The sequence below is a fragment of the Mesorhizobium sp. P170090 genome, assembly GCF_057786115.1.
Genome location: NZ_JBYNWH010000001.1, coordinates 3,673,360 through 3,731,030, shown reverse-complemented (window position 1 = coordinate 3,731,030; position 57,671 = coordinate 3,673,360). Strand labels below are relative to the sequence as shown.

At 60.6% G+C, this 57,671-nt stretch carries 48 protein-coding genes (1 of these 48 running past the window's edge); 20 read left to right on the top strand and 28 right to left on the bottom strand.

What is annotated here, in order from left to right:
- The 5 genes from AC3EML_RS17900 to nanR all read right to left on the bottom strand — a co-directional run.
- Positions 1 to 1,331 carry the 5' portion of an extracellular solute-binding protein gene (locus AC3EML_RS17900; protein ID WP_023693331.1) on the bottom strand. It extends 325 nt beyond the left edge of the window, so the window shows 1,331 of its 1,656 coding nt (coding positions 1–1,331); the start codon lies at positions 1,329 to 1,331; its stop codon lies beyond the left edge, outside the window.
- A gap of 120 nt (positions 1,332 to 1,451) precedes the next feature.
- Positions 1,452 to 2,504, bottom strand: coding sequence for an NAD(P)-dependent oxidoreductase (locus AC3EML_RS17895; protein WP_023693330.1), 1,053 nt, complete (start codon positions 2,502 to 2,504; stop codon positions 1,452 to 1,454).
- A 14-nt stretch (positions 2,505 to 2,518) separates the two neighbouring features.
- Positions 2,519 to 3,295: an HpcH/HpaI aldolase family protein gene (locus AC3EML_RS17890; protein WP_023730901.1), complete on the bottom strand. Its 777-nt coding sequence runs from the start codon at positions 3,293 to 3,295 to the stop codon at positions 2,519 to 2,521.
- 47 nt (positions 3,296 to 3,342) lie between these two features.
- Entirely contained in the window at positions 3,343 to 3,648 is a 306-nt protein-coding gene (locus tag AC3EML_RS17885) for a putative quinol monooxygenase (RefSeq protein ID WP_023734095.1), read from the bottom strand.
- Positions 3,648 to 4,355: a transcriptional regulator NanR gene (nanR, locus tag AC3EML_RS17880; protein ID WP_023693327.1), complete on the bottom strand. Its 708-nt coding sequence runs from the start codon at positions 4,353 to 4,355 to the stop codon at positions 3,648 to 3,650. The genes AC3EML_RS17885 and nanR overlap by 1 nt, the downstream gene beginning before the upstream one ends.
- Positions 4,356 to 5,458: 1,103 nt before the next feature.
- Between nanR and AC3EML_RS17875 the strand changes: the two genes are divergently transcribed.
- The 7 genes from AC3EML_RS17875 to AC3EML_RS17845 all read left to right on the top strand — a co-directional run bounded on the left by AC3EML_RS17875 (position 5,459) and on the right by AC3EML_RS17845 (position 13,859).
- Complete coding sequence (locus tag AC3EML_RS17875; protein WP_352521843.1) at positions 5,459 to 7,096, top strand: methyl-accepting chemotaxis protein; 1,638 nt, start codon at positions 5,459 to 5,461, stop codon at positions 7,094 to 7,096.
- Between the two features lie 23 nt (positions 7,097 to 7,119).
- Positions 7,120 to 7,587, top strand: coding sequence for a chemotaxis protein CheW (locus AC3EML_RS17870; RefSeq protein ID WP_023700505.1), 468 nt, complete (start codon positions 7,120 to 7,122; stop codon positions 7,585 to 7,587).
- Positions 7,584 to 8,825: a CheR family methyltransferase gene (locus AC3EML_RS17865; RefSeq protein ID WP_023734098.1), complete on the top strand. Its 1,242-nt coding sequence runs from the start codon at positions 7,584 to 7,586 to the stop codon at positions 8,823 to 8,825. The genes AC3EML_RS17870 and AC3EML_RS17865 overlap by 4 nt, the downstream gene beginning before the upstream one ends.
- A gap of 29 nt (positions 8,826 to 8,854) precedes the next feature.
- Positions 8,855 to 9,529 carry a chemotaxis protein CheW gene (locus AC3EML_RS17860; protein ID WP_352521842.1) on the top strand — a complete coding sequence of 225 codons (675 nt, stop codon included), beginning with the start codon at positions 8,855 to 8,857 and terminating at the stop codon, positions 9,527 to 9,529.
- Entirely contained in the window at positions 9,526 to 11,799 is a 2,274-nt protein-coding gene (locus AC3EML_RS17855) for a hybrid sensor histidine kinase/response regulator (RefSeq protein WP_488482001.1), read from the top strand. The genes AC3EML_RS17860 and AC3EML_RS17855 overlap by 4 nt, the downstream gene beginning before the upstream one ends.
- A gap of 22 nt (positions 11,800 to 11,821) precedes the next feature.
- Entirely contained in the window at positions 11,822 to 12,841 is a 1,020-nt protein-coding gene (gene cheB, locus AC3EML_RS17850) for a chemotaxis response regulator protein-glutamate methylesterase (protein WP_352521841.1), read from the top strand.
- A 64-nt stretch (positions 12,842 to 12,905) separates the two neighbouring features.
- Positions 12,906 to 13,859: a response regulator gene (locus tag AC3EML_RS17845; RefSeq protein ID WP_023669440.1), complete on the top strand. Its 954-nt coding sequence runs from the start codon at positions 12,906 to 12,908 to the stop codon at positions 13,857 to 13,859.
- A 13-nt stretch (positions 13,860 to 13,872) separates the two neighbouring features.
- On the opposite strand, the gene AC3EML_RS17840 is transcribed toward AC3EML_RS17845, so the two are convergent.
- From AC3EML_RS17840 to AC3EML_RS17820, 5 genes are all read right to left on the bottom strand, one after another.
- Positions 13,873 to 14,562 carry an RraA family protein gene (locus AC3EML_RS17840; RefSeq protein ID WP_023743581.1) on the bottom strand — a complete coding sequence of 230 codons (690 nt, stop codon included), beginning with the start codon at positions 14,560 to 14,562 and terminating at the stop codon, positions 13,873 to 13,875.
- The gene (locus AC3EML_RS17835) at positions 14,555 to 15,727 is read right to left on the bottom strand and encodes an alpha-hydroxy acid oxidase (protein ID WP_031204207.1); all 1,173 of its coding nucleotides are present in this window, start codon (positions 15,725 to 15,727) and stop codon (positions 14,555 to 14,557) included. Before AC3EML_RS17835 ends, AC3EML_RS17840 begins: the two co-directional genes overlap by 8 nt.
- 68 nt (positions 15,728 to 15,795) lie before the next feature.
- A complete protein-coding gene (locus tag AC3EML_RS17830) occupies positions 15,796 to 16,701 on the bottom strand; it encodes an SMP-30/gluconolactonase/LRE family protein (RefSeq protein ID WP_023693321.1) in 906 nt (301 codons plus the stop codon).
- A 645-nt stretch (positions 16,702 to 17,346) separates the two neighbouring features.
- Positions 17,347 to 17,751, bottom strand: coding sequence for an MAPEG family protein (locus AC3EML_RS17825; RefSeq protein WP_023682292.1), 405 nt, complete (start codon positions 17,749 to 17,751; stop codon positions 17,347 to 17,349).
- A gap of 194 nt (positions 17,752 to 17,945) precedes the next feature.
- Entirely contained in the window at positions 17,946 to 18,878 is a 933-nt protein-coding gene (locus tag AC3EML_RS17820; protein ID WP_352521840.1) for a LysR family transcriptional regulator, read from the bottom strand.
- Between the two features lie 92 nt (positions 18,879 to 18,970).
- Here AC3EML_RS17820 and AC3EML_RS17815 point away from each other — a divergent pair, with 92 nt between their 5' ends.
- Positions 18,971 to 19,984: an NADP-dependent oxidoreductase gene (locus tag AC3EML_RS17815; protein ID WP_023682293.1), complete on the top strand. Its 1,014-nt coding sequence runs from the start codon at positions 18,971 to 18,973 to the stop codon at positions 19,982 to 19,984.
- 61 nt (positions 19,985 to 20,045) lie between these two features.
- Here the strand turns inward: AC3EML_RS17815 and AC3EML_RS17810 are convergent, their stop codons facing one another.
- The 4 genes from AC3EML_RS17810 to AC3EML_RS17795 all read right to left on the bottom strand — a co-directional run bounded on the left by AC3EML_RS17810 (position 20,046) and on the right by AC3EML_RS17795 (position 23,699).
- Positions 20,046 to 20,681: an SGNH/GDSL hydrolase family protein gene (locus tag AC3EML_RS17810; protein WP_023682294.1), complete on the bottom strand. Its 636-nt coding sequence runs from the start codon at positions 20,679 to 20,681 to the stop codon at positions 20,046 to 20,048.
- Between the two features lie 130 nt (positions 20,682 to 20,811).
- A complete protein-coding gene (locus AC3EML_RS17805) occupies positions 20,812 to 21,669 on the bottom strand; it encodes an alpha/beta fold hydrolase (protein WP_352521856.1) in 858 nt (285 codons plus the stop codon).
- A gap of 231 nt (positions 21,670 to 21,900) precedes the next feature.
- A complete protein-coding gene (locus tag AC3EML_RS17800; RefSeq protein ID WP_352521839.1) occupies positions 21,901 to 22,527 on the bottom strand; it encodes an MraY family glycosyltransferase in 627 nt (208 codons plus the stop codon).
- Positions 22,528 to 22,685: 158 nt separating this feature from the next.
- Entirely contained in the window at positions 22,686 to 23,699 is a 1,014-nt protein-coding gene (locus tag AC3EML_RS17795; protein WP_196813567.1) for an NAD-dependent epimerase/dehydratase family protein, read from the bottom strand.
- A 359-nt stretch (positions 23,700 to 24,058) separates the two neighbouring features.
- Between AC3EML_RS17795 and AC3EML_RS17790 the strand changes: the two genes are divergently transcribed.
- Both AC3EML_RS17790 and AC3EML_RS17785 read left to right on the top strand, forming a co-directional pair.
- The gene (locus tag AC3EML_RS17790; RefSeq protein ID WP_352521838.1) at positions 24,059 to 26,074 is read left to right on the top strand and encodes an acyltransferase family protein; all 2,016 of its coding nucleotides are present in this window, start codon (positions 24,059 to 24,061) and stop codon (positions 26,072 to 26,074) included.
- A gap of 5 nt (positions 26,075 to 26,079) precedes the next feature.
- Entirely contained in the window at positions 26,080 to 28,155 is a 2,076-nt protein-coding gene (locus AC3EML_RS17785) for an acyltransferase family protein (protein WP_081726789.1), read from the top strand.
- Here the strand turns inward: AC3EML_RS17785 and AC3EML_RS17780 are convergent.
- The 3 genes from AC3EML_RS17780 to AC3EML_RS17770 form a co-directional block, all read right to left on the bottom strand.
- On the bottom strand, positions 28,085 to 30,109 hold the full coding sequence (locus tag AC3EML_RS17780; protein WP_155923178.1) for a hypothetical protein: 2,025 nt from the start codon (positions 30,107 to 30,109) through the stop codon (positions 28,085 to 28,087). The genes AC3EML_RS17785 and AC3EML_RS17780 overlap by 71 nt on opposite strands.
- Entirely contained in the window at positions 30,110 to 31,372 is a 1,263-nt protein-coding gene (locus tag AC3EML_RS17775; RefSeq protein ID WP_352521837.1) for a glycosyltransferase, read from the bottom strand.
- A gap of 116 nt (positions 31,373 to 31,488) precedes the next feature.
- Entirely contained in the window at positions 31,489 to 32,397 is a 909-nt protein-coding gene (locus AC3EML_RS17770; protein ID WP_156937208.1) for a hypothetical protein, read from the bottom strand.
- Between the two features lie 141 nt (positions 32,398 to 32,538).
- On the opposite strand from AC3EML_RS17770, the gene AC3EML_RS17765 reads away from it, so the two are divergent.
- A complete protein-coding gene (locus AC3EML_RS17765) occupies positions 32,539 to 34,347 on the top strand; it encodes an ABC transporter ATP-binding protein (protein WP_245260009.1) in 1,809 nt (602 codons plus the stop codon).
- A 71-nt stretch (positions 34,348 to 34,418) separates the two neighbouring features.
- On the opposite strand, the gene AC3EML_RS17760 is transcribed toward AC3EML_RS17765, so the two are convergent.
- Positions 34,419 to 35,258 (bottom strand): class I SAM-dependent methyltransferase, encoded by an 840-nt coding sequence (locus tag AC3EML_RS17760; protein ID WP_023713500.1) that lies wholly within the window; start codon positions 35,256 to 35,258, stop codon positions 34,419 to 34,421.
- Positions 35,255 to 36,385 carry a glycosyltransferase family 4 protein gene (locus tag AC3EML_RS17755; protein ID WP_023734113.1) on the bottom strand — a complete coding sequence of 377 codons (1,131 nt, stop codon included), beginning with the start codon at positions 36,383 to 36,385 and terminating at the stop codon, positions 35,255 to 35,257. Before AC3EML_RS17755 ends, AC3EML_RS17760 begins: the two co-directional genes overlap by 4 nt.
- 339 nt (positions 36,386 to 36,724) lie before the next feature.
- Here AC3EML_RS17755 and AC3EML_RS17750 point away from each other — a divergent pair, with 339 nt between their 5' ends.
- The 5 genes from AC3EML_RS17750 to AC3EML_RS17730 all read left to right on the top strand — a co-directional run bounded on the left by AC3EML_RS17750 (position 36,725) and on the right by AC3EML_RS17730 (position 42,412).
- Positions 36,725 to 37,306, top strand: coding sequence for an NAD-dependent epimerase/dehydratase family protein (locus AC3EML_RS17750; RefSeq protein WP_352521836.1), 582 nt, complete (start codon positions 36,725 to 36,727; stop codon positions 37,304 to 37,306).
- A 46-nt stretch (positions 37,307 to 37,352) separates the two neighbouring features.
- Positions 37,353 to 38,147 (top strand): class I SAM-dependent methyltransferase, encoded by a 795-nt coding sequence (locus tag AC3EML_RS17745; protein ID WP_023734114.1) that lies wholly within the window; start codon positions 37,353 to 37,355, stop codon positions 38,145 to 38,147.
- Positions 38,148 to 38,217: 70 nt separating this feature from the next.
- Positions 38,218 to 40,188: an asparagine synthase (glutamine-hydrolyzing) gene (gene asnB, locus AC3EML_RS17740; protein WP_488505274.1), complete on the top strand. Its 1,971-nt coding sequence runs from the start codon at positions 38,218 to 38,220 to the stop codon at positions 40,186 to 40,188.
- 285 nt (positions 40,189 to 40,473) lie between these two features.
- On the top strand, positions 40,474 to 41,694 hold the full coding sequence (locus tag AC3EML_RS17735; protein WP_245260010.1) for an O-antigen ligase family protein: 1,221 nt from the start codon (positions 40,474 to 40,476) through the stop codon (positions 41,692 to 41,694).
- A gap of 199 nt (positions 41,695 to 41,893) precedes the next feature.
- Positions 41,894 to 42,412: a YciE/YciF ferroxidase family protein gene (locus tag AC3EML_RS17730; RefSeq protein ID WP_460221624.1), complete on the top strand. Its 519-nt coding sequence runs from the start codon at positions 41,894 to 41,896 to the stop codon at positions 42,410 to 42,412.
- 409 nt (positions 42,413 to 42,821) lie between these two features.
- On the opposite strand, the gene rbsK is transcribed toward AC3EML_RS17730, so the two are convergent.
- The 3 genes from rbsK to AC3EML_RS17715 are packed head-to-tail and all read right to left on the bottom strand — an operon-like array spanning position 42,822 to position 45,306.
- A complete protein-coding gene (gene rbsK / locus AC3EML_RS17725; protein WP_023700517.1) occupies positions 42,822 to 43,751 on the bottom strand; it encodes a ribokinase in 930 nt (309 codons plus the stop codon).
- Positions 43,752 to 43,755: 4 nt separating this feature from the next.
- Complete coding sequence (locus AC3EML_RS17720; protein WP_352521834.1) at positions 43,756 to 44,208, bottom strand: RbsD/FucU family protein; 453 nt, start codon at positions 44,206 to 44,208, stop codon at positions 43,756 to 43,758.
- A 42-nt stretch (positions 44,209 to 44,250) separates the two neighbouring features.
- Positions 44,251 to 45,306 carry an ABC transporter ATP-binding protein gene (locus AC3EML_RS17715; RefSeq protein ID WP_023697414.1) on the bottom strand — a complete coding sequence of 352 codons (1,056 nt, stop codon included), beginning with the start codon at positions 45,304 to 45,306 and terminating at the stop codon, positions 44,251 to 44,253.
- Between the two features lie 272 nt (positions 45,307 to 45,578).
- On the opposite strand from AC3EML_RS17715, the gene AC3EML_RS17710 reads away from it, so the two are divergent.
- The 3 genes from AC3EML_RS17710 to AC3EML_RS17700 all read left to right on the top strand — a co-directional run bounded on the left by AC3EML_RS17710 (position 45,579) and on the right by AC3EML_RS17700 (position 49,384).
- A complete protein-coding gene (locus AC3EML_RS17710; protein WP_023669429.1) occupies positions 45,579 to 47,243 on the top strand; it encodes an ABC transporter substrate-binding protein in 1,665 nt (554 codons plus the stop codon).
- Positions 47,244 to 47,341: 98 nt separating this feature from the next.
- On the top strand, positions 47,342 to 48,457 hold the full coding sequence (locus tag AC3EML_RS17705) for a carbohydrate ABC transporter permease (protein WP_023689462.1): 1,116 nt from the start codon (positions 47,342 to 47,344) through the stop codon (positions 48,455 to 48,457).
- A gap of 9 nt (positions 48,458 to 48,466) precedes the next feature.
- Positions 48,467 to 49,384: a carbohydrate ABC transporter permease gene (locus AC3EML_RS17700; RefSeq protein ID WP_023669427.1), complete on the top strand. Its 918-nt coding sequence runs from the start codon at positions 48,467 to 48,469 to the stop codon at positions 49,382 to 49,384.
- 233 nt (positions 49,385 to 49,617) lie between these two features.
- On the opposite strand, the gene AC3EML_RS17695 is transcribed toward AC3EML_RS17700, so the two are convergent.
- Entirely contained in the window at positions 49,618 to 50,361 is a 744-nt protein-coding gene (locus tag AC3EML_RS17695) for a creatininase family protein (protein WP_023689463.1), read from the bottom strand.
- 3 nt (positions 50,362 to 50,364) lie between these two features.
- Positions 50,365 to 50,931, bottom strand: coding sequence for an SIS domain-containing protein (locus tag AC3EML_RS17690; RefSeq protein ID WP_023689464.1), 567 nt, complete (start codon positions 50,929 to 50,931; stop codon positions 50,365 to 50,367).
- Between the two features lie 184 nt (positions 50,932 to 51,115).
- On the opposite strand from AC3EML_RS17690, the gene AC3EML_RS17685 reads away from it, so the two are divergent.
- The gene (locus AC3EML_RS17685; RefSeq protein WP_352521833.1) at positions 51,116 to 52,138 is read left to right on the top strand and encodes an aldo/keto reductase; all 1,023 of its coding nucleotides are present in this window, start codon (positions 51,116 to 51,118) and stop codon (positions 52,136 to 52,138) included.
- Between the two features lie 91 nt (positions 52,139 to 52,229).
- Here the strand turns inward: AC3EML_RS17685 and AC3EML_RS17680 are convergent, their stop codons facing one another.
- From AC3EML_RS17680 to clpP, 4 genes are all read right to left on the bottom strand, one after another.
- Positions 52,230 to 52,502: an HU family DNA-binding protein gene (locus tag AC3EML_RS17680; protein WP_023669423.1), complete on the bottom strand. Its 273-nt coding sequence runs from the start codon at positions 52,500 to 52,502 to the stop codon at positions 52,230 to 52,232.
- A 196-nt stretch (positions 52,503 to 52,698) separates the two neighbouring features.
- Entirely contained in the window at positions 52,699 to 55,110 is a 2,412-nt protein-coding gene (gene lon, locus AC3EML_RS17675) for an endopeptidase La (protein ID WP_023682304.1), read from the bottom strand.
- Between the two features lie 273 nt (positions 55,111 to 55,383).
- Positions 55,384 to 56,658: an ATP-dependent Clp protease ATP-binding subunit ClpX gene (clpX, locus tag AC3EML_RS17670; protein ID WP_023682305.1), complete on the bottom strand. Its 1,275-nt coding sequence runs from the start codon at positions 56,656 to 56,658 to the stop codon at positions 55,384 to 55,386.
- Between the two features lie 294 nt (positions 56,659 to 56,952).
- Positions 56,953 to 57,582 carry an ATP-dependent Clp endopeptidase proteolytic subunit ClpP gene (clpP, locus tag AC3EML_RS17665; RefSeq protein WP_023669420.1) on the bottom strand — a complete coding sequence of 210 codons (630 nt, stop codon included), beginning with the start codon at positions 57,580 to 57,582 and terminating at the stop codon, positions 56,953 to 56,955.
- Positions 57,583 to 57,671 lie beyond the last annotated feature (89 nt).

Here is a 57,671-nt window from a genome sequence, read left to right as displayed (position 1 = left end):
TGCGAGATGCGGTACGGGTCGCGTAGCGCGTAGGGCAGCATGCAACGTGCCAGCGAGACGGGTGGCGAGCATACCCACTGCATGAACAGATACGCCGCCTCAGGGTTGGGCGAGTCGGCCGACAGTGCCTTGTTGTAGCCGGTGGCATGTTCCGGATTTCCCGGAACCACGGCATAGCCGACCTTGCCGGCGATTTGGGACTGCGGAATGAAGTTGATTGCCGTGGCCGACTGCGAATAGTTCGCCGCCATACGGCCGCTAGGAGGCCAGGAATAGATCATCGCGACTTTGCCGGTCAGGAAAGCCGCCCACAAGGAGACGGCGTCGAGCTCGTTGTTGCCGGGGATCGAGGCCTTGTTTGCGGCGAGCATGTTTGTCAGCGTCTTGACGCCGGCATCCGAAACCAAACCTGCCTTCATGTCGTCGCCGAAGAGTTTTCCGCCGTTGGCCCGGTACTGCTGCAGAAAGTCGAACTGATTGCCGGGGCTGCCCGCCTTGCGGAAATGTCCCGCGCCATAGACCTTTGGCGCCATCTGGTCGGTGATGAACTGGGCGATCTGGGCATATTCTTCCCATGTCTTGGGCGGCCCAAGCTTGGCGTTGAACTTCGCCTGGTAAGCCTCCATCATTTTCGGATCCTCGAAAATGTCCTTGCGGTAGTAGAGAGCGAACATGTCGCCGTCGTCGAAGAACCCCCAGATCTTGCCCTTGTAGGTCGGCAGCGCCTTGTACAGGGGATGATAGTCCTCGAGGTCTGCCGGGTTCATGTATTTGGCGATGTAGTCGTCTAGCGGGGCGATGACGCCGCCATCGGCAAGCGACGGCGTCCAGGCCGGCGAGATGTCGAGGACGTCATAGGCACCCGAGCCGGCGATGTGCTCGGCGACCGCCTTGGAGTACTGGTCCGGGTTCGACAGCTCGACGACATTCGACTTCATCCCGGTAAGCTGCTCCCACATCGGCCCACTGAAATTGCGCGGGTCGAGTGCCTGCAGGCCAGCCTCGTAGGTCATGTTGAGGGTGACGCCCGAATGCGCCTTGGCCGCCTCCGCCGCGCGAAAGGCGGAACCGTCCGCAGGCCCTTCCTTCGATGCTTTCAGGGCTGCGGCCTGCGCCTGGCCGAGCGGCGACGTGGCGTCCGCCAATTCCAATGTTTGCTGCGCCAGCGCCCAATCGGTCATCATCCCCAGCAGCGGGCCGGACACGGCCAACATGCCGGTCATCTGACCGAAGCGGGTGATGAAAGTTCGGCGGGTGGTTTCGCCGCGCATGAAGGCGTCGACCTCTGCTTCGAGACCTGCCTGAAAGTCACGTTTTTCACGATCGTTCATAGTGCTTGGTCCTCCCATTTTCCTTTTGCTTCACTCGTCCGCCGGCGCAGCGGTCAAGCATTTCCTCCCGTAAGGTCGCCGCAAACAGGCCGCGGCGGCGCGCCGAAAATCAGTGTCCTCCTAGGTTCCAAAGCGGGCGGCGAGCCCAGACAGCCTGGTCTTCCACAGCTCGCTCGAAAGCACCTCGCGATTGACCACGCCGCGCGGCTCGCGACCGCGCTGCACCTCCATTACCGCTTTGACGTCCGCGGCACCGTTGCCGGCAAAGCACTGGTCCGTCCAGCAAAGCGCGTGCGGCGCCAGGATGACATTGTCGAGTTTGAGGATCGCATCGTCTGCGTCGGGAGGCTCTTGTTCCAGCACGTCGAGACCGGCGCCGGCGATGCGGCGCTCCTGCAGTGCTTGCGTCAGCGCTTTCTGGTCGACGATCGGGCCGCGCGCGGTGTTGATCAGGTAAGCTGTCGGCTTCATCAGGGCGATCCGCTCGGCATTGACGATGTGGTGGGTCTGGGGTGACAGGGGGCAACTCACCGACAGCACGTCGGCGCGGCGAAACAGATCCTCCGGCCCTACCAGCTCGACGCCCAGGTCGGCAGCGACCCCCTTGTCGGCAAACGGGTCATGGGCAATGAATTGCATGTCAAAGGGCTTCGCCAAGCGGAAGACCTCGGCACCGATGTTGCCGATGCCCAGCGACCCAAGCGTACGCCCGACGAGGCCGACCCCCATATGTTCGGAGCGCTTCTCAAAACCAACAGACCCTTTGCGGGTGAGCGCGTCCTTTGTCAGCAGCTTGCCGGTCAGCGCCAGCATGAAGGTGATGACGGATACGGCGACGGGCCGTCGCACGCCATCGGGCGTGATGACCAAGGCAATACCGGCTGCGGTGCATGCCTCAACGTCGACAGTGTCGTAGCCGACCCCGAAGCGGGCAACGACGGCCAGGCGGCCGCTCCTGGGCACACTCGTGGCATCGAAACGATGGGCGAGGAGGATCAGCGCATCGAAATCCTCAAGTTGGTCGGCGCGAAGCGGACTGTTTGACTCCAGGAACACCATCTCGACAGCTGTCGCATTGCGCAGCGGCTCCAGATCGAAATCTGGGTAGGTCGGCGAGCCGTCCGGCCTGCGGAAATCACCGGAAAGCGCCACCCTGAATTTCACGCTGTCCATCGTCTCCTCCGCTCCTATTGGCACCCGGCCCGGATCTTGGAAACCGCGTCGGCGATCGCGTCGTGCAGGACCCAAACGTCGCCTGAATAACAAATGAAATCGAAGCCCTTTGCGTAGAACTCGTGTCCCTGGGCGACGTTGGGCACCAAGCGTCCAAGCGATTTGTTGTGCTTCTTGGCGGCGGCAACGATTTTGGCCATTGCAGCAGTGAAAGTGGGGTGGGCGAAGTCGCCAGGAATGCCGAGCGAGACGGACAGATCGAAATGTCCAACCCACAGACAATCGACCCCGTCCAGTCCCGCGATGCCGTCAATGTTCTTGACGCCGTCGGCGGTCTCGATCAGGCAGATGAACGTCGAGCGCTTGTTGGCGGCCTCGAATTTATCAGCGACCGAGCCTGGCCGGTAGCGGTCATGAGCGATCTGCAGCGCCACGCCGCGGGCGCCGGCAGGGTGGTACTTCATGGAATTGATGATGTGCTGCGCCTGTTCGACGCTGCTCACCATCGGCGCGATCAGGCCTTCGGCGCCCATGTCCATGGCGCGGGCAAGGAAGTGGTAGTCCTGCGATGGCACACGCACCATGACCGGCAGGTCAGCCGCCTCGAAATAGCGGATCGCACTCTTCAGCGTTTCCAAGTTAAATCCCGAATGCTCCATGTCGAAAAAGACGAAATCGCAGCCAGCGGACTTCAGGATGTGACCGATTCCCGGCGTGGCGAACTCGGCGACGAGCGTACCGAGCTTGACCCGCCTGTGAGAAGCTAACGCCCTGAGACTTGGCTCCGACATGCACTTCCTCCCGTTTGCCCCAATGGGCCAATCCGCCTATGTTCGCTTCAATGCGTGGCTTCAAGAACGAGGTCGCAGGTCGTCACCAACTTGGTCACGACGAGCGGCGCGCTCTGCGTATTGAATTCGTCGAAATGAGCGGTGCGGCAGTGGTCCTCGAATGCGGCCTCGCTATCGTAAATCTCATAGAGCAGGACCCGATCCGGTTCGCCGCGCGCCTCCGTCACGTCAAAGCGGCGACAGCCGGCCTCGGTGCGCATCGAGGCGGTCGCATTGGCGTCGACTAGTTCACGGAATTTGTCCCGGGCACCAGGCCTCAGGCGGAAATCGACCCAGACGACAAATCCGGTCATCACTTGGGCCTCGCAAGTTGCAGATACCGCTTGGCCACATATTCGAGATGGCTGCGCATGGCCGCCTCTGACGCGTCTGGATCGCGCGCGGCGACGGCCTCGAAGATTTCGCGATGAGCCTGGTAAGCCTTGCGGTCTTCACCCTTGGCCAATGTGGTGCGACGCTGTTCGAGCAACCATTCAGCTAAGGCCGCGTGAATAGCTGTAAAGATCCGATTGCGGGTGATTACCGCCAGCACGTAATGGAAGTCTACGTCCGTGCGCTCGAAGCGCGCCAGATCGCCGATCGACTGCCGGTTGAGTTCGAGCGCCTCCTTGAGGCTTTCAACGTCTTCCGGGGTAGCATGCACAGCGGCGTTGCGGGCAAGACCGACCTCGAAAAACAGCCGCGCGCTCTGGAAGTCGTGAACCCCTCCCGGCGCCGAAATCATGTGCCGAGCCGGCCCTGAAAGGGCGTCGATCACGAATTGAGGAGTGGGTCGAGTGACGCGGGCACGCTCCCCCGATTTTATCTCGACAAGGCCCATTTTGCTCAGATGCAGCAGGGCCTCACGGATGGAAGGCCGCCCTACCCCGAACTGCCGCATGAGTTCCCGTTCAGATGGGAGACGGTCGGCTTCGGCCAACTCTCCCTCTCGGATCATCCGCTCGAGGTGCGCTGCCACCTCGTCCGAAAGCTTCCGCTGTTTGATCAGAACTCCGATCATGTGGCATACCTGTTATACCAATTAGGTACGTTATGATCCCATAGCACCCCTTGTCAACGAGATCTAAGCATCCGGTGGCCGGGCCCTTAAAGCGACTCCGTCGTTGTCGAGGCGTCCTTTGCGACGCCTTCAATGTCTTCACGAAGATTTCAGTAACTTGAGGGAGAGCGAGCACAATCTGCTCGGTGTTCCGATCGGGAACGGTCTTCGAACCCTGGGTCGGTGGTCAGTTTGAACCTGCGGTGTGGACCCCAGGAGTGCCACCGGGCCGTGTGCTGGCCGAGACCTACCGAACCGCCTGCTTATGAGCTGGGACATGAGCCCTCGATGGCAAGTAGACCTCGACCTGAGCAAGATCAGCGAATGGAAGCGGGTTCACAGCCGAGGCGGAAAACGCGAACTCTCGCTGCTGGACCCCTTTGGCAATACGCCTGCTCCATCTCGTAATCTTTTTCCCCGCCGCAATGTCGCAAAGGAAGGGATTGTCGGGTTAGTCCCCTCTACGCTCCAGAGCGCTCGTCACGTTGTGCTCATCCTTGTGCGGTTGGCGGCCGCCGCTTGAGGATGCGCATTTGAAACTGTCTCAAGATCATTTTAGTCCTGAGGGGCCTCAGGCGGGGGCGCTTGCCATTTAGTTATCGTCACCTGCGCATGTCGAACCCGTACTCGGCGCCAATCTACGCGCTGGCCAGTTGCGACATGTGGTTTCGGCGATCCGCTTTCAGTGCGACGATCATGCTGGACGGCTGATATGAGGCGCGTTCCCGCCTGGCAGCTTAGGGGCAGCAAGCAGGACGTCGGCTTTCTTGCCTCGACCTGGCCTAAGCAGTCATTCAATTCGTGGCCTCAAGCAGCTCGTCCACGCTCCTCCTGACGCGGCGTGCCATCCAGCCGATCTCGGGCTGATGTGCGTGGACGGCAGTCGTCCTTTGACCACCGCTTCTGGCGGCGCCGATTGGCGAGCCGCCTCGCCATCATTAGCTATGGAACGGAAAAGAAACCATTCAGCATCAGACTACCGCTTTTCGACGCACCTTTTCGAATATGTCGGAACGAGCGCTTGTCGCGCAGCCCACGATGCCCCCCATTGGTGAACCGGTTCCATGAAGAGTCTGACAATACGCCACCGCATCCTCGTCAGTTTCGCAGCCGTTCTGGTGGTCATGTCCGTGATAGCCCTCATCGCGTACGCCTGGTTTCTTCAGGCGGGGGAGGAGGCGACTGAGGTCGAGAAGGGCATCCTTCCGGACCTTTATCACAGTACCGAGATCATGACGGGCCAGATGGCGGCCCATAGTCTGCTTCAGGAATATGCCCTTCAGGACAACCCGGCAGACAGAAGCACGGTTGCAAACGCGATCACGACCAATCGCAACCAGGTGCAGCGGTCGATGGACGACTATGAGGCAACGATCGTCTCCGATATCGACAAGCAGAATTATGCAGCCGTCAAACAACTCGCCAACCAATTCCGTCTGGCTGAAACTGCTGTGCTGGAAACAAGCCGGGCTGCCTTGTCGAAAGGTGAAACTCCCAATGAAAGCCCAGCTATCAAGAACGAAGTAGAGCCGATCTTTGTAAAATTGCAGTCCGCTCTGCAGGCCATGGTTGAGGATCACAGAGGCGAGGCAAACAGCGCGACGCAGCGGATCAGCTCGATCGTCAGAACGGCCGAAGTCGGTTTGAGCGTTGGCTTGTTGATAGCCCTCGGGCTAGCCCTTCTTTTGGGTTACCAGCTGTTTCGCGCCATTACAGGTCCGCTCACCCGTTTGGTCGACGCGGTTCAATTGATGCGGCAAGGCGACTTCAGCGAACGGCTCGATCTGAGGCGCCGAGACGAATTCAGCGTGCTTGCCGACGGCTTCAACGCAATGGCGGACGATCTCACAACCCTCATTGGTCAGGTTCAAAGGTCCAGCATACAGGTCGGCACGTCGATAACTGAGATCGCCGCCACCTCCAAGCAACAGCAGGCAACTGCGACTGAAATCGCAGCGACCACAACAGAAATCCGAGCGACAGCCAAGGAAATCTCCGCCACATCAAACGAACTGGTCCGCACGATGAACGAGGTCTCCACAGTTGCCGAACAAACCGCTGCCGTGGCTGGCGGGGGGCAAGCGGGGCTGACCCGTATGGAAGAAACCATGCAGCAGGTCATGGAAGCGGCTGGCGCGATCAATTCCAAACTGGCGATCCTGAGCGAGAAAGCCGGCAGCATCAATCAGGTGGTGACGACCATCACCAAAGTGGCCGATCAGACGAACCTGTTGTCGCTCAACGCTTCCATCGAGGCGGAGAAGGCAGGCCAATATGGCCGGGGTTTTGCAGTGGTGGCGACGGAAATCCGAAGGCTCGCGGACCAGACAGCTGTCTCCACCTACGATATCGAGCAAATGGTCAAGGACATCCAGTCGGCAGTCGCGGCCGGGGTGATGGGCATGGACAAGTTTTCCGAGCAGGTCCGTCGGGGTATGCAGGACATCCAGCAGGTCGGCGGGCAACTCTTCGAGATCATTCAGCAGGTTCAGGGGCTGGTGCCACGTTTCGAAGTCGCCAATGAAGGCATGCAAGCACAGGCGACCGGCGCGGGGCAGATCAGCGACACGCTAACCCAGCTAAGCGAGGCAGCTCAGCAAACAGTCGAGTCCCTTCAGCAATCGACGCTCGCGATCGACGAGCTCAATCAAGTCTCAGGCGGCATGCGAAGTAGCATATCGAGGTTCAAGCTACGAGCATAGCGAGCCGGCAGTAGGAGGTGACAATGCTATTCCTCGCCTTCAGCATGGGTCCGGATCGCTACTTGATCGATGTCCACAAAATTGAAGAGGTGCTGCCCTATATCGACGTGAAAGTTCTTCCGGGTGCGCCAACCGGTGTGGTGGGTTTGGTCAGCTATAACGGAATACCCATCCCCCTGATCGATGTCACCCTTCTTGCGCTTGGCCGACCATCGGAGCGCCTGTTGAGCACCCGGATCGTTGTGACGCGCTATCCGGCGGATGATGGCGAGCGACGCCTGCTGGGGCTGATCGCGGAACGGGTGACGGATACGATCGAGCGAGACCCGGCCGATTTCGCGCCGTTCGGACTGGAACCAGGAACCCCGCCCTATCTTGGGCCGGTGGCTTCCGATGGTTTGGAGATCATTCAGTGGGTCAAAGTGGAAGCGCTGCTTTCGGAAGAGATTCGTACCGCTTTGCTCCGCCAGGCGGCAATAGGTGATCAATGACCGGAGCAATAGAAAAGCTCCTGACGGAAACCATTGGACTGGACAGTGCCAGCGTTGGTCCGACAGTGGTTCGTCAGGCGGTCAGAGAACGGATGGAAGCATGCCGGATAACCAACCCTCAGGCCTATAGGCAACACTTGGCCGGTTCCTCGCAGGAGCTGCAGGAGCTGATCAATGCGGTGGTGATCCCAGAGACCTGGTTCTTTCGCGACCGAGAAGCGTTCACGATGCTGGCGCGGCATGCGCGCGCGCACAAGCCTGCTCAGCCGATAAGAATCCTGAGCCTGCCATGTTCAACCGGCGAAGAGGCTTACTCGGTCGCCATGGCCATGTTCGATGCCGGCTTTGAGGCGCATGAGTTCAAGATCGATGGCGTGGACGTCAGCAGCCGCAATATCGCGACGGCTGAACACGCCATCTATGGCCGCAATTCGTTTCGCGGCAGCCATTTAGAATTCAAGGATCGCTATTTCGAAGCGGCCGAGGGCGGGTTGCGGCCTGTTGCTGGGGTGCTGAAACAGGTTCGGTTCATGGTAGGAAACCTGTTCGGTTCTCACGCGCCTTTCGGGCAAGAGGTCTATGACATCCTGCTTTGCCGCAATTTGCTGATCTATTTCAATCGAGAGCTGCAGGATCGCGCATTGATCTGCCTGAAGGACCTGCTGGCCAAAGACGGACTTCTTCTGGTCGGTCCGGCGGAAGCAGCTCTTCCAAGGGTGCATGGCTTTCTTTCCGCTGAATGGCCATTGGCCTTCGCCTTTCTGAAATCGGAGCCCGTCAAGACCACGGCGCCGAAGGTTTCGGCCGCCGTCCCGGTGCGGACGCCAAGCCCTAAGGTCAACAAGAGCGAGCCTCTTCGTCCGTTCCGACCGACAATTGGCAATGAAGGCCGCGGGCAGGCTCCGGCCAAGCCGCTTGCACGCGCCTCGGAAAGCCTCATCGCGGTTGAACGGATCGCCAATGCAGGACGCGTAAAGGAGGCACAGGAGGTCGCCCTGGCGCATCTCAGGGAGTTCGGTCCTTCCGCAGAAATCTTCTACCTGCTGGGCCTCGTCCAGGATGCGGATGGTTCTGCACCCGAAGCCGCGCAAAGTTATCGCAAGGCGCTCTATCTCGCGCCAAATCATCGAGAAGCTCTTGTCCATCTGGCCTTGCTGCTTAGCAAGCAAGGCGACCATAACGGCGCCGAGGCGCTGGCCGGCCGGCTGGGTCGGGTCCAGAAAAGGAGCGGCAGTTGATAGCGGCTTCGACAAGGATCGCTCAGCCGGTGGAGCAGATCGAAATCAACGACTGCTGGCGGCAAATAGGCGTACGGGGTGACAAGTCATGTCCGCTACTAGAGCAGCATCTCCACTGCCGCAATTGCCCGACCTACAAGAAGGTCGCACGACGCCTCCTCGACCGTGCAGCTCCCTCGGCATCTCGCGACGAATGGCCTGACAACGCTGGTCGTGCAGGGATCGATTCGGCAGACAGCGACGCGCTGCAGACGGCCGTTCTCTTCCGTTTGGGGGAGGAATGGCTGGCACTTCCGGTCGGTATTTTTCATGAAGTGGCTGAATCTCGTCGCGTTCATTCACTTCCACATCGCAGGAACAGTGCACTGCTCGGCATTGCGAATGTCCGTGGTGAATTGCTCATTTGCCTGTCCCTGGCCGAATTGCTCGGGATAGACGAGCGCAAGGAAGGGGAACAAGGCACACGAACCAAGGTATTTCGCCGCCTTGTCGTGGTAGGCGAGCGCGACAAGCGGGTTGCTTTTATGGTTGATGAGATCCACGGCTTACATCGGTACCAGGAACGCGACACTCTCGCTGTTCCGGCCATGATTGGCAAGGCACTGTCGGCCGCTACGGTTGCCGTGCTGCCATGGCAAGGACGAGCTGTTGGCTGTCTCGATCCACGACAACTGCTCACGATGCTGGATCGGAGCATCGCATGACAGATGAAGACTTCAGCCAGGTTTCGATGCTCAGCCTCTTCCAGGCCGAACTGGAGACGCAGTCACGGGCTCTAACCTCTGGACTTCTGGCACTCGAACGCGATCCTATCGCCGCCGACGCTCTGGAAGCATGCATGCGTGCCGCGCATTCTCTGAAAGGAGCTGCCCGCATCATCGACCTGATGCCCGCAGTCAAAGTTGCAAATGCGATGGAAGACTGCCTGGTCGCAGCGCAACGCGGGCATCTGAGGGTGCGACGGGAGCATATAGATGCGCTTCTGCAAGGTTCTGACCTTTTGAAATTGATCGCATCGGGATCATCGAGCGAGAGCGCCAACTCAGAAGTCGAAACCTTTCTCGCGAAGTTCGAGGGGTTGTCCCTCCCCCAGGCAAAGCCCGGGCCCCAAGATTTTGCAGCTGATTTCGCAACTCCAGATCACGCCCAGGAGCAACTGGCGACGACCTCTTCAGCGAACCTCCTCGTTGGGGCGGTACCGCAAGCCCACGGCAGCATCGGCTCTGATAGAATGGTTCGGGTGACGGCAGACAGCCTGAACCGATTGCTCGGGCTGGCTGGCGAGTCGCTGATGGAAGCTCGGCGGCTCAGGCCATTCGCTGACGGGCTGCTACGGCTGAAGCGACTTCAATCGGACCTCGCAAGTGCGTTCGACAATCTTCATGCAGTGCTGCCGCCGGTTTCAAACGATGCGGCGGTGGTGGAGGCGCTGGCTGAAGCGCAGCGAAAGCTTCGGTTGAGCCAAGCGTTCCTGGCGGAGCGTTTCGATGAGTTGGATTCAGTGGATCGGAAAGCGACCGATCTTGCCAACAGATTGTACGACGAAACGTTGGCGAGCCGGATGCGGCCTTTTGAGGACGGCGTGCGACACTATGCGAGAATGATCCGCGACCTCGGTCGTACCCTTGGCAAGCGGGTGCGACTGGAGATCGTAGGCGGCTCGACCGGCATCGACCGCGATATCCTCGAGCAGCTCGATGCCCCTTTGGGGCACCTTCTGCGCAACGCTGTAGACCATGGGCTTGAACCGCCTGAGGAGCGCCTCGCGATGGGCAAACCCGAAGAGGGGCTCATCAGGCTCGAAGCGAGGCACAATGCCGGGCTGCTGCAGATAGCCGTGGTGGACGACGGCAGGGGGATAGAGCTCTCGAAGCTGCGCGAGACCGTCGTCGCCCGGCAACTTGCAACGAGGGAAAGTGCTGAAACACTCAGCGAAAGCGAATTGCTCGCGTTTCTGTTTCTGCCAGGCTTTTCCATGAAAGCGGGCCTTACCGACGTCTCAGGTCGCGGTGTGGGGCTCGATGCAGTGCAAGCCATGACGAAGGAAGTCCGGGGAGTCGCAAGCGTCTCCTCAGAATTTGGCCACGGAACCCGATTTCAACTGCAATTGCCGCTGACACTGTCGGTCCTGCGCACGCTGCTCGTCGATGTCGATGGAGAGCCCTATGCTTTTCCACTCGCTGCCATTTCCAAGACTTTGAAACTGCAGCGGACGGAGATCAACGTCCTGCAGGGCCGGCCGCATTTTCGATTGAACGATCGACAGATCGGGCTGGTCACCGCTCGCGAGGTGCTCGATCGAGGTGAGCCCGGATCGGAACCGAACGAACTATCGGTCGTCGTCGTGGATGCGGGTCGGGGCGATGCGTACGGCCTGATCGTTGACCGTTTTCTCGGGGAACGCGAGTTAGTGATCAGACCTCTCGATCCACGGTTTGCCAAGATCAAGGACATCAGCGCAGCGGCCCTGATGGAAGACGGTTCGCCTGTTCTGATCTTCGACGTCGACGATCTGATCCGATCGGTGGAAAAGCTTGCATCGTCCAGCGGATTTCGAGCTCTTCGGCGCGCCGCGGGCGGTCCCGAAGCGAGCAGGCGCAAGCGCGTGCTCGTGATTGACGATTCACTGACGGTTCGCGAACTCCAGCGCAAGATGCTCGGCAATTACGGTTATGAGGTCGAAGTGGCGGTAGACGGCATGGACGGGTGGAATGCCGTCCGGTCTGGTCCTTTCGATCTCGTCGTCACCGACATCGACATGCCTCGCATGGATGGCATCGAGCTGGTGAGTTTGATCAGAAAGGACGCTGATCTCAAGAACACACCCATTATGATCGTTTCATACAAGGATCGGGAAGAAGATCGCGCGCGCGGGCTCGACGCAGGTGCGGACTATTATCTGACCAAGAGTAGTTTTCAGGACGAGGCGCTGATCCATGCCGTCGTGGACATGATTGGCGAGGCGGCTGAATGAGATCGAGATTGGAAGCCAGCGAATGAGAATCGGCGTAGTCAACGACATGCCGATGGCGGTTGAACTTCTGCGTCGACTGGTTCTGTCGACCGGCGAACATCAGGTCGCGTGGATCGCGACTAATGGGCGTGAGGCGGTCGAGGTCTGCAGACGTGATCTACCGGATCTGATACTCATGGATCTAGCGATGCCAGAGATGGACGGCGTGGAAGCGACCCGCAGAATCATGGCGGAAACCCCGTGCTCAATCTTGCTGGTGACCGCCAGTATCGAAGCCAACCTCGCCGGCGTCTACGAAGCAATGGGTCATGGCGCGCTTGACGCAGTCGATATTCCGTCAGTGGGCATCGAAGGCAACGCGTCCTCGCAATCCGCCCGGCTTTTGACGAACAAGATACGAACGATAGGCAAGTTGATCGGCGACGCGCCTACCCAGGCAAAAAGGCGGATGTCACGTGCGGCTGAGCCGTCAACTCGACACGTGATAGCAATCGGCGCCTCTGCGGGCGGGCCGGCTGCCGTTGCCGCAGTCCTGAGCGCGTTTCCCGTTGATTTTGGCGGCGCGATTGTGCTCGTCCAGCATCTCGATGCTCAGTTCGTTCCAGGCCTTGTTGATTGGCTAGGGCAGCATACGCGTCTCCCGATCCGTCCGGCGGGGGAAAGGGATAGTCCTCAAGCGGGCACCGTTCTCGTTGCCAGTTCTGCGGATCATCTGGTTTTCAAGTCAGCTCAGCAACTTGGCTATACGCCCAGCCCCAAGGACAATGTTTATCGGCCGTCGGTAGATGTGTTCTTCGAAAGTGCGGCGCAATGGTGGCCTGGCTCGGTGATTGGTGTTCTGCTCACAGGCATGGGCAGGGATGGTGCGCGCGGGCTGAGACAGCTCCGTGACAAGGGACATCTCACAATCGCGCAGGATAGAGCAACCAGTGCCGTCTATGGCATGCCGAAGGCCGCCGCCGACATCGGCGCGGCTGTTGATATTCTTCCTTTGGGTGCGATCGGCTCACGTATAATCGAAGCCTGCGAGCGCTCCACGTGAAAGGCCCCTTCCGATGACGCAAGAACCAGAGTTGGTCCCGCCACTCGCAGATAACTATTCATCCATGGTTCTGCTCATCGATGATCAGATCATGGTTTGCGAGGCGGTCAGGCGCGCCCTAGCCAACGAGCCCGATATTTCCTTACACTTCTGCACCGACCCGTTGAGAGCGATGACGGTCGCGGATGAGGTAAAGCCAACCGTCATCCTGCAGGATCTCGTCATGCCCGGGGTGGATGGGCTACATCTGGTGCGAGAATACAGGAAGCATGCGTCGACACGCGCGGTTCCAGTCATTGTGCTGTCGAGCAAGGAAGATCCAGCCACCAAGGGCGAAGCCTTCGCTGCGGGCGCGAACGACTATCTCGTCAAACTGCCGGATCGTATCGAGTTGATTGCACGCATTCGATATCACACGCGGGCCTATCTGGATCACGTCCAGCGAGACTCGGCACACCGAGCGCTGAGGGAAAGCCAGCGACAGCTGATCAGTGCAAATCTAGAGCTTGAACGTCTGACGCGGATCGATGGCCTGACAGGTCTCGGTAACAGGCGCTATTTTGACGAATATCTGGCGGCTGAATGGAAACGCGCTTTTCGCGCACAGTCCCCACTGTCGCTGTTGATGATCGATGCCGATAACTTCAAACGATACAACGATACCTATGGCCATATGGCCGGCGACGATGTGCTGAAGCAAATCGCCCGCGTAATCCAGAGCGGTTCGGGCCGCTCCACCGATCTCGCTGCGCGGTACGGAGGCGAAGAGTTCGTCATCGTGCTGGTCGACACCATACTGGAACAATCCAGTGCGATCGCCGAGCGGCTCGTCCAGAGCGTGCGAGAGTTGAACATACCCCACGGCCCGGATCGCGTGACCATCAGCGTCGGCGTCGCAACAGCGGTGCCCACCGAGAACGAGACGCCAAACGATTTCGTCAATGCCGCCGATTTGGCTCTGTTTCGTGCCAAATCGGAAGGACGAAATCGTGTTGCGCTTCATATGTCCCGCAGCTAGAGAAGCTCACATCTCAGTCAACGAAGCGCGCCCTGTTCGATTTGAGGACGACCTTGGCGAAGTCGGGCATCTCGAGACCTTGCCGCACCAGGCCATCAAGAGTTTTCTCAGCCGCCCTGATGGCGGAGAGTCGGGCCAGCACAGTCTCAGCCTCCAGGCGAGGCACCACGGCGACACCGTCGCGGTCGCCGACCAGTATGTCTCCCGGCGAGATAGTCACTCCTCCCAGCACCACCGGGAATCCGACCGTGCCTGGACCATTTCGCGCAGGCGAATTCGCAATGACCCCGGCACAGTAAACCGGCAACCCGACCGCCTCGATCCCGACAACGTCGCGCACCAGGCCGTCAGTGATGAAGCCGGCGACCCCCTTGTTGCGCGCCATGCCGAGCACGAGATCGCCAGTTACCGCGGTACCGGCAAAGCTGTCGGTGGCCGCGACGATGACATCGCCACTTGCTGCGGCATCCAGTGCTCCAAACAGGGCGAGGTTGTCGGCGGGACCGCAGTGACAGGTCACGGCGACGCCGACCATCGTCGCAGTAGCTGGCGACAGTGGCTTGATCGCATAATGCAAGGCGCCGCGTCCCCCCATCGCGTCTACGACCTGGCTAACCGGCACGTCCGCAAAAGCACTGATGATTTCTGCTGCGGGCCGTTCGAAACGGCGCTTGATGGTGAGCAGTGGTGGGTCTTCAATCATGTAGCGGCCCCATTCCCTGAACGAACGAAATACAGTCCGGCCCGAGGTCGCGCAGGCTCCGCGCGCCCATCAGTCCCATGACGCGGTCGATCTCCTTGCGGTAGAGTTCGAGCACGTGGCGTACCCCCTCCTCGCCGGAGACCGCGAGCCCCCACAACTGCGGCCGCCCGATCAGACAGCACGAGGCGCCGAGCGCCAGGGCCTTGACGACGTCAGAGCCTCGCCTGATGCCGCCGTCGATAAGCACTGGTACGCGGCCGGCGACAGCCGCGACAACCGCCGTCAACGCGTCCAGGGATGCGGCGGCGCCGTCAAGCTGACGTCCCCCATGATTGGATACGATGATGCCGTCGATTCCTCGGGCTACAGCCTCGGCGGCTTCGCTGGGATGCAGGACGCCTTTCAGCAACAACGGTCCGGACCAGACAGTGCGCAGCCAGTCGACATCGGCCCAGGAGAGTCCGGGATCGAGCATTGCGGCCATTCGGCCCGCCAATGCACCGACCGTCGCCGTATCTCCGGGGCGCGCGTAGTTGCCGAAAGTCAGTTTCGGGAGTCGGGTGCGCATACGAAGAAGCCACGCCGCCTTGGTGGCGGCCGCGAGGGTTCCGGCCACACCGAAGCGCGGCGGGATGGCAAAACCGTTGCGGATGTCGCGTTCACGGTTGCCAAGCATCTGGTTATCAATGGTGAGCACCAGCGCGTCGTAGCTTGAGGCACGCGCCCGATCCACCATTTCTCGGGTGAAGCCGCGATCGGTATAGACGAACACCTGCATCCACCGTGGGCTACTTCCGGTGGCTGCTATATCCTCCAGCGTGCAGACCGATCCGTGGCTGGCGCAGTAGAATGTCCCTGCGGCCGCTGCGGCTCGGGCGGCTGCGCGCTCGCCGTCGGGCCAGAACAGCCCAGCCAGGCCGGTTGGCGCGATGCCCAGCGGGATGGCAAGTTTCGCGCCGAAGAGGTCAAGGGAAAGGTCTCGCGTCGTTGCACCGTTGAGTGGTCGCGGCAGAATGGCAACCTCGTTAAAAGCTTGCTCGTTCCGGCGCAGCGTTCGCTCATCCTCGGCACCGCCATCGGCGAAGTCGAACACCGGGCGTGGCAAAGTCCGCCGCGCGGCGACGCGGACCGCGGCCACGCTGTACAGGCACTTCAACGCCGCCATCGAAGCAGACGATGCCGCACCGCCGGCACCGCGGTCATCGCCTGTGTTTGAGGCGGACGAGGAGCTACTCACGGTTGCTTTCCGCCGATGCGACCATGATGCGTCGGTCCACCGCCTCCCGGAACACGCACGCAGGAGAGTGTTCCCTCAAAGGAGGGATCGCTGCCGGTCGCCAGCACGCCGGCATTTGTCACCCAAAGCATCTCGCCCGAGAAGACGCAGTTGGTCGTTGCCTTGCCGCAGACGAAGAAACCCTCCGCTGTGCCGTTGGGCTTCAGAACGTGAATGCCGTTGGCGGCAATATCCGTGACATAAAGGCGGCCATCGGCTCCGACCTTCAGCCCGTCCGGGATCGGATTGGCCCCAGGCAGGCGGCCCAGGTCTTCGACGGAACCATCCGGACGCTGCCGCTTGACGCGCCCCGTATAGGACTCCCCCCAAATGATCGAGCCGTCGGCTTCGATCGCCACACCATTGGGGAAGGTCGGCTTGTCGAAACCGAGAGCAAGGTAAGCACTGCCATCGGGGTTGACGGCAAAAATGTAGCTTGGGTCCGGATTCCCCGGGTTGTATGTGCCGGGATCGCTGAAGATGAGCCGGCCGTCAGCAGCAAATACAAGATCGTTTGGCCCATTGAGCCGAATGCCCGCGACTTCGCTCAGCAGGATTTCCGGCTTTCCGCCTTCGGCAACCCGCTGGATCGATGGCGTCGTCATGTCCGCAGCCCGCCAAGGTCCGGTCGTGCCGCCGTTCTGGCAGACATAGAGCAGGTCATCCGATCCGAGAACGCAGGCGTTGGGCGCTCCGGCAACATACGCGAACTGGCGAGCACTTCCGTCGCGATCTATGGCCGTCAGCTGGCTGCGATAGCTTTCGACGATGACAATTCGGCCATCGGGCAGCACCGTCGGGCCCTCGGGCCAGCCAAGGCCGGTCGCGACAACCTCGACGGCCAGCTTTTCAACCTCGTTCATCGTGCGACCCCCAGAACGGCAGCCTAACAAGATTTGTCGGGTATAATCCAGCCTGGCGGTCTCCGGACCCGGCGACTTAAAGATAGCTTGGCTGACGTGCGCGTTGCTGGGCCCCCCCTAGGCCGCCCCCCCACCCCGGCGCCGGTGAACCCCGACGGGCGGAGGCCTGGCTACAGCGCGAGCCGATCGGTGTCTACATAGCTCGGTAGCACTGGCTTGCTCCTCCAGGTTGGGTGGCAGGATTAGGTGCTGCTGAGGCCAGCGTGCCAGGAACAAGTGCAGGTGGAGAAGGTTGAATCTCAGTTCCTCTCCCTCTAACACTCACAAAGTCCAACAATTCTCTGCTCCGCTGCCAGGCGCTCTTGAGCCGAGCGTTTGCAGGGCGTGCGTGTGGCCAAAAGCTGGGGAGCGCCGCAGCGCCCAGGCGTGCAAATTGCTCTCTGAACGCCGATCCTTCTCCGAAGCTGGGGAGTAGCCCCAAAATCCAACAGCAATATCATGCCTCAACGGCGGTTTTGCCACTGCCAGTTTTGCGGTTCGCTCGCCTGTCAAAAGGGACAGTCTTTCGGGTCACGATCCGGAGTGGGTTTGCCAAGGCTCCCGGAATTGAGGTGGCCCACTTTTGCGTCGGGGCTCCGCCACTCTTCAGATCAACAGCAACCAGCACCAATACGCACCAATCACCATTTGCACAGCGAACGCGGTGAACCTGAGACTGACCGCGAGTTGGCTGGTTGAGACGAGGTGGATCACCGACTGCACTATACGTGCGCCTAACATCGTGGAGGCCAAGGGATCCGTGACATCTGTCTTTGAAATGATGATCGCGACTCCGAGCAGACCTCCGAAGATTGGAAGCCCTTCAATGCAGTTGGCGTGGGCACGGGCTAACCTCCGCATAAACGGGGAGAGGGCTCCGTTATCTGGCGTAAAGCCGTTTGCCGGGACTTGCCCAGAGATCACCAGGTAGCTCCGGATAACTTCCATCACGATCAGCAGGGCCAGCGCCCACGAGATGAAGCCAGTCAATGCGTAAGCACTCGCCGACATGTGCCCTCCCCGTTGCTAGCAATCTAGGTCGTTGTAGCCGATCAACTAGTCTAATGCTATTCGACGAGGAGGGGCGGCCTGTAGTGGGGCCGAAACGGAATAGCAGCTTTTGGACGTTGTGCCCGGAATAGCTGCCGTTCAGCCAATCAGCAGGATTGACCGCTTTCGCCCGTTAGCGACCCTTCCGCGCCAGATCAGTCGATGCTTGAAGCTGCCATTCGCAGAGTGAAAGCGGCGTCGAGCATGGTCAGAAAGGCGCGCACGGCGGGGTTGGCGCGTCGGCTTGCCGGCCAGAGCACGGTGACATTGTTTCGCTCGACCGCGAACGTGGACAGCACTGGGACCAGTTCGCCGCGCTTCACATAGGGAGCCGCCATGAAGGAGGCGCCTATGCCTATCCCACCGCCGGCTGCCAGCATGATGAGCACGGCATCGCTGGCATCGGCGACCACACCGGAATTGGGCACGATCTCGATTTCACGGTCGCCAATCCGGAAGGGCCAGCGAAAGGCCTGGCCTGTGCTCTGATATCGAAGGTTGACGGTGTCGTGCCCTTCCAGGTGATCGGGATGGGTCGGTGTGCCGCGTTCCTCGAGATAGGCTGGCGAGGCGAAGCAGCAAAGCCGATGGGGTGCGAGCTTGCGTGATAGTAGCCGGGTGTCAGCCAGATCACCGATGCGTATGGCGACATCGATCCCTTCCTCGATCATGTCCACCATCTGGTCACCCAGCCTGAGATCGACGATCAGGTTCGGATGGAACCGACGGAAAGCCGGTAAAGCCGGAGCGATCAGATGCAGTCCGATCGGCAGCGACGCGGCCACGCGCAACGTGCCCGATGGTTCGGAGCGCGCGGTCATTGCCGCCTGCTCGATTTCCTCCGCCTCGCGTAGCAGACGCAGCGCGCGCTCATGCAGGTCGCGCCCTTCGGGCGTGAAGGTGAGCGAGCGCGTTGTACGGGTAAACAGCGACACTCCTAAATGCCGCTCGAGCCGCTGGACGCTCTTGCTGACCGCCGACGGGGAAATCGACAGCGCGCGCGCCGCTGCCGTGTAGCTGCCCAGCGATCCCGCACGCGCGAAGGCGATGATGCCAGTGAGCCGATCCAAAGTGATATGTTCCGCCATGGCATTACTTAACCGCCATCCAGACCGATTATCAACCGGCGGTCATGCCGCTAGATTCGCTCCAATGACATGGATGAGCGGAGATTTCACCAATGAGCGATAAGATGAAGGCAGTCCGTCTGCACGCATTCGGTGGTCCCGAGATGCTGGTGTACGAAGACGCGCCTAGGCCGGGTGTGAAGCCCGGCGAGGTGCTTGTCCGAGTCCAGGCGGCCGGGCTTAATCCGCCCGACTGGTATCTGCGGGATGGCTATCGCGCACTGCCGCCAGAATGGCGACCCAACGCGTCCTTCCCACTGATTCTCGGCACGGACGTGTCGGGCGTCATTGAAGCGGTTGGCGCTGACGTCGCTGAGTTCAGCATCGGTGACGAGGTCTACGCAATGGTTCGCTTCCCCGATAACTTGATGACGGGTAGCAATGCCTACGCGCATTATGTCAGTGTGCCGGCATCGCATGTTGCGTTGAAACCAGCCGGCATCGACCATATTCATGCGGCTGGTGCGCCGATGTCGCTTCTGACGGCATGGCAGTTCTTGATCGAACTTGGCCACGACGAGCCGAATCCGTTCCAGCCCTTACCGCATGAGCCGGTGCCCCTCGACGGCAAGACGGTGCTCATCAATGGTGCCGGAGGCGGTGTCGGGCATCTGGCCGTCCAGTTGGCGAAATGGCGGGGCGCGCGCGTCATCGCGGTGACATCGGCCAAGAACGAGGCGCTGATGCGCGATCTCGGCGTGGATCAATTCATCGACTACAAGACAACCGCGGCGGAAGATGTCGTCCGAGACGTCGACCTTGTCCTCGACGCGGTGGGCGGCGCGGGCATGGAGCGCTTCTTCCATGTTCTGAAGCCGGGCGGCGCGCTGTTCCTGGTCAACCCACTGGGCTTCGCTGGTCACGAAGAGACAGAGAGGCTGGGGATCACGGTCTCATCCACACAGGTTCGATCCAATGGCGCGCAGTTGGCAAAAGCCGCCCGCCTGCTCGACGACGGCCTTGTGCGTGTCGTCATCGACAGCACATTCCCGCTGGCCGAGGCATCGCGCGCACATGAGCGCGCCGCCGACGGCAGTATTCAAGGCAAGATCGTGCTGGCCGTCTGAATTGTTGCTTTCAGTCCGACCGACCATCGGGAGTGCAGACGATCGGGCGGGATTACGCCGTTTAGCCGACGAAGACCACCGACCGACGTCCGGCTGAATCGTGCTCGACTACAAGTGCCGCGATGGCTGCCGCGATCTTCGCGCCGCCTTGCACTGACGGTTCGATAGGATTGGCGAAGTCCGCGTCCTCATTCGATACCAAGCGCAGGTCGACGAGCGGCAAACCGCGCGAAAACGCCGCCCGGGTGATGACGTCGTTGAGGACCGTCAGGGCAGTTGCGGCAAGTCTACGACGCTGTGGGTCGGGAAAGCGCGCCTCGTAGATCGTGCAGACAGCGGTGGGTAGGTTTTGGCCCAGCGCCCCCTCGAGCATCGTACAGTAGTCGTGCTCGAATTCCTCCCGGATATCGCTGATCCTGTCCAGAACCTCGGCCACCGAACAGGCCCCCTGCTCCAGAATCCCTGCATGACGAAGAGCATCATTGCCACCGACGCTGACGACAAGATGGCTAGCATCCTGGGGGAGCCGTTCAAGCTGCCGCTCGACGCCGCTTGTGACGGCGCCGTCGACGGCGTTTAGCGTTGCACGCCACCCCTCCGGCAACCGCTCCCGCAGCTGGCGCACTACGTCGGGCCCGTGCGCGACATAGGCAGCGTTGTCAAAGATCGAATCCCCGAGAAGGACGACGTGTGGCATCGGATGCTCCGTTGAGGCCTCTGCCAATGCTGCATCAGCAGAGGAGGTAAGGTGGTGGGTTGTGACCGCGGCAGCGAGCACGGTCAGGAGATCACGGCGAGTCAGGCCACCTGCAGAACGGAACGGCATCTCAGCCGTCCAGGAACGCCAGAAGCGCGGCATTCACCGCGCTGGCCTCTTCGCGCTGTACCCAATGCGTCGCCTTCTCGAACGTCTGCAGGCCCCGATCGTTGCAAAGGGCCAGACTGCGCTCGGCCAGGCCATATTCCAGAGCTTGGTCCTGCATCCCCCACAGTACAAGGGTCGGCGTCGTGATCCGCTCCTTCAGGCTTGGGCGGAAGCGCAGCGCCCGATACCAGTTGAGCATGCCTGTCAGCGCCCCCGGCCGTTCCCAGGCCTGCCGATACTCTGCGATTTCCTCCGCCGTGAAGGCATCTGTTCGGCTGGATTTGATGAGCGCCCGTGCCAGCAGAGCCGAGCGCCCCGCCCCCAGAAAAGCCTCCGGCAGCAAGGGGAGCTGGAAGAAGGCCGCATAGCTGCTCCGCAGGAACTGGGTCGGAGATCGCAAGGAATGGGCAAGCAGCACCTCGGGATGGGGCGCGTTCAGGATGACGAGCCTTTCCAGGCGGTGCGGCAGCTTTGCGCCTGCGGCCCAGGCGACGATACCGCCCCAGTCATGACCGACGAGGTGAAACCTTCCGATGCCGAGCGCGTCGGCGATGGCAACGACATCGCCGACGAGCTTGGGGAGCGTGTATTCACGGATGGCTTTCGGCTTGTCACTGGTGTTGTAGCCCCTCTGGTCGGGAACGATGACCCGGAATCCGGCGGTAGCGAGCGCATCGATCTGCCGTCTCCAGCCGATCCAGAAGTCGGGAAAGCCGTGCAGGAGCATGACCGGCCTGCCTTCGGCAGGCCCAACCTGGACGACGTGAAGCCCAATGCTCCCGGTGTTGACAAACCGATGTTCAGGCGCGTGTGAGACCATCGCTGGCAACGCGGTTGTCGCCAAAGCGATCCAGCGCACATATTTTTAAATCAACGCGCGCTACCCCGACAAGATGCAAAGCTCTGCCGTTGCATCTTCCGCCAGATGGGTCATAGCAACCCAAGAACAAGTTGGGGCCGCGAGCGGACTGTCAGCTTTTAGGCTGAAGTCACGGCAAGCCGACACGCCGCTGGCGTGTGTCCGAAGCTTCGACCCAACGCCTTCAAGTGCCTATGTGTTTGCCCAGGCCGAGAACATAAGCCCGATCGTCAGTGCCGTCGCTGCATATAGGGCGGGCAAAACCCGGCGGTTCACGCCCAGGCGGAGCAAGGTGTGACCAAGATGATCTGTGCCGCCGATCCAAGGTTTTCGCCCCTGCAGCAAGCGGCGACTGATTACGAAGACGGCGTCAATCAGCGGTACGGCAATCCACGCCAGGGAAGCGTCAAACCCTCTTTGCGACGCGAGTAGCACGATTGCCGCTCCGAGGAGAAGGCTGCCGCTATCGCCCATGAAAACGCGTGCCGGCGGATAGTTGAAGAATAGAAATCCCAGGCATGCTCCGACGCCCGCCATACCGAGAGCGCCGCCCAGCCCGAGGAAGGCGGCCGCGATTGCGCTCGCGGCAAGACCATCGGCATGGTCAAGCATATTGACGGCGTTGCAAGCGATCCAAATGATGATCGGAACCCACCACAGATGCGTAATGATACCGGCCAAAACAGCTGCGGCGGCCAACGCTGCTGCCTTGGCACCGGCAGAAAGAGATCGGAGGTCATCGAGCGCCCCGATCAAACAGAAGGCTGATAGCAGGAGAGTATGTTCAACGGGGAGCCATGGTGACATCGCGATCAGCATGGCGGGCCCCGCGAGCCGGGGAACCTCGCCTGATGTGTGCCACCGATCTTTCGTGACCTTGGAGACGGCTCCGATACGCCGCGCAAGACGCGCAAACAGCCAGACGCCGGGAACCGCGATGAGCAGGGCCCCGATGAACGAGACCAAGGAGCCAGACGTCAAGCAACCACTCGTTCGGTACGCATGTGCTCTATGCAGTCGAGGACCATCTGCCTCGTGCTTCGCACGGGTCGCCATCCGGTCATGGTTGTTAACAGGCTTGTGTCAGGTACTCGGTCGTATGTTACGGCGAACCGATCACCAAACACCGTGCTGGATGGTTTCATGATAATGGGCGCGGTCGTCGCGGTGGCCTCAATCACCATTCTTGCAAGATTTCCAATCTGAATCGCTTCGCTTCCGCCCAAGTTGACTGGCCGGCCACGCAATGACGGGCACTGCATTGCCAGCAGCAGACCTTCGGCGGCGTCGGCAACGTGCAGGAACGCCCGCCTTTGCTCTCCATCGTCATGGACTACGAGTGGTTCACCACGCAGCGCTGCATCGACGAACACCGGCAGGACGAGGCCGGTCGCCGAGCGCTGGCGCGGTCCGGCCATGTTGAATGGTCGAACGATCCAGGTCGGGATTCCGAATTCAAAAAACAGTCCCGCCACTAAATGTTCGATCGCGGCCTTGGCAGCTGCGTAGCCCCATCTCGGTCGCAGGTCCGTCGTCACCGGATCGGATTCCGTGATTGGCCTGTCCCGGCCGGAGCCGTAGACTTCTGAACTCGACGTGTAAAGCAGCGGACGTCGGTGTACTCTGCACGCCTCCACGATCGCACAGCCTGATTCGAGAATGCGGCTGGTGACGGCAAAACGCTCCATGTGGGCAAGCTGAACGCCGATCGGACTCGCCAGGTGGAAGACTGCATCGGCCAACCCGACCTCATTGTGGACCGCCGCGCCGTATGCCGGATCGCCAACCCTGAAAGTGCGGATCGTCAGCCGGGAATTGCCGGTGGGCAGATTGGGCAGCAGCCCGTTCGAGAGATCGTCGATGACGGTTACGGTGCAATGGCGGGCGAGCAAAAGATCGACAAGCGCCGACCCTACGAAGCCTGCTCCGCCAGTAACCAGCACATGTGTGTGCTGGCCAAATTCGACCAAGTCCGCGCTATGGTTGTCCAAGGTTGCCACGTCCTCCCACGGGAGCGTCATCTATACAGTCGAGGATGGGGCAAACAACCACTTTCATATCAAGGCTGGCGAGTTTTCGTCGCCCTCGATATCATCAGCGAACAAACACCCACCCGAAATCCTGCCAGTTCTCCGTCCTTTGGTCACCAGACCATAGCTGATTCTGGCACATCCCCACCAATGTGGAGATTTCCGTCGTTCTGGCCGAAACAAATTGTGGGGCTATCTCCACGTTTCTCGCAATGCAACTTGCACCTCCAACAGCGAGTGCCGCCACTGCATAACTCAGGCCATCGACTCATATCGCGCAATTAGGCTAAGAGGCCGAGGGACTGTTCCGGGGGGGAGCTTTGAAGTCCGACTATCGCCCAGATATTGACGGGTTGCGCGCTATCGCAGTGGTCGCAGTGGTTTTTTTCCATTTTGACGTGCCCGGTTTTCGGGGCGGCTTTGCTGGCGTTGATGTCTTCCTTGTTATCTCCGGTTACCTGATCACGCGCCTTTTAATGGCTGAAGGCGGCGGACTGTCCCTTGTGGAATTCTACGGCAGACGCATGCGTCGAATATTGCCGGCGATGCTGGTGATGATCTGCTTCTCACTCGTTGCCGGCTGGTTTCTGTTGCTGCCGGGCGACTATGAAGGTCTGGGACGCAGTGCGGCATATTCCACGTTCGGATTGGGAAACTATTATTTCCTTTGGAATACCGGCTATTTCGATCGCGAGGCGGCGCTGCTGCCGCTGCTTCATCTCTGGTCGCTCGGCGTCGAAGAGCAGTTCTATCTCGTATGGCCGCTGTTGCTTCTGGTTGCCAACCGGCTGTCACGCGGCCGCCAGCTCCCCGTTGTCGCGCTGATCTGCATTGTTGCGCTGGTCAGCTTCTCGATCGCCCTCAATCTGGTGGAGGCCGATCCGAAGCAGGCATTCTATGTTCCCTTCAGCCGAGCCTGGGAGTTGACTATCGGCGGCCTGCTCGTCTTTGCGCCACCGAAAGGCCGCGGGCGTACGTCCAAATGGTTTGAGCTGAGCGGCCTTGGTCTTGTAGTCGCAAGCATCCTTTTTCTCTCGCCGAGCCAACCGTTTCCAGGCGTTTTCGCGCTCGGTCCTGTGATCGGGGCTGCTCTGGTCGTCTGGCCGCGGTCGCAGTCGACGATTTCGGCCGTGCTTGCGAGCGCGCCGTTGCGATCGACGGGCAGAATCTCCTACAGCCTGTATCTCTGGCATTGGCCGATCCTCGTGTTCTTTCGCCATTATATTGGCACCGCAATGCCCTCGGCGGTTGAATCGTGCGTGCTTGTAGCGGTTGCCTGGCTGGTGGCGTATCTGTCCTGGCGGTTCATCGAGGAACCCGTTCGCCGCCTGCGGGCGCCGCCATCCAGCGTGCTTCTCGCTGGTGCCGCCGCGGTGGCAATGGTTTGCCTGAGTGCCAATGCCGTGTTCGAAGCCCGTGGTTTCACCAGCAGGATCTCGAAGCAAGTCGAGGCAATGCGCAGCCTCGATGTGATGTGGGACTGGTCATGCCCGCAGATGGTCAGCATCGCTGAGTTGGGCAGTACCTTTTGCGCGTTCGGTGCGCCCTGGGACAAAGCGGCGCGCCACGCCGTGCTCTGGGGCGACAGCCATGCCGAGCATCTTGCGCCGCTGTTAGACAGCGCAGGTAAAAGAGAAAACACGGCTTTCTTTCTTTACCGCGCCTGTCCGGCCGCCTTTGGAGAAGGTGTCCACCGCGACTTTCCGGATTTGGCCGGATATCGGGAAAGCTGCTCATCGTCGCGAAAGGCCGCGGTCGCCATGCTGAAACAACGCAATGACATCTACCTCGTGGTGCTCTCCGCAGCCTGGACAAGCCTTGCCGACACCAATGTCCTTGCTGACAATGGTGAGAGGCAGACCAGCAAAGTCCTGTTGTTGCGCGATGGCCTGCGTAGCCTCATCCAGGAAGTCGAAAGGGCGGATCGGCGCGTCGCAATCATTGGCCAAGTGCCTGGTCCCGGCCTGGACCTGACTTCATGCGCAGCGATGCTCGAAAGCGGTATGCTAAGGCGTTGTTCGACCGAGATGAATGGCGAGCAAGTCTTCCGGATCTGGTCGCCTATGGTGTCCGCGCTCGCATCGCTCGTTCATGACAATAACGTCGTCTTCGTCAATCCGCTCAAAGGGATGTGTCCAGACAGACACTGCGCAACCTACGTCAATGGCGAGTTCATCTACCGAGATGGTTCGCATATACGCAGAAACCTGAAGCCCGAGACAGACGAAGCCGTCGCGCGAATGATGGGTCTCTATCCGGCCCTGAAAGGCCAGGAGCAAAACCGATTGTCGGCCGCCAACACCACCCCGTCTCAAACGGCTGGCAAGAGCAATTGAACGGGATGCGAAGCGGCCAGGCTCCGCTCTCGACCACGGCTGGAATGGCCTGTTCGGAAGACAGCCGCGCGTTGCGGGTTGGAGGACAGTTCGGCAGCCCGTCATGTGCGGCAGCGGCTGGGGACGGTCACCGCACGGACATAGACGGGCTTAGAGCGGTCGCGGTGCTGGCTGTTTTGTTTTTCCACCTGAGATTCGCAGGTTTCTCCGGCGGCTTTGTCGGCGTCGATGTGTTTTTCGTAATCAGCGGCTTTTTGATCACCCGCATTGTGGCCACCGATGTGGAGGCAGGGCGTTTCAGTCTGGCGCATTTCTATTCGCGCCGGGCTCGCCGCCTGCTGCCGGCATTTTTCGCGACATTTTCCCTGTCATGCATCGCCGCGTTTCTTCTGCTTACGCCTCAACATCTGGAGACCTTCGCGAAATCGCTGATGGCATCGAGTTACGGCGTTTCGAACATCTTTTTCTGGCGCGAGTCCGGCTACTTTGATCTCGCCGCGCGGATGAAACCGCTCCTTCATACATGGTCACTCAGTGTGGAGTGGCAGTTTTATCTCGTCTGGCCGATGCTGCTTTCAGTTTTGCTTGCCGCATTCCCAGGACGAATGGTTTGGTCGATCATCACGATTGCCATTCTCAGTTTCTGGCTCATTGTCGCATTCCAGGACGGATCGTTTTGGCCGTTTGCGGGGACCCCGGCGGCGGACTGGATCGCCGACGGCCGTGCAACCGTGTTTTACAACACGCCATTTCGCGTGTTCGAGTTCGCCTGTGGCGCGGCGCTGGTCTGGCTTCCCAAGCCGCGACCTGTCCTTGTCCACGAGCTGCTCGCCTGGCTGGGCTTGGCCCTCATAGCGTTTGCAGTGTTCTCTTTCGACAGCCGTTCGGGCGCGCCCGCCTGGAACGTGCTTGCCCCTGCCACCGGCGCCGCGATGGTGTTGTCTGCGAACCGTTCGCGATTGGGAGGTTTCGCCTTGCGCAATCGCGCAGTCGGCTATCTTGGTCGCATCAGCTACTCGCTCTACCTCGTTCATTGGCCCCTGATCGTGTTTTGCGAATACGGTTTGCTTCGCCCCCTGCTTCCGACCGAAGCGCTCTTCGTCGGGCTTCTGGCCCTCGTCATGGCCATGTCGATGTTTCATTTCGTCGAGCAGCCTTTTCGCGCTGGCCATGGCTTGCTCCCCTCTTTTGGACTTGCCTTGACTGGCCTGCTCTCATGTTCCGTGGTCAGTTACGCGATGTCGGGCGGAATGCCGTGGCGTCTTCATTCCGTCGCGGGGAACGAACTTGCCAACAGCGCAGCCCTGAAGGCGATCACCGGCTCGTTGGCCTGCTTGGATTTCTGCGAGTTCGGCAACCTTCAAAGTCCAAAGAAGATACTCGTGGTCGGCGATTCGCACATCGACCAATACACGCGGGCGCTTCAAGAACTCGGCGGTCAAGAATTCCATTTCCTGCTGGCCGATGCCGGCAATTGCTATTTCGGAGCAGAGTTCCAGACCAGAACAAACGGCGCGGTCACGCGGCACTGCCGGAATGCTACCGACCAGGCGGCTCGCTGGTTGAAGGCCGGTGACATACTCGCCATTGTCCAAGCGCAGCGCTGGCCCGGATATCGCACTCTTCTCGAACGGAAAGTGGATGGTGCGCCTGTCGAGATGCCCGACCTGGCAAAACTGTATGCGACCATGCTTGGGGACTTAGCGAAACTCTATGCCGCTTTTCGCGGTCCGGTGATCCTGATCGGGCACACGCCGGACGCCAATGTGGTCTGCCATTTGAGACCGACTTACCTTTCCTTGCCCTGCCCGGTTCCCACCCGGGTGGAGAACGTCGCCTTCGACCAGGCATTCATGGTTTTCGCCAGCCATTCCAGCTTTCACCTGCTTGATCCCGGCGAAACCATCTGTTCGGCAAATGGCTGTGATGTGACGGACGGCGCAGGGCATAGCCTCTACCTGGATGAGAACCACTTCTCCATCTACGGGGCACGCCTTGTTGTTCCGAAAGTCATAGAGAGGCTTCGCGACGACTTATCCGTGGCGTCAAGGCAGACGTCGACACAATCGACCAAGCGATGATTGTGCCCAGGAGAGCAAGGCACAGCGCGCTGACTGAGAGCGGAACGGCGACTGCGTAGGTTCGTCCGTTTTGGCGAGGGTCGCTCGAATCCGTGGCCGAAAACAGCACCGCGTCCCGCCGGCGAAAAGTATATTCGCCCGGGCCAACAGCCGGCCATGCGTTCGGCGCCCATTCAACTTGGTGGAGCGGGGTCCCTTCTTCACGCAGGTCTGAAGCCTTCAACAGGGGATCGAGGACAAGGTTGTCAAATTGGAAAAGGCCAGGAAATTGCGAGCGTGGTAGCAGCGTCTCGTACCCGCCTCTTGCGGTAAACATGGTCTCGTTCTGCAGCCGTCCGGTAACAAGCGACGGTGTGATGAGCAATATCGCAATGCAGCCAGCCGCAAAGGCCATCACGCCTGCATTAGCTCCAAAAGCAAAGCTGCGATGCTCGCCTTTTTTTGCTGAGGAATGTGTTTCAGTAAATCCCCGCCGCTCGGCAAGCATCCCACCAATTCCCAGCGCGACCGGAAGAAAGAGAGAGGGCGTCAGCAAGAGGTCATGCGATGTCAGCATGACCCCTACGAGTGCGACACCAAGGGCCAGATCGCCGGCGCTGCGGACATACCAGAAAGCGGAAGCGACCAGGCCGATCGGGATCAACCAGCCGATGTGCCCAAAAGCAATTGCGAAAAGGACAAGGGTGTTGTGAGGCGCGAGAGCCTGCGCCACCTCAAGGCCGCGACCGAAGAAGCCGCCTTCTCTGTACGCGAGCAGGCCTCGCTCCAGAAAGAGTGCTCTTGCCGAGATCGAATTTCTCTTGCCCTCGTCCACGAGACGTTCGCCTAGCGCCTGGATCTTGGCAGCGTTTGTGGATTGGCCTGTCGCGGACGAAGGCAGGCCGCTGAACGGAGGCGCAGATGAGGCAGTGGCTCGCGCAGGATCGGCTTGCGGAGGGTCTGATCTGATCGAAGGTTCTGCCGTGGGCTGGTCAATCGTCGCAGCCGAACTTGATTCAGCCAGAGCTTGTTGAGACGACGGCGCAACCGGGTCTAAGGCGGACGACGCAACCTCATTATGTGATGAATCGACAGCATCCGCCGCCTCATCGAGCGCCTTTCCAACCGAGATCATCCCGGCGAAGGAGTTGCCGACGGAAACGCGAAAATAAACATTTGTGGCGAGCGCGACACCGATTGTCCCCAGCAGTATTAATGCGACGGCGAGCGGGCGACCCCAGCCCCTTGGATCGAGCCTTAAACGACGGTGACCCCGAAATTGCTGCCAAATATCAACGGCAAACGGCACCGCCACGGTGCCACAGGCTGCAAGAATGTTCGAGCGGGAAAGCGTGACGAGCAGAGCGGCGCTTACGAGAACAAGGAAAGTGGCACGCCATTTTGGCGCGACGGCGCGATAGCTCGCCGCGGCGCCAAGAAGCAGGCCGGCGGCTGCCACATTCGGATTGATCGCCAGGCCGGCGGCTCTGCCAAGCGTACTGGTGAAGCCGTTGGCAAAAAGAAGGTCGAGGAAGCAGACCACCGCATTGAGCGCCGTCACCGACGCACATAGACGCAGCACCATTGCGGGCGATGAGGCGAGCATGAGGACAATCGCCCCGCCGCCAAGGAAAAGGGTAATCAGGTAACACTTTGCGACGATGCCAAGTGGATGAAGCGCAACCGGGGCAACCGCCATCGCCCCGGCGATCGCGAGCAGGAGGATCGCGCCACGCACGTCCCGACGGATTGCAAGAACGGCAATCGAAACAATCAACACGCTGCCGTAGAGGGCATGGAAAACCAGTCTGGCGAACTCGTCCCGGCCCGTAAAGAACGGCAGAAAATAGGGCATGAACCACGACTGATAGATAACTATGGCAAATGCACACAGCCCGGCGACGACACATGGCAGGATGCTGCGCGGCGTAGACGCCGAATTCACCGGGCCTTGGAAGTGAGCAATCCCGCTCATTCACTTGCCCGCGAGGTAGAGGGTTTCATAAGCGTCCACCATAGCCCTTATGGAGTAGCGTTCGCGCATCGCCCGCTGACGAAATTTTCGGTCCACTGTCTGCTCGGGCAACCGCTCGAGAACGGCAAGCAGTCCGCGGGCCAGATCGGCAGGGTCACGAGGCTTCACCAGCACACAACCCGGCATCCCCGAAACTGCCTCCGGATTTCCACCGACATTGGTGGCCACCACTGGGAGGCCTGCGGTGAGTTTTTCCATCAGGGCGTTGCAAAAGCCTTCCTCGTGGGAGGCGATCACGCCGATGTCCATGCCGGCAAGCAGGCCTGGTACGTCGTCCTGAGCCCCGAGCAGCCGAACTGTCGATCCGACGCCAAGCCGCTGGGCTTGCTCCGTCAGCGCCTGCCCAATACCTCGATCTTGTCCGGCGATGAACAACCTCAGCTCCGGCCGAGTTTGGCTTGCGCTTGCGAAAGCGTCGATAAGATCTTTGTGTCCCTTATAGGGAATAAGATTGGCGACGATGACGACCCCGACATCGTCAGGTTCAAGACCAAGGCTGCGCCTGATCTCATCACGGCGATGGCTGATACCATCGAAACGGCTCAGATCGAGACCATTGGCAATCACGCGCACGCGGGCGAGATCATAGCCATCCCGGGCCGCCATGTCGGCCGCGACCGCATGCGAGTTAGCGACCACCACATGTGAAAACCGATTGGCGATTCGATCCATGCGCTTCAGCCGCGGCCATCGCTCCTGGTGGTTGCCGAGACCGCGCCTGGAGGTGATGACGAGTGGGGCCAGCGCAAACCGACCTGCCAACGCGCCCAGAAAGTTGGTCAATGGCAAAAAGGCGTGAACCACGCGTGGCCGGGTCAAAATGATGCGACCAACGAGCAAAGTGATCGCGGCGCCGAGCACCAGCATTGCCTTGACGCTCGGCCGCGTCTTGGGGGCAACGCTCGATTTTTCTTCCGCCCCCGCCGCTGTCAGTGATGCGGGCAAGGGATTGGGGCGATGAAGCCCGTAGGATATTCGGATACCGGCACGATTTAGCGTTTCCGCAAGAACACCGCCCGACGAGAGGGCAAAGACCTCGACCTGCCAGCCCCGCGCCTTCAACTCCTTGGCAAGCAGCACCAGTTGGCTTTCCGTGCCTCCGAGATCGAGCGTCCCGATAATGAAGAGCACGTTGCGACGGGTCCTTCTCAGGCGCGCGGTGGAAGGCGCGGCAACGCGCTGTCGGCTTTCAGCATTAGTCAACGCAAGGTCTTCTCGCAGCGTCGCTCACCCCTCCGCCTGTTCTCGCCCGTCCCGCTTCCACATAGCGTCCAGAGCCGGCAAGAAGAAGTCGTATTGCGCATACAATCCACAAAAGGTCACGAGCCGGCAAGATCAGCTCCAGCCTGCCGCGCAGCAGACGGGCTGCGTCCTTCACGATGCCGCAGCATCATCCCGAACGTGGCAAGCACCATTCCGGTTGCCAGGAGGGCGAGTGGCGGTGCCCATTTGAGCCGCTCGAACTTTGCCTCGTATGCACGCACGCCGTCGAGGTCCTCTATGGTGCCAGCCGGTTGCCAAGCCCCACCATAAGCCGTCTTCAGCAGGGGCAACATCGGCGCGAATTGCGCGTAGTAGGTGTCGATGATTGACGGCTCCCTCTGCACGTCCTCAAGCGAGCGAGGAACAAAGACGCCGTAGTCGGAATCCAGAATATTGCCGTTCGACACTACCACGGTGTGTTGGGGGACACTGTAGATCGTCGCCTCGATGCCTTGATCGGCAAGGATGGAATAGACGATTTTGGACACCTGGGAACAGAACCCATACCCCCGGGCAAGCCCTTTGCGGGGCGTTACAAACTCATAATTTTGCAGCGTTTCGCGATATTGCGGCCGGAAGCTGAGCATCCAGAGCAGGTAGTTGTCAAAAACGCTGATGCGCGTGTAGGACGTGTCGGTCGCCGCCCAGCTGTCGCCTACCGTCCAATAATGCACCATTCCACCCGCGACAGCCTTTGTCAGGCGCTCGAGATAGGCCTGCATGGGTTCGTCCGTAGCGCGGTAGAGGTCATCGACATCCACCACCTTCTGCTGGAATCCCAGCGGCCCTTCGGTTGCCTCGGCAGGTGGTGCCGGGTAAGCGCTGATCAATCCGAGCGGATAGGCCGAGACAAACAGCAGGAAAGCCGCCCCAACCCCTGCCGAGAAGAAGCCGAATGAGCACAGCAATGCAGCAGTTAAGCTTGGCCGCAACTTTTGATACCGAATCTCAAAGGCATCATTCATGGTCGAAGACTATCACCTCGTCGCGGCCGTGGCTTCTAGTCCATTGCGAGGAAATTTGTGGACGGACCACCTTCGGCGCTTCTGTGATAAATTGCCAATCGACGTCGGTTGTGGCTTGTCGTGGCCCGCTGGACGTGTGCATTGGGCCCTCTGAATACGGACATCGATTTGGCGTTGAGCGGAAACCGAGACTCGGGCAGCACTTTCGACACAATGCGGCGCTTGTGGCGGCAGGTATCGCAGCGGCGGCAAAGGCAGTTTTTCGGCCTCCTTGTCCTGATGGTGTTCGGTGCTCTGGCGGAAGCGGCCACGCTTGGTGCCTTGCTGCCGTTTCTTGCGCGCATCGCCAATCCTGAGACGGTTGGCGGACAGTCGTTTCTGGCGCGTCAGCTTGCAGGCTTTCGGCTGACCGGCTCTTCTGACAGCCTGCTCGGGCTCACGGTTTTGTTTTCCGTAGTGGCCATCGTGGCCGGTGCCGTGCGTATACTCCTCACCTGGGCCACGAATTCATACGTCTTCTCGCTGGGACATGAGGTGGGCGTGACCGTCTATGACCGAGTGCTGCGCCAGCCCTACAACTACCACGTTTCGCGCAACTCCAGTTCGGTGTTGGCGGCGCTACGACAGGTACAAGCAATCACCGCTGGCGTGATGCTGCCACTGTTGCAATCAATCAGCGGCATAATCATCGGTGTCTTCGTCGTCGCAGCGCTTTTCATACTAAGTTCGATCATCACCTTCGTTATCTTCGCGGGCTTTGGTGCGGTGTATCTCGCCATGTCGCTTGTGATCCGAAAACACCTCAAGCAGAATGCGCGGATCATCGCTAGCGCGCAGGCCGAAGGCATTCGTTCTGTACAGGAGGGGCTGGGCGGTATCCGCGATGTCATTATCAACGACACACAGCCATATTTTCTTTCCCGCTACAGCGAACTCGACCTGCGCCTGCAACGCGCCAACGCAACGAACGCGCTTGCAGCCAGCGCTCCGCGTTTCGCGATTGAAGCCGCGGGTATGGTGATCATCGCGGCCCTCGCCTATTTCCTCATCATCCGATCCAACAATGCCGGCGAGGTACTGCCAATACTTGGAACATTCGTGCTGGGAGCCCAGCGTCTGCTGCCATCGATGCAGCTTGTATACGGCAATTGGGCGTTGATACTCAGCAATCTTGCCGGCGCCGAAGTTGTGCTCCAGGCGCTGGAAGCACCACTTGGCCCCGAATGGAACGAGCCTCCAGCCAGGCGCCTGCCATTCGAACAAGCGATCATACTCAAGGACGTGTCGTTTCGTTACGCCTCCGACCAGCCGCCGATACTCGAAGGCTTCAATCTCAAAATCCCGAAGGGGACCAAGGTCGGCTTCGTAGGCAAGACCGGCAGCGGCAAGAGCACGACGGTCGATCTGATCATGGGTTTGCTGGAACCGACCAGCGGAGCGATCGAGATCGACGGGCAGACGTTGGACGGCGCTACGCGACGTGCCTGGCAAAGACAGATCGCACATGTGCCACAAAGCATATTCCTGGCGGATGCGTCCATCGCAGACAATATCGCCTTCGGCATCGACCCTGCCAGGACCGACCACGAGCGCGTCCGCAGCGCGGCGCAGCAGGCCGCGTTGGCGGACTTCATAGAAAGCTTGCCGCAGGGCTACGAGACGCGTGTTGGCGAGCGCGGCGTCCGCCTGTCGGGAGGTCAACGCCAGCGAATAGGCATCGCGAGGGCTTTGTACAAACAGGCATCTGTGCTCGTCTTCGACGAGGCGACGAGCGCTCTCGACATGGAGACCGAGGCGGCAGTCATGGAGGCGATCCGAGAACTGCCCACCGATCTGACAATATTGATCATCGCACACCGTCTCACGACAGTTGAAAGTTGCGACGAGATCGTAACCCTTGAACACCGCCAGCCGCATATCTCGACGACAACCGGCGGACAGATCGCTTGAATGCATCGCGTGGACGGGTTCGGCAACGTGCCTGATCGGGCTGGCGCCGCCGGTGCAGCAAGGCCGCCACGTCAGTTCGGTTTGGATTGCACCTTGCCAGGGTTCTGGAAGAGAAATTCCGTGCAGGCTTCACCGGTGGATATCCTGACGATTTCGAAATCGAACCGTTGCTTCAAGAAGTCGATCACGGCCTGGTCGTCGGCGAACTCCATCGGCCACCCTCCCAGCCAGTCGCGGACGTCGGTCATGTAACTCATGCCGCGACCTTTTTTCTTCTCGCGAATCTGCTTCAGGAGCATTGGCAGCCGAAGTGGATTTCTGCCAAGGCCGAAACGCCAGATGTACCAGCATTCGATCCATCGCCTTTGACGAGGGTTGGCGGCATTGTACCGACGTTTCACATTGAGCCAGAATTGCGCGGAAGGCGTTACGACATTCGACGAATAGAGAGCGATGAAGAAAAGGCCGCCAGGCCCTACCCTTCGTGCAGCATTCTCAATTGCTTGCCACATGGCGCCAGTGTGATGGAGCACGCCCCATGAATAGACCAAGCTCCAAGTGCCCAGCGCCTCAAGATAGTCGGCATCGAGAACGTCACCTCGTTCGACGGCCCAGTTCGGCGGGTCCCCGGCCAATTTGCGAAGCCTGCCGGTGGTACTTACCGAAAGAGGATCAAAGTCGAAGGAATGTATCCGATCCGCCTTTGCGTCGAAGGCGGCAAGCGAGTGTAGCCCGCTGCCGCTGCCGATATCGAGAAAATCCATTCCTTCCAGGCTCTGCTTGCCGAGGAAGGACAGAAGCTTGTCGGCCGCCACCTGCCGACGTTCAGTCGAGTAGTGTTTGTCGACGAACGACGCCCAATTGGCTCCGAACTCGTACCGATTCGACGATGGGTTGCCTGTGAATGTCATCCTGCGGCTCGGACTCCCCCTTCGATGATGCCCATCATGTCAGCTGTAACTTTCTGAATATCATAGCGCTGTTCGGCAATCGATCGGCTGTTCTTGCCCATGGATAGGGCTTCGTCGGGGTTGTCTATCAAGCGGATCATGGCTTCAGCCAACGATGTGGTGGCACCAACCGGAACCAGCAGCCCGTTGACCCCGGGCACGATTGGCGCCCGGCAACCCGGCGCATCCGTTGTGATCACCGGGCGCCCCATCGCCATGGCCTCCAGAACCGATCGCGACGTCCCCTCGCGATACGACGGAAGCACGAAGATACGCGTATCCGCGATGATGTGACGGACGTCCTCGACCGGTCCGTGATAACGGATGGCTCCGCCGGCGACTGCCTCCTCAACCTCCGATAATGGAAACCCCGAGGGGTTTGGATCCATATCTCCGACGAGGTGGAAACGGGCGTCAGGTCTGACAGCCCTAACCAGCGTCGCCGCACCCAGATATTCGGCGAGGCCTTTGTCACGCAGCAGGCGTGCAATCATCAGAAATCGCGGCTGATCGGGTAGTGGCGCGACTTTGAATCGGTCTAGATCGACTCCCGAGCCGTTGACGACATTAGCTTGGGTCCGCCCGAGCAGCCCAAGGCGACGGAAGTCGTTGCGGTCATCGTCGTTCTGGAAGGTGACCGTGGTGGCAACCCGAAGGCTTGCGGCATAGAGGAGCCGAGCCACTGCGTTTACCATCCTCCAGCGTGGTGACTTGTGCCGGTCCGTGAAGGCGTAGCCGAGGCCGGTGACAAGTGCGTGCCGTCGCTGGATCCCGGCAAGCAACGCAGCCGGCATGCCGTAGACGATCGGCTTGATTGCACAGGTCAACACCACCTGAGGCTTGAGTTTTCTTAGCCGGTTGTGGAGACGAAAAGCCAACACCGTATCGCCGAACGGAGCAATCCCGGCTCGTTCCATTGGCAATGGATGAAAGTGGACGCCGTTCTCGGCCAGCCAACGAATGGTCATGGCGTCGACCGGCGCCATGGCATGAACTTCGTACCCGGAATCGCGCAGCGCAAGAAGCAAGTGTCCCCTGGTGCTTGCGAGGGACGTTGGTTCGCTGACGATGACGACGATTCGTTTCATGCAGTCATTTCTTGGGAGATTGCTCGCGACCCATTCGACCCTTGTAGATTTTTGACACGCAAAACCCAATCATGGCGCATGTTATCCACAACATCGAGCAGATGCTTCGCCAAAAGTGTCTCAGAGTTGCTTTCGAGCGGAGACTTGCCCCTTGGCAACAGCGTGTCGTTGAATTGACGTAACGCCTACCATACAAGGACGTCGACTCACTACCTGAGGAAACCTGCCTATGTCCGAACGCATTGCTGTTATCGGCCTGGGATGGCACGCCTCGGTGAACCATCTTGTCTATGCGTCATCGAGCTCGATTTACGGCCCCAGCACGCGCATGCCGTTTGAGTGCCCGATTCGGCTGACCATTCGCTCAGCCTCTACGCCGCCATCAAGAAAGCAAACGAGCTGATGGCCTATACATACAGCCATCTGTTTGCACTGCCCACGACAGGATTACGCTTCTCCACCGTCTATGGTCCGTGGGGACGGCCAGACATGGCCCTGCTCATCTTCGCTGAGGCCATCGTCGCTGGCGAGCCGATCGACTTCTTCAACCATGGCAACATGCAGCGCGATTTCACTTATGTCGGCGATATTGTCGAAGGCATCGTCCGCGCCATGCGTCAGCCCGCGACACCCAACCCGCAGTGGGAAAGCGTCGCCGGATCCGGCGATCAGCAACGCGCCGTTCAGAATCCACAATATCGACGGCAGTTCGCCAGTTCAGCTGAACGGCTGATCGCGGTGCTGAAGAACGCGCTCCGACTAAAGGCGAACCGCAATCCCATGCCGCTGCAGCCGGGTGACGTGCCGGCAACTTTCGTCGATGTCAGTTCGCTCGAGGAGGCGACGGGATCCAGGCCGGATTCCAATAGAGGTCGGAGTTCTCCGCTTTGCGAATGGTATCGGGAGTATTATCGGGTATGATCCGCAGAGGCGGTGCCACGCAAAAAGGACGACAGGTGGGCGACAAATGAACGTGCGCTATGATTTCGGCCGCAACTGGTCCGAGCTTGCCGCGCGTTTCGAGGCCGAACATCTGGACCGGGCGTGTGAGGATCTTGGTCGACTGGCGGGTGACCTCAACGGCATGACTTTTCTGGACATCGGCTGCGGCTCGGGGCTGCATTCAGCGGCCGCACTCCGGCTCGGCGCGGCGAAAGTCACAGCACTCGATTATGACGCGGATTGCGTGGAGACGACCAGGGCCGTCCTGTCCCGGTTTGCACCCGATGCCGATTGGACCGTTGAGCGGGCCGATATCCTTGACAGATCCTCGCTGCCCACCGGCACGTTCGATGTCGTCTATTCATGGGGGGTCCTCCACCATACCGGAGATATGTGGACAGCGATCGCCAATGCGGCTGGCTTGGTCGGCCGCTCTGGGCGACTGGGTATTGCGATCTATCTTAAGACGCCGCTGTGCGGACTATGGACGGTCGAAAAGAGGTTCTACGCCTCGCATCGATGGGTACGGCCGCCGATCAAGGCGGTCTTTGTCTCGGCTTATATGGTCGCAAGGACCCTGCGCCACCGGGACCCGATATCGTTTGTAAGGAACTACCGCGCGCGCCGAGGCATGGAATTTCTGGCGGATGTCGACGACTGGCTTGGCGGCTATCCCTATCAATCCGCGTTAGCCAGCGAGTTGGAGCGGACTGTGGAAAATCTTGGGTTTCGCACGGATCGGCGTTTCAATGTGCTGCCGGGAGTTGGCCTTTTCGGCACCGGCTGTGGTGAATGGTGTTTCGAGCGGATAGATTTATAGCCACCGGCTTCTTCCCAGTCTGGTGACGCGCGGATAACTTGGGCAAGCCGATATGGAGCTGTAACGGCGGATGTGCGGTATCGTCGGCATTGTGGGTGGAGCGGCTGCGACGAGCGGCGGCGGCCATACTGTGCGTCGGATGGCCGACAACATCCGACATCGTGGACCCGACGGCGACGGGGTCTGGAGCGACGCCGAGGCGGGCGTCGCGCTCAGCCAGCGCCGCCTTGCCATCATCGACCTGTCCTCGGCTGGCGCCCAGCCAATGATCTCTCACACAGGCCGCTATGTCATTGTCTTCAATGGCGAGATCTACAATCACGGCGAGATGCGGGCGCACCTTGACCAGCAATTTGGTGTACATGCGTGGCGTGGACATTCCGATACCGAGGTCCTCCTGGTCGCAATCGAAGAGCTAGGGACCAAAAAAGCACTCGAACTGGCCGCCGGTATGTTTGCTTTTGGCGTCTGGGACCGGCGTGAAAGAACTCTGGTTCTCGGTCGCGATCGCGTGGGTGAAAAGCCGCTCTACTACGGCCGTGTCGGCAAGGCCTTCGCGTTTGCCTCGGAACTCAGCGCCTTTCAACCTCTGCCGGACTGGCGCCCGGAGATAGACCGCAATGCGTTGGCGCTGATGATGCGCCACAACTACATCCCCGCGCCCTACAGCATCTATCAGAGCATACGGAAACTGAGACCCGGCCACTTACTCGTCCTCTCCGATCCTATGAATGAGCCGCGCGTCGAAAATTACTGGCGCGCCAGCGACGTCGCAGCGCAAGGCCGGCGCGAGCCTTTCCTGGGCAGCTCTGAAGAGGTGGTCGACGAGGTCGAGCGTCATCTGCGCCGCTCACTTGAAGGGCAGATGATCGCCGACGTGCCGCTTGGCGCCTTCCTATCTGGCGGCATCGATTCTTCCGCGGTCGTGGCAGTCATGCAGTCGATCAGTGCGCGGCCGGTGCGCACCTTCACAATCGGCTTCGAGGACGTCGGCTACAACGAGGCGCACCATGCCAAGCAAGTGGCGCGCCATCTCGGCACCGATCATACAGAGCTCTATCTCAACCAGCGCGACGCGCTCGACGTGGTGCCGCAACTGTCGGGCATCTATAGCGAGCCTTTCTCCGACTCCTCGCAAATCCCGACTTTCCTCGTCTCTAAACTGGCACGTGGCAGCGTTACCGTGGCGTTGTCGGGTGACGGCGGCGACGAGTTGTTCTCAGGCTACAACCGCTACGCGCTCGCCGATGCGTTCTGGAACAAGTTGTCCCGAATTCCGGTCGGTCTGCGCCGCGCGTCTGCTAGCCTGGCGACATTGCCGTCGGCCGGCCTCTACAACAACCTCGCGGGCGGGATCATGCCGCTCCTCCCGCAACGCCTGCGCCGCGAACGCGTGGGCGACATGATCCACAAAGCCGCGTCTGTGCTTTCGCTGCGGACCATGGACGATGTCTACCGTCGCCTGTGCTCGCACTGGGATCCGACCGAGATCATCTCGGATGCGGTCGAGCCGCCAACAATGCTGACCGGCCTGGAACCGTTGCCGGATTTGCCCGGTAGCGTCGAGCGGATGATGTACATCGATCTTATGAGCTATCTACCCGACGACATACTGGTGAAGGTCGATCGCGCCGCCATGGCCGTCAGTCTTGAAACACGTGTACCGTTTCTCGACCATCAACTCATAAGCTTCGTGCTGTCGCTACCGCTCTCAATTCTGCGCGCCGGCGGCCAGACCAAGTGGCCTCTGCGACAGCTGCTTTACAGGCATCTTCCAAAAGAGCTTGTCGAACGCCCCAAGATGGGCTTCGGCGTGCCCATTGATTCCTGGTTGCGCGGCGCTTTGCGCGAATGGGCCGAGGAGTTGCTCGACGAGCGCCGGCTGCGCGAAGACGGATTCTTCCGGCCTGAAGCGATCCGGCGTGCCTGGTTCGAGCACCTCTCCGGGCACCAAAACAACCAATATCTACTCTGGGACGTGTTGATGTTCCAGTCCTGGCGGGGAGCGACCAAGGGATTTTCAAACGCGATCGTAGCGTGATGGGTGGTGAGCCCGGGCGGTTTAGTCTTTGCGGTGCCGCTCATGCCGTCGGAAGGGACGAGACGTTCGGCACTATCAGACGCGAAAGCGAGCAGCTATACGGGAGGGAGAGGGCGAACCGACGTGCGCCAGGGTCGTTCGAACCGACCCTCAGGGACCTGGAAGCCAACGAAGCAAAGGCATTGAACCCTGTTTAAATCGCTCCGTCGCCATTTCACGACTGACCAGGTCAACCAGTATTTCTCGATCGCCTGCTTCTTTTCGCCGCCGGTATTCGGTTCGGTGGTGAGCTTCGTCTTCCATGGCGGCGCGCTCTGGTCATTGGCGCTGCTGGCGGCCGGCCGGCGGCGCCTTAACATTGATCGGCCTATGCTTGCCATGACCACTGCCATCTATGCCTATTGCGCCGCCCAGATCCTGGCGTCGATCGTAAACGGGACGCTGCGGGCCGATGCCACTCATTTCTTGCCCCTGATGACCTTGCTGTTGTTCCCGATTTCCTATTCGACGTGGAGCATCATGGACAAGGAGAGCCTCGCACGCACTGCCGTTCGTGCCAGCGCCGCAGCATGTGTCGGGGCACTGGTGCTGGCCATCGTCCAATACCACTGGATTGGGATGCTGAGACCCGAAGGTGGGGCCGGAAACCCCATCGTGTTTGCCACGGTCACCTGCCTGGCCGTGATGATGTGTCTTACAGGTGCTCTGTCTGGGGTCGAGAAAGCGTGGAAGCCGCTCACGGCCGCCGCGCTTGCCGGTGTGGTGGCAACACTCTACTCGGGCTCGCGCATGGTCTGGGTGGCCTTGCTCATCGCGCTGGTAGCGGTGCTTGTGACCCATCGCGAAAGGGTCTTCCGATCAGACATGAAGCAGTTGCTGGTGATTGCCGGCGCATCGACATTGATCATCACGGCAATTACGTCTCCGATTGTCGCCGATCGCACACATGTCCTGTTCGAGGACTGGAATGCCCTCGCCGTCAACGGCGATTATACCACGCCGCTCGGGTTGCGGGTCGGGTTGTGGGACGTCGGGCTCGATGCCTTTCGCCAAGCGCCCGTTTTTGGTCACGGAATGGCCGCCGGCCGGATGCTTTCAAGGCAGGGGTTCAAACAGCGCTTTGGCGCCACCGAAGGCTTCAACCACTTTCACAACGGCTTCCTTACGGCTTTGGTGCAGGCCGGACTCGCAGGTGCGCTGACATTGGCTGCAATATTCGTCGTGACGATCCGGAATGCGACAAGAGTCCTGCGCATCAGTGCTGATCCGCTGGAACGTTTTGGCGCCACCATAATGGTGGTCACCGTCATAATATACGTTGCTGGAGGGATGACAGGCATCCTTGTCGGCCATGATATTCTCGACTCGACGCTGATGGTCTTGTTGGTTTCCGGAACATACTTGGCTTGCGGGCAGACAATTTCGCCCAAGGGTCAGTCAACAAATCAAGCGTCTGCTTTTAGGGGGCGCGAAAAGGGAGCGAATCTCCCGCCCCACCATTTTTGATCGACGGAGAAAAAAGGTGCATCACGCCCAACACCGAAATATCTCGTGCCTGCGAGTGGTGAGAGCAGAAGCGCTCTCCCGCTAAGGATCTGCAATTTGGGCGAGCAATGGGCGACGGTGGCACCAGACGCGTGACCGCGATTTCGGGGCGTATCGAATGCTGAACGGCAGCTAAAAGGCCCCGGAGGTTCTCGAAGAGATCGGCAAGAAGCCACAGGCAAAGACCTGCGCGGCTATCGTCGGCATCACGGATGAAGGCGCCGAGATCATGGAAGAATACAAGGGCGCGCCTGCACTAGATGCCGGCCTTCTAGCTGTTTCCCAAGCCCTCGAGCATTACGAGATTTCGCGCTTTTGCACGATCAACACATGGGCTTCCGAACTTGGCCGCGACGAAGCTGTGTCGCTCCTCAATCTGGCACTTGGAAAAGGCCACCGACGAGACTCTGACGCCGAGTCTACCGTTCTCTCAGGAGCCCTGGCGATCAATGCCGGGCTCCTTGTCCCAAGCTCTCGCGCTGCATTGGTGCGAAACCTTGCGCGGAGACGATATGGGAGTTCTCGAAAACACTTTTCGGGCTTGGTGAGAAAGAAGCCTGACGCGGCGCAGCGGCGACATGACGGAGGCGACCGGCGCCCGCCCGGCTATTGCCGTGCATTACAAAACGCCCAGACGTCCGGCCCTAAGGGGCTTAATCAAACGCTAGCGAAAAATTAATGATCCGAGGCAGTAACATGCCCGGCGGTTGTGTAGCTTCAGCCTGGCGGCTTGCTACAAATACGCGCGAAGTGCCCGTCGTCGTCAGAAGGATCGTGCACCCCCCGGACGCGTCGTCGATAAGCTGAGGATCGGAAGTTAATGACTCGCGGATTACGACGAGGAGTTCTGATAAGCATGTTTCAATTTCGCGCTTTTTCCCGCAAATTCGAGAGCGTAAGGAATTGAATCAGTCGTTGATTAATCAGGCGTTTTCGCCGGCCTGTCACGCCGGAGGTCGCGGTTTCGAGCCCCGTCACTCGCGCCATTTCTCCTCAGGAGAAATGTGGCATAATCGTCTAAAATCATGATCTTGCATGAGGCAATTCAGATCCGGTCGGATCTGAATTCGATCTCTCCCGCAACGACGTCACCCCTTGGCCAGCAGCGCCTCGACCTCATGCAGCGTCGGCATGGATGGCGCCGTACCCGGCCGCGTCACCGAAATGCCGGCGACGGCGCAGGCGAAGCGGACGGCTTGCAGCGGCTCCACGCCTTTGGCGAGTGCGGCGGCCAGGCCGCCATTGAAGGCATCGCCCGCACCGGTGGTTTCGACCACCGGGCCGGCATTGACCACCGGGACATGGTCGGACCGAGCGGCCGTGTGCAGCAGCGCGCCTTTTTCGCCGAGCGTGATGATGACCGAGCCGACGCCTTTTTTGAGCAGGCTGTCGGCGGCGCGGCGAGCGTCGTCGATCGAAGAAACCTTGATGCCGGTCAGTTCCTCGGCCTCGGTTTCGTTGGGGGTCACATAGTCGCACAGCGTGTAGATGCGGTCCGGCAGCTTGGCCGCGGGCGCCGGATTGAGAATGGTGGTCACCCCTGCCCCGCGCGCGATCTCGAGTGCGCGCAGTGCCGCGTCGATCGGCTGTTCGAGCTGGGTGACGAAGACGCCGGCTCCACGGATCAGGCCGGCATTGGCCTCGATGTCTTCAGACGAGATCAGCATCGCCGCACCCGGGCTGACGATGATGGCGTTGTTGCCGGTCGTCTCCTCGATGAAGATATAGGCCGCGCCGGTATAGCTTTGCGGCGTGTCGATGACGGCGGATTTCACGCCCGCCTCTGCCCAGGTCGCCTTGGCCATGTCGGCGAAAGCATCGACGCCAAGCCGGGTCAGGAAAGTGATGTCGGCGCCGAGCTTGCCTGCCGCCACCGCCTGGTTCGAGCCCTTGCCGCCAGGTCCCAGCTTGAAGGAATTACCAAGAATGGTTTCACCCATGCGCGGCTGTCGATTGGCCCGGTAAGCGGTGTCGGCGACGAAAACGCCCAGAATGACGACAGGTTTGCCCGACGCCATGGCCCTACTCGGCGTCCGGCGGCACGACGCCCTTGCGAAAGGCGAAGCAGCCATAGAAGCGGCGCTCGCCGGTCTGGATGACGCAATAGGCTTTCTTGGCGCGCTCGTAGAAGGCGTAGCGCTCGACCGAGATCATCGGCCAGGCCTTGTCCTCGGCCTTGTCGATCTCCTTTTGCACCTCTTTTTGCACCGGCGGGATCTCGTCCGGCTTGCCGACGATCTCCATGCGCGCGGCCGCATCGTCGACGAAAGTGTCCAGCGGATAGAGCGACAGCACCGCCTTGACCACATCGGCCGCCGAGGCGTCGATGTGCAGCAGCTTGCCGAGCACGGTCTGCTTTGCCACCGAATCGGCGGGGAAATTGGTGTCGGCGATGATCAGATCGTCGCCGTGTCCCATTGCCCTGAGCGCCTGGAGCACATCGGCATTGAGCAATGGGTTGATCCCTTTGAGCATGGCAGTCCTCGTCAAACAGGTTTGGTCAAAGTCGATTGGAAATCAGAGCCGGTTGCCGGTCTCGGCGTCGAAGAGATGGACCTGATCGAGGCGCGGCTTGAGATTGAGCGTGTCGCCGGGCTTGAAGTCGTGGCGCTCGCGAAACAGCGCCACCATCTCGCCGCTGTCGCCGAAGCGCACGAAGACCAGCGTTTCGGAACCCGTGGGTTCGACCACCGAGATCTTTGCCGGCACGCCGTCGGGATGGATTTCGAGATGCTCGGGCCGCACGCCATAGACCACGGCCTGGCCCTCCTTGGCGGCGCTGCCGGCAGCAATCGGGAACAGCGTGCCTGCTATCTCGACCTTGTCGCCCTTGCGCACCACGCCTTTGAGCAGGTTCATCGACGGCGAGCCGATGAAGCCGGCGACAAACAAATTGGCCGGCCGGTCGAACAATTCCAATGGCGCGCCGACCTGCTCGATACGGCCATCGCGCATGACGACGATCTTGTCGGCCATGGTCATGGCCTCGATCTGGTCGTGGGTGACGTAGATGGTGGTGGTCTTCAGCCGCTGGTGCAGTTCCTTGATCTCGGTGCGCATCTGCACGCGCAGCTTGGCGTCGAGATTGGAGAGCGGCTCGTCGAACAGGAAGACCTGCGGATTGCGCACGATGGCGCGGCCCATGGCGACGCGCTGGCGCTGGCCACCGGAGAGCTGGCGCGGATAACGTTTCAGGTACGGATTGAGGTCGAGAATGTCGGCGGCGCGCTTGACCCGCTCGGCGACTACGGCCGGATCGGTCTTGCGCAGCTTCAGCGCAAACGCCATGTTCTGCTCCACCGTCTTGTGCGGATAGAGCGCGTAGTTCTGGAACACCATGGCGATGTCGCGCTTGGCCGGCGGCAGATTGTTGACGATGCGCTCGCCAATGGCGATCGTGCCGCCGGAGACGGTCTCCAGCCCGGCCACCATCCTGAGCAGCGTGGACTTGCCGCAGCCCGACGGGCCTACCAACACCACGAACTGGCCATCGGCGATATCGACGCTGACCTCGTGCAGGACCTTGACGGTTCCGAACGCCTTGGCCACATTGCTGATCGCGACTTGAGCCATCGTCCCCCCTTTTCTCGCGGTGAAGCTAGCCATTGCCAACGGCAAGGGCAAGTCGGTATGTTATCGATAAAAAGCCATTCGTGTTGACAAGGTAATCGATTACGCAAATATTAGCTGTTGCCAATCCGGCAGTCGGATTTTTATCCGAAAATCGGAGCTCCAGGCGACGCAGGGTGGGGTCCCACGTCCCCGTATGATAAAGGAGAACCGCCGACGTTTCGGCGTCGGAGGGATTGGCATTTAATTCACGACTGTTGTTCTGGGAGGAATAGATGAGAGTCGGTCTGTACGAAAAACTCGTCCGCGCGGGTGCCACCCGGCGTGACATACTCAAAGGCGCGGCCTCGATGGCCGCGATCGCCGCCGCATCGGGCGCTGGGCTCGGCGCTTTCACCCGCCCGGCTGAAGCCGCCAGCGAGCTACGCTCCAAAATTCTGCAGATCCCCGGCGTCGGCAAGGGTCAGCCGACGGATGCCGATTTCCAGAAGGTCGGCGAACTCTGCCTGGAAGCCACCAAGGCCAACGTCAAGGAAGGCGAATTCGCCGGCGTCGAGCTCACCTTCATGGGCCTCAACAACCAGAACCTGCACAATGTGCTGTTCCGCGGCTTCCTGAAGCCGTGGGAGGCCTATACCGGCGCCAAGATCAGCTGGATCGACCTGGCGCAGGCCGACTACAATGCCCGCCTGCAGCAGTCGATCGCCACCGGCACCGTCGACTTCGACATCATCGAGATGGGCGCGCCCTTCGAAGGCGATGTCTGCGGCAAGGGCCTGACGTCCGAGATGCCCGACTGGGTCAAAGAGCAGATCGACATGAAGGATGTCGTGGCCTATCTGCAGCCGCCGGTCGGCACCTGGGACGGCAAGCAGTACCGGATCACCGTCGATGGCGATGCGCACAACTTCAATTACCGCACCGACGTTTTTGCCGATGCCGACCTCGCCAAGGCGTGGAAGGACGGCGGCGCGGCCACCGAATGGGGTGTGCCGAAGACCTGGCAGGAAGTCCAGGCCGTCACAAAATTCCTCAAGGGCAAGAAGTTCAAGGATCAGGACGTCTTCGGCTATCTCGATGCGCCCAAGGCCTGGGGCGGTTTCGGCTTCTACTTCCTCGGCAGCCGCGCCACCGCCTATGCCAAGCATCCCGACGACAAGGCCTGGCTGTTCGATGCCGACACGATGAAGCCGCGCATCAACAATCCGGCCTGGGTGCGCGCCATCCAGGACGTCATCGACGCGCTGCCGTCGGAGCCCGCCGACCAGATCAACGCCGACCCGAACACGACAGCCTTCCAGCAGTTCCTGGCCGGCACCGGTTCGATGGTCACCTGGTGGGGCGACGTCGGCTCCAACGTCAAGACCAATGATAGCTCGGTCATCGGCGACGTCACCGGCTTCTCGATCCTGCCGGGGTCCGACGACGTCTACAATGCCAAGACCGGCGCTTGGGACAAACTCGCCAGCGGCCCGAACTATGCGCCGAACTGCGCCTATCTCGGCTGGGGCGTCTACGTCATGGCCCGCGTCGATACTGACGAAAAGAAGAAAAAAGCGGCATGGTCGGCCGCCGCTCATCTCGGCGGCAAGGACCTGTCAATCTGGACGGCGATGTATCCGTCCGGCTTCCAGCCCTACCGCAACTCGCATTTCGACATTCCCGAATGGGTGGCGGCAGGCTACGACGAGGCGTTCATCACCTCGTATCTGAAGTCGGAAGCCGACAGCTACAACCATCCGAACGCGGCGATCGAGCCGCGCATCCCCGGCATCTTCCAGTATTATTCGGCTGCCGAGGACATTCTGGCCAACACATTCGCCGGCAAGATGAAGGCGCAGGAAGGCGCCGACGCCATTGCCGCGGCCTGGGAGAAGCTGACCGACCAGATCGGCCGCGAAAACCAGATCAAGCTCTACAAGGCCTCGCTCGGCGTGTAGGCTGATCCTATCGTGACAACAGGTCCGGCGGTGCAAGCCGCCGGACCAGACCGGCTCGGGCCGGTCGCAGGCTTGATTTTTTAAACGGACGGGGACGCGTGGCAGACCAGACCACCAATGCATGGCCGGCCAACGCCGGCCCAGCCGATCTGATCTCGCCGGCCCGCAAGCGGGCGGGTTTTGCCCTGATGGCGGCCGCCACGCTTGGCCTGCTGGCGGTGATCGCGTTTGAGATCCTCTACAAGAACGAGATCACCACGCTCGGCTTCGAGACCTGGCGTCCGATCGTCTACGCCTATGTTCTGTGGGGCGTGGCGCTCGGCATCGGCCAGGTGCTGACGCGCGGCGAGGACGGCCAGCGCGCGCTGTTCCTGCTGCCGGCGCTGCTGTTCACCATCGCCATGGTGATCTTCCCGACGCTGTTCGGCTTCTATATCGCGCTGACCGACTGGAACCTGTCGTCCTTTTCCGGCCGCAAGTTCAACGGGCTCGACAATTTCTGGCAGATGCTGGCCGATCCCTACTACCGCAACGCGCTGTTCAACATGGTGCTTTATGTGCTCGCCGTGCTGGTTGAGTATGTGATTGCCTTCGGCCTGGCGCTGCTGCTCAACGCGCAGATCCGGGCGCGCAAATTCTTCCGAGTCGTCTTCCTGATGCCGCTGATGCTGTCGCCGGTCGCGGTATCCTGGATGATCGGCAAATCGCTGATGGAGTACCGTTTCGGGCCGGCGGCGACGCTGGCGCGCCATCTCGGCTGGGAGAACCCCGCCTTCTTCTCCAACCCGATCACCGCCCGCATCTCGATCATGGTGCTCGACGCCTGGACCTTCATCCCGTTCATGATGATCATGCTGCTTGCCGGCCTGCAGGCGATGTCGCGCGACGTGCTGGAAGCGGCGCGCGTCGATGGCGCCACGCCCTGGCAGACTTTCTGGCAGGTCACCTTCCCGCTGATGCTGCCGGTGTCGGTCACGGCGGTGATCCTGCGCATCATCTTCAAGTTGAAGCTCGCCGACATCATCATCACCGTGACCTCCGGCGGGCCTGGCGGCGCCACCGATTCGGTGTCGAGCTTCATCTACCGCGAATACCGCGACCGCTCGAATGTCGGCTACGGCACCATGCTGGCGATGGCCTATCTCGTCATCATCGTCGTGTTCGTGACCTGGCTGTTGAAATTCGCCAATCGCTTCGTGCGCAACGTGAACTGACGAGGCACAATGAGCGTCCAGACCACCGACTATGCTGCCTCGGAAATCCGCTCACCGCTGGGTTTTCTGGCCAATCGCATCTTCATCTATGGCGCGCTGGCGTTCTGGGCCTTCATCTGCCTGTTCCCGATCTACTGGACCATCACCACCTCGTTCAAGACCGCGGTCGACGTCACGCAAGGACACCTCATCCCGTTCGTCGACTTCCAGCCGGACTGGAAGGGCTGGCGCTCGCTCGGCCTGTCGCCGGATTCGATCTTCCAGACCTCGACGGTGCGCGAGGAGTTTTTCAAGCGCTTCATGAATTCGGTCATCACCTCGGTCGGCGCGTCGAGCCTCGCCATCGTCATCGGCAGCCTCGCCGCCTATGGGCTGACCCGCTACCGCTATCAGTTCGCCTGGTTCAAGAACGAGGACATCTCCTTCTTCTTCCTGTCGCAGCTGATCCTGCCGCCGGTGGTGCTGGCCCTGCCCTTCCTGGTGCTCTACCGGGAAGTCGGTCTGCTCGACACACGCATCGGCCTGATCCTGCTCTACACGCTGATGGTGCTGCCGATCGTCATCTGGATCATGCGCGACCAGTTCAACTCGATCCCGGTCGAGCTCGAGGAGGCAGCGCTGGTCGACGGCCTCTCGATCTGGGGCGCTTTTTTCCGCATCGTCATGCCGATTGCGCTGCCGGGCATGGTCGCCGCTTTCATCCTGGCGATGGTGCTGTGCTGGAACGAGTATTTTTTCGCCGCGCTGCTGACCTCGACCGACGCCAAGACCATCCCGGTCATGGTGGCGAGCCAGACCGGCTCGCAAGGCATCAACTGGTGGTCGATGGCGGCGCTTGCCACTGCCGCGATCGCACCGCTGGCGGTCATCGGGATTGCGCTTGAGCGGTATCTGATCATGGGCATGACGGCGGGCGCGGTGAAGTAGGGCGAGAGGCGGCGTGCCCCTCTACTGTTGACCTCGGCGGGACAGCACCCCCCCTCTGGCCTGCCGGCCATCTCCCCCGCAAGGAGGGAGATCGGCAGCTTTGGCTGCATCGCTTTTCTTGCGACGTAGGTGATTGGCGAAAGCGGAAATGACATCTGATCTCCCCCCTTGCGGGGGAGATGTCCGGCAGGACAGAGGGGGTGTGAAGGATCGCTACAGAGCGACTTTGTCTGCTAGCGCCCCAATATCGCCCTCAGGTGATCCATGATCATCGCGACGCCCTTCTGCCCTAGCTCCGCCGAGGCCTCCGGCGCACTGGCCGTATACCACGCGGTATTCTCGCCAAAACGCCCGGCATCGACCGCTTCCGGACACAGTGCCAGCATCAATGATGTCTCGCCAACACCGGCGTGATCGAACGGATACTTCCCGTTCATGGCAGCCGACATTAGCGGGTGCACCTGCACCCAGTTGAAGAAATTCTCGCCGGCGGCGTGCCCGGCATAATAATCGGCCATCTCGTCTGAGCCCCACCAGCCCTCGCCGCGCTGCTTCTCGAGGAAGCGGAAAATCGCCTGGCGGCCGGCGGCCTTGAAGGCGAGATCGGTCGGCATGCCGGCGGCAAAGTTCTCGGTCTGGTGGTGGATGATGGCGTTGATGTTACGAAAGCCGATGCGCAGCAGGCTGTAGAACAATTCTTCGGCGAACGGCGCCAGCTGGTTGCCGCCGACCTGCACCGAGCCGTTGCCTTCAGGTGCTGCCACCACATAGCTCGCCGCACCGTAGTAGAAAGCCGGCAGGATGACGATGTCGGCCTCCTTCTCGTAGAGCTCCAGCGTCTTGACGACGGCCAGCGTGTCCATGCCGACAGCCATGTGCTCGCCGTGATATTCGAGCACGCCGAGCGGGAGAGCGACCGGCCAGTTCTCGGCGATCGCCTTGCGGATCTGGTGCGGCAACATCAGTTCGTAGCGCATGATCTATTCCATGTTGGTGTGGCGGGTGCGCATGGCCTCGGACGACTGGCCGGTCAGCGCCTTGAGCTTCAGCACCATCACCTCGAACAGCAGGAACAGCGCCCCTTCGAAGACCGAGCCCATCGGCAGCAGCGATGTCTTTTGTGGCCCCTGGTCACGCGCCATGGTCTGCGCCGGGATCAGCAAGGTGAAGTCGGCAAGCGCGACCGCACTACTGCCTGCCTCGGCGGTGAGCAAAAGCACGGTGGCGCCGGCCTGGCGGGCGACTTGCATCAAGGTAAGCACCGTCGTCGTCTCGCCCGGGCCGGAACTGACCAGGAAGACATCGGCTGGGCGAAGCGGTGGCGTGTTCATGTCGCCGACCACCGACACCTCAAGGCCAAGGTGATAGAGGCGCATGGCGAAACCCTTGAGTTGCAAGGCCTCGCGGCCGCAGCCATAGACGACGATCTTTTGCGCGCGGGCCAGGGTTTCGCAGGCGGTGTCGATGCCGGCTTCGTCGACGCGCGCCAGTACGGCGCCCAGCTCTTGCAGGGCGGTCGAAAACATATCCGAGCCGGCATTCGTCATGAGAGTCCCATCTGTCCGGCTGGGTTTGTGGCCGGTGATTTCGGGTTGCGCGCTTTCGGAAAAAGGCTTGTTTTTGTTCATGCTATCACCGCGAAAATGCCTGTCCAACGGCCATGGCGGCTTTTGCTGAGCCAGCGGCGTGATAGTGTCATGTCAGACAATCAATCCAGGAAATCAGCACGACATGAAGACACGGCATTTCGACCGCATCGGCAATGGCGGCCTCGACTTCACCGAGCTTGGCTTCGGCAGCGCGCCGCTCGGCAACCTTTACCGCGCCGTCCCCGACGCGGATGCCAACGCCACGCTGGAGGCGGCGTGGGCGACCGGCTGCCGTTACTACGACACCGCGCCGCTCTATGGCCTGGGCCTTGCCGAAACACGGCTCAATGCCTTCCTGCGCGGCAGGAAGCGCGACGATTATGTGCTGTCGAGCAAGGTCGGTCGCCTGTTGCGCGCCTGCCCGCCGGAGGAACGAACCGGCATCGGCAAGTTCTTCGACACACCGACGCGCAAGGAGGTCTACGACTACAGCTATGACGGCGTCATGCGCTCGTTCGAGGCGTCGCTGGAACGGCTTGGCGTCGACCGCATCGACATCCTTTTCGTCCATGACCTCGACATCTTCACCCATGGCAGCAAGGAGGCGTCAGACCAGCGCATCGAGGAATTCATGGCCTCGGGCTACAACGGACTGGTTGCGCTGCGCGACCAGGGCGTGATCAAGGCCTTCGGCGGCGGCATCAACGAATGGGAGGTTTGCCAGACGCTGGCGGAGCGTGGCGACTTCGACCTGTTCCTGCTGGCCGGGCGCTACACGCTGCTGGAACAGGAAGCGCTTGCCACCTTCCTGCCGCTCTGCGAGCAACGCGGCATCGGCATCGTTCTCGGCGGTCCTTACAATTCCGGCATCCTGGCGACCGGGCCGAAGCCAGGCGCCTATTACAATTACTCCGAGGCGCCAAGGGACATCATGGATCGCGTCGGGCACATCGAGGCCGTCTGCCAGCGCCATGGCGTCAGGCTGATCGAGGCGGCGCTGCAGTTTCCGCTGCTGCACCCCTCCGTGGTGTCGGTCATCCCCGGCGGCCAGCGGCCGAGCGAAGTCGAAAGCAACCGCGCCCTGCTCGATGCCAAGCTGCCCGCGGCGCTGTGGGCGGACCTCAAGCAGGAAGGCCTGATGCGCGCGGATGCGCCGGTGGGCTGAAGGCTCGCCTCAGCGGGCTGACGGCCTGCCGCGATCGAGGCAAAAGAAAAGCCGGGCGAACCCGGCTTTCCAACATTCTCTGAAAAAATTTTTAGTTGACCGCGTCCTTGAGGCCTTTGCCGGCCGAGAACTTCGGCACGGTACGCGCCGGAATCTTCACTTCCGCGCCAGTCTGCGGGTTGCGGCCAGTCGATGCCGCACGCTTGGAGACGGTGAAATTTCCGAAGCCGACGAGCCGTACATCGCCGCCCTTCTTCAGTTCGCCAGTGATGACGGAGAACACCGCCTCAACCGCCGACTGTGCGTCACCCTTCGAAATGCTCGCGGATTCAGCGACAGCGGAAACCAGTTCGTTCTTGTTCATAAAAATTCCCTTCCATGAGAAAACCGGAACTTTCGACTCATCCGGCAGGAGAGGGACTTTAGAAAGAAGCGCTCGCAAACCCAAGTCAAAAAGCCGGAAATAAGTTGAAAAAAGCCCGGAAAAGGTGGGTTTTTCACATGAAAAAGCCGGGCTCAAGGCCCGGCTCTCTCTTTGTGCACTGCAACTTTAGTAGTTTCTAATGTGCAAGCGACTTTCCAGCATCGTCAACGGTATCGGTGGAAGCCGGCGGATTGACCGGCTCGACCCACTCGATCGGCTCCGGCATGCGCACCAGCGCGTGCCTCAGAACCTCGCCGACACGTGAGACCGGAATGATCTCCATACCGTTCTTCACATTGTCCGGTATCTCCGCCAGATCCTTGGCGTTGTCTTCCGGGATCAGCACCTTCTTGATGCCGCCGCGCAATGCGGCGAGCAGCTTCTCCTTGAGGCCGCCGATCGGCAAGATGCGGCCGCGAAGCGTTATCTCGCCAGTCATCGCCACATCGGCCCGGACCGGAATACCAGTCATGACAGACACGATGGCTGTCGCCATGGCAGCACCTGCAGACGGACCGTCCTTCGGCGTGGCGCCTTCGGGCAAGTGGACGTGGATGTCACGCTTGTCGAACAGCGGCGGCTCGATGCCGAAATCGATGGCCCGCGAGCGGACATAAGAGGCCGCCGCCGAGATCGATTCCTTCATCACGTCGCGCAGATTGCCGGTCACCGTCATGCGGCCCTTGCCGGGCATCATGACGCCTTCGACCGTCAGCAGCTCGCCGCCGACTTCCGTCCAGGCAAGACCGGTGACGACACCGACCTGATCGTCAGCCTCGACCTGGCCGAAGCGGAAGCGCGGAACACCGAGGTAATCGGCGAGGTTCGCCGCCGTGATGCTCACCGTCTTCTTCTTCGTCTTCAGGATCTCGGTCACCGCCTTGCGCCCGAGCTTCATCAGCTCGCGCTCCAGGCTTCTGACGCCCGCTTCACGGGTGTAGGTCTGGATGATGCCGCGGATCGCGTCCTCGCCGACGGAGAATTCCTTCGGCTGCAGGGCATGATCGCGGATCACCTTGGGCATCAGGTGACGCTTGGCGATCTCGATCTTCTCGTCCTCGGTGTAGCCGGCGATACGGATGATCTCCATGCGGTCCATCAGGGGCGCAGGGATGTTCAGCGTGTTCGCCGTCGTCACGAACATCACGCTCGACAGGTCGTATTCGACCTCGAGGTAATGGTCCATGAACGTCGAGTTCTGCTCGGGATCGAGCACCTCGAGCAAAGCCGATGACGGATCGCCGCGGAAGTCTTGGCCCATCTTGTCGATCTCGTCGAGCAGGAAGAGCGGGTTGGACTTCTTGGCCTTCTTCATCGACTGGATGACCTTGCCGGGCATCGAGCCGATATAGGTGCGGCGGTGGCCACGGATCTCGGCCTCGTCACGCACGCCGCCAAGCGCCATGCGGATGAACTCGCGGCCGGTCGCCTTGGCGATCGACTTGCCGAGTGAGGTCTTGCCGACGCCGGGAGGGCCGACGAGGCACAGGATCGGCCCCTTCAGCTTCTTCTGGCGGCTTTGCACGGCGAGATACTCGACGATGCGGTCCTTGACCTTGTCGAGGCCGAAATGATCGGTGTCGAGCACGTTCTGCGCAAACGCCAGGTCCTGCTTGACCTTGGAGTTCTTGCCCCACGGGATCGACAGGATCCAGTCGAGATAATTGCGCACCACGGTCGATTCCGCCGACATCGGCGACATCGTCCGCAGCTTCTTCAACTCGGCTTCCGCCTTTTCGCGGGCCTCCTTGGAGAGCTTGGTCTTCTTGATGCGCGCCTCGATCTCGGCGGCCTCGTCGCGGCCGTCCTCGCCTTCGCCGAGTTCCTTCTGGATCGCCTTCATCTGCTCGTTGAGGTAGTATTCGCGCTGCGTCTTCTCCATCTGGCGCTTGACGCGCGAGCGGATGCGCTTCTCCACCTGCAGGACGGAGATTTCGGCTTCCATGAAGCCCATCGCCTTTTCCAGCCGTTCCTTGACGGACAGCGTGGCCAGCATCTCCTGCTTCTCGGGGATCTTGATGGCGAGGTGCGAAGCAACCGTATCGGCGAGCTTGGAATAGTCGTCGATCTGGCTGGCGGCACCCACCACTTCAGGCGAGATCTTCTTGTTCAGCTTGACGTAGTTTTCGAAGTCGGTGACGACCGAACGGGCGAGCGCCTCGACCTCGACCTCTTCCTCCTCCGGCTCGACCAGCGCCGTGGCGGTAGCTTCGTGGAAGTCCGGACGGTCGGTGAACGAGACGATCTTGGCACGCGAAGCGCCTTCGACCAGCACCTTGACGGTGCCGTCGGGCAGCTTCAGCAATTGCAGCACATTGGCGAGCGTGCCGATGTCGAAGATCGCATCGGGCTCGGGATCGTCATCGGCGGCATTCATCTGGGTGGCAAGCAGGATCTGCTTTTCCTGACCCATAACCTCTTCCAGCGCCTTGATCGACTTTTCACGCCCGACAAAGAGCGGAACGATCATGTGCGGGAACACCACGATGTCGCGCAGTGGGAGGACTGCGAAGACGCCGTCGCTGGGAGCCTTGGATATTTTGGCCATTGTCCAACCTTTCATGTCGCGGCCGCTAATCGAGCCAACCGCGAATCTCATATTAACGACCGGGGATCGTTCCGCCTACCACCGTTTGTGACGGGAGTTTTACAGCACAGAATTCGGCACCACGGCCTTCCGATGTTAGTTGGATGCACGAGGGGCAAAGATCAAGGGTCGACACGTTCGTTCATCCACTCCGTCACAAGGATCGGTACCTCACCACAGCAAAACGGCGCCCCGCGGGCGCCGTTCCATAAAAAGGTTAGGCCAGATGCCAGATCAGGCGCTGACGTTGCCCTTCTTTTCCTTCTGCTCGGAATAGATGTAGAGCGGCCGGGCGCTGCCGGTCACCACTTCTTCCGAAATCACCACTTCGCGCACGCCTTCCAGGGCGGGCAGTTCGAACATGGTGTCGAGCAGGATCGCTTCCATGATCGAGCGGAGGCCACGGGCGCCGGTCTTGCGCTCGATGGCGCGCTTGGCGATCGCCGACAGCGCATTCTCATGGAAGGTCAGGTCGACACTCTCCATCTCGAACAGCCGCTGATACTGCTTGACCAGCGCGTTTTTCGGCTCGGTCAGGATCTGGATCAGCGCCGGCTCGTCGAGGTCTTCCAGCGTCGCCAGGACCGGCAGACGGCCGACAAACTCGGGGATGAGGCCGAACTTCAAGAGATCCTCGGGCTCGACCAGGCGGAACACGTCGCCGGTGCGACGATCCTCGGGCGAAGCCACGATGGCGCCGAAGCCGATGGAAGTCTTCCTGCCGCGATCCGAGATGATCTTGTCCAGCCCGGCGAAGGCGCCGCCGCAGATGAACAGGATGTTGGCGGTGTCGACCTGCAGGAACTCCTGCTGCGGATGCTTGCGGCCGCCCTGCGGCGGAACGGAGGCAACGGTGCCTTCCATGATCTTCAGAAGCGCCTGCTGCACACCCTCGCCCGACACGTCGCGGGTGATCGATGGGTTGTCGGACTTGCGCGAGATCTTGTCGATTTCATCGATGTAGACGATGCCGCGCTGGGCGCGCTCGACATTGTAGTCGGCCGACTGCAGCAGCTTCAGGATGATGTTTTCGACGTCCTCGCCGACGTAACCGGCTTCGGTCAGCGTCGTCGCGTCGGCCATGGTGAAGGGCACGTCGATGATGCGGGCCAGCGTCTGGGCAAGCAGCGTCTTGCCGCAGCCGGTCGGGCCGATCAGCAGGATGTTGGACTTCGCCAATTCGACGTCGTTGTTCTTGCCGGCATGCGCCAGGCGCTTGTAGTGGTTGTGGACAGCCACCGACAGCACGCGCTTGGCGTAGGGCTGGCCGATGACATAGTCGTCGAGAACCTTCAGGATCTCCTGCGGGGTCGGCACGCCCTCGCGCGACTTCACCATCGAGGTCTTGTTCTCCTCGCGGATGATGTCCATGCACAACTCGACGCACTCGTCGCAGATGAACACCGTTGGGCCGGCGATCAGCTTGCGCACCTCATGCTGGCTTTTGCCGCAAAACGAGCAATAAAGCGTGTTCTTCGAATCACCGCTGTTGTTGCCGACTTTGCTCATTTTCCTGTCCTTTCATGGCCGCCCGCCGATGGTCTGGCTGAAAGGGCGCATATTCTATCTATCGCGGGAATTCGCCGCCGCCAGTGTCCCGGCTCCCGCAACGCATTCCGTACGAAACACAAATCAGAAAACGTCGCAATGATTCGCCCAACCCTGCACAAAGCTAAGCCGTCGAAAATCAACATAGCCTTAACGTAGGCAATCCCATCCACCGAGGGAACAGCCAATTGTGGCCGAAATGCCGCAAATCCCAGCAAAAGCGCGTTATCCCGCCATCCAACTGCCATGCAGCGCTTATGCCACAGCGCCTTCGACCGGCTCGCGCGACGAAATGACCTTGTCGATGAGGCCGAAATCCTTGGCTTCGTCGGCGGTCATGAAATGGTCGCGGTCAAGCGTCTTTTCAATGTCTTCGTAGCTCTTGCCGGTGTGTTTGACGTAGACCTCGTTGAGGCGGCGCTTCAGCTTGATGATGTCCTGCGCGTGCCGCTCGATGTCGGAGGCCTGGCCCTGGAAACCGCCGGAAGGCTGGTGAACCATGATACGGGCGTTCGGCGTGGCAAAACGCATGTCCTTGTGGCCGGCGGTCAGAAGCAGCGAGCCCATCGACGCCGCCTGGCCGATGCACAGCGTCGACACTGCCGGCTTGATGAACTGCATGGTGTCGTAGATCGCCATGCCCGAGGTCACCACGCCGCCCGGCGAGTTGATGTAGAGATTGATCTCTTTCTTCGGGTTCTCGGCCTCGAGGAACAAAAGCTGTGCACAAACCAGCGTCGCCATACCGTCTTCGACCGGGCCGGTGATGAAAATGATGCGCTCTTTCAGCAGGCGCGAGAAAATGTCGTAGGCCCGCTCGCCGCGATTGGTCTGCTCGACCACCATCGGAACGAGGTTCATGTAGGTTTCGACGGGGTTCTTCATGGACTACCCTTTTTGGAGATGGGGATTCCGGCGCCGGGAAATCGGGCAGAATCGGTTCTTGATGGTTAGAATGTAAATAGGATGCCGGC

Coding starts and splice junctions, on each gene's coding strand:
- AC3EML_RS17895 (WP_023693330.1), bottom strand. CDS start 2,504: ATGGACAGCGTGAAATTCAGGGTGGCGCTTTCCGGTGATTTCCGCAGG.
- AC3EML_RS17890 (WP_023730901.1), bottom strand. CDS start 3,295: ATGTCGGAGCCAAGTCTCAGGGCGTTAGCTTCTCACAGGCGGGTCAAG.
- AC3EML_RS17885 (WP_023734095.1), bottom strand. CDS start 3,648: ATGACCGGATTTGTCGTCTGGGTCGATTTCCGCCTGAGGCCTGGTGCC.
- nanR (WP_023693327.1), bottom strand. CDS start 4,355: ATGATCGGAGTTCTGATCAAACAGCGGAAGCTTTCGGACGAGGTGGCA.
- AC3EML_RS17875 (WP_352521843.1), top strand. CDS start 5,459: ATGAAGAGTCTGACAATACGCCACCGCATCCTCGTCAGTTTCGCAGCC.
- AC3EML_RS17870 (WP_023700505.1), top strand. CDS start 7,120: ATGCTATTCCTCGCCTTCAGCATGGGTCCGGATCGCTACTTGATCGAT.
- AC3EML_RS17865 (WP_023734098.1), top strand. CDS start 7,584: ATGACCGGAGCAATAGAAAAGCTCCTGACGGAAACCATTGGACTGGAC.
- AC3EML_RS17855 (WP_488482001.1), top strand. CDS start 9,526: ATGACAGATGAAGACTTCAGCCAGGTTTCGATGCTCAGCCTCTTCCAG.
- cheB (WP_352521841.1), top strand. CDS start 11,822: ATGAGAATCGGCGTAGTCAACGACATGCCGATGGCGGTTGAACTTCTG.
- AC3EML_RS17845 (WP_023669440.1), top strand. CDS start 12,906: ATGGTTCTGCTCATCGATGATCAGATCATGGTTTGCGAGGCGGTCAGG.
- AC3EML_RS17840 (WP_023743581.1), bottom strand. CDS start 14,562: ATGATTGAAGACCCACCACTGCTCACCATCAAGCGCCGTTTCGAACGG.
- AC3EML_RS17835 (WP_031204207.1), bottom strand. CDS start 15,727: ATGGCGGCGTTGAAGTGCCTGTACAGCGTGGCCGCGGTCCGCGTCGCC.
- AC3EML_RS17830 (WP_023693321.1), bottom strand. CDS start 16,701: ATGAACGAGGTTGAAAAGCTGGCCGTCGAGGTTGTCGCGACCGGCCTT.
- AC3EML_RS17825 (WP_023682292.1), bottom strand. CDS start 17,751: ATGTCGGCGAGTGCTTACGCATTGACTGGCTTCATCTCGTGGGCGCTG.
- AC3EML_RS17820 (WP_352521840.1), bottom strand. CDS start 18,878: ATGGCGGAACATATCACTTTGGATCGGCTCACTGGCATCATCGCCTTC.
- AC3EML_RS17815 (WP_023682293.1), top strand. CDS start 18,971: ATGAGCGATAAGATGAAGGCAGTCCGTCTGCACGCATTCGGTGGTCCC.
- AC3EML_RS17810 (WP_023682294.1), bottom strand. CDS start 20,681: ATGCCACACGTCGTCCTTCTCGGGGATTCGATCTTTGACAACGCTGCC.
- AC3EML_RS17805 (WP_352521856.1), bottom strand. CDS start 21,669: ATGGTCTCACACGCGCCTGAACATCGGTTTGTCAACACCGGGAGCATT.
- AC3EML_RS17800 (WP_352521839.1), bottom strand. CDS start 22,527: ATGCTGATCGCGATGTCACCATGGCTCCCCGTTGAACATACTCTCCTG.
- AC3EML_RS17785 (WP_081726789.1), top strand. CDS start 26,080: ATGCGAAGCGGCCAGGCTCCGCTCTCGACCACGGCTGGAATGGCCTGT.
- AC3EML_RS17780 (WP_155923178.1), bottom strand. CDS start 30,109: ATGAGCGGGATTGCTCACTTCCAAGGCCCGGTGAATTCGGCGTCTACG.
- AC3EML_RS17770 (WP_156937208.1), bottom strand. CDS start 32,397: ATGAATGATGCCTTTGAGATTCGGTATCAAAAGTTGCGGCCAAGCTTA.
- AC3EML_RS17760 (WP_023713500.1), bottom strand. CDS start 35,258: ATGACATTCACAGGCAACCCATCGTCGAATCGGTACGAGTTCGGAGCC.
- AC3EML_RS17755 (WP_023734113.1), bottom strand. CDS start 36,385: ATGAAACGAATCGTCGTCATCGTCAGCGAACCAACGTCCCTCGCAAGC.
- AC3EML_RS17745 (WP_023734114.1), top strand. CDS start 37,353: ATGAACGTGCGCTATGATTTCGGCCGCAACTGGTCCGAGCTTGCCGCG.
- asnB (WP_488505274.1), top strand. CDS start 38,218: ATGTGCGGTATCGTCGGCATTGTGGGTGGAGCGGCTGCGACGAGCGGC.
- rbsK (WP_023700517.1), bottom strand. CDS start 43,751: ATGGCGTCGGGCAAACCTGTCGTCATTCTGGGCGTTTTCGTCGCCGAC.
- AC3EML_RS17720 (WP_352521834.1), bottom strand. CDS start 44,208: ATGCTCAAAGGGATCAACCCATTGCTCAATGCCGATGTGCTCCAGGCG.
- AC3EML_RS17715 (WP_023697414.1), bottom strand. CDS start 45,306: ATGGCTCAAGTCGCGATCAGCAATGTGGCCAAGGCGTTCGGAACCGTC.
- AC3EML_RS17710 (WP_023669429.1), top strand. CDS start 45,579: ATGAGAGTCGGTCTGTACGAAAAACTCGTCCGCGCGGGTGCCACCCGG.
- AC3EML_RS17700 (WP_023669427.1), top strand. CDS start 48,467: ATGAGCGTCCAGACCACCGACTATGCTGCCTCGGAAATCCGCTCACCG.
- AC3EML_RS17695 (WP_023689463.1), bottom strand. CDS start 50,361: ATGCGCTACGAACTGATGTTGCCGCACCAGATCCGCAAGGCGATCGCC.
- AC3EML_RS17690 (WP_023689464.1), bottom strand. CDS start 50,931: ATGACGAATGCCGGCTCGGATATGTTTTCGACCGCCCTGCAAGAGCTG.
- AC3EML_RS17685 (WP_352521833.1), top strand. CDS start 51,116: ATGAAGACACGGCATTTCGACCGCATCGGCAATGGCGGCCTCGACTTC.
- AC3EML_RS17680 (WP_023669423.1), bottom strand. CDS start 52,502: ATGAACAAGAACGAACTGGTTTCCGCTGTCGCTGAATCCGCGAGCATT.
- lon (WP_023682304.1), bottom strand. CDS start 55,110: ATGGCCAAAATATCCAAGGCTCCCAGCGACGGCGTCTTCGCAGTCCTC.
- clpX (WP_023682305.1), bottom strand. CDS start 56,658: ATGAGCAAAGTCGGCAACAACAGCGGTGATTCGAAGAACACGCTTTAT.
- clpP (WP_023669420.1), bottom strand. CDS start 57,582: ATGAAGAACCCCGTCGAAACCTACATGAACCTCGTTCCGATGGTGGTC.